Origin of the sequence: Bacteroides fluxus YIT 12057 (assembly GCF_000195635.1) — a bacterium.
In the GTDB taxonomy this organism is placed as follows: domain Bacteria; phylum Bacteroidota; class Bacteroidia; order Bacteroidales; family Bacteroidaceae; genus Bacteroides; species Bacteroides fluxus.
The window spans coordinates 1-57,671 of sequence record NZ_GL882637.1; the positions used below are offsets into that span (position 1 = coordinate 1).

A 57,671-nucleotide genomic window follows, 5' to 3' on the forward strand; every position below is an offset into this window, starting at 1 on the left:
TTATCAACTTAAATTAATTCCGCCAACGGGTTATATTAAGATATTGAAGCAGGATAATAGTTCTGTAGAAGATTTTTATGCCAATATCTTTATGTTTGAGCAATTTCTTTCATTAGCAACGTTACATACTGTAAACTGTTCCCAAATATTGCTATATGATAAAACAATAAATAATGAGAAAAGATTTTGTCATCCAATACAATTCCTCTATATTCAAGAAAAGATGGATATATCTACTGAAGTTAAAAGACATGAATTTTTGTTTGATTATAATCTAATTTCTGAGCAATATCCGAAAATAATTCATAAATGGTATAATGACAAAGAGGATATAGCACCAATAAGAGCACATCTTATTGATAGCATTCAAAATACAAAAATATTTTCAAGTATAGATTTCCTTATTGTAGTACAAGCTCTTGAGGGATTTTGTACTCGATTTAGAACAGAAGCAAGTCTTACAAAAATGCTTGAAGCAATTATATCCGAATTTTCAGATATTGATAAATTGAAGAATGATAATATAAAAATCAAACAAGTTGTAGATTCAAGGCATTACTACTCTCATTTTATGAATAAATCAAAGAAACCTAATACCCTTGATGGGTGGGAATTATATAATTTAACCTTTAATCTAAGAAAACTCTTAATTTGCTGTATTCTTAAATTTATAGGTTTCAATAATACACAAATAAATCAGATTTTAAATAATAGTCATAGTAATTTGTTGCATAAATGAAAATAGAAGGTTGGTAAAAATAGTCAGAAAATAGAGCCTTTCCCATTATTTATTTTTGAATTATATATGTAATAGTATAACTGTTTTTACTGACCTAAAAGAATTATCCAAAATTATTTTTTTATTTTTTTCTCTTCTGGAGCCATGAGTGTTATGCACTCCAACCAATCACCTCCCCCATCACTCAAGGTGGGGATAGTCCCCTCTACAACAATAATAAATTTACAATTATGGAAAGAAACTTGAAGTTCTTAAAAACAATGAGTGTAGCTGAATTTAAAGCACAGCACAATGTGGAAAAGATTGAAGTGAAAAGAAATGAGCACACAGGCAAGTGTTTCTTTGTCTATGGCTTTGAAACTGGAGCTTGTTCAAGGAAGGTGGAGACTGGAGAGCTGACAATACCAGTCATTTCAGAAGTATGCTCTGCTGAAACTGGAGATATATTCCTTCTGTTACATCAGAAAGGGGAAGGAGGGGCTACTACATTGGCAACTCTATAGAAACTAATAAAAATGCTCCAGAAGGGCAGTTGGATTAATAGTCTGACTGCCTTTTTTTTCTAAGTAGTTAATCATTAATAGAATATAGTCATGTTAAATTTAAGAGTATCATCAAAGAAGCAGGCTAAAATAAAACTTGCTCTACAAGGCTGTGCAGGCTCAGGAAAGACCTATTCTGCACTATTATTAGCCTATGGTCTGACAAATGACTGGACCAAAATTGCCATTATTGACAGTGAAAATGGGAGTGCTGATTTGTATGCCAGTTTAGGCAACTACAATGTATTACCCCTTCAAGACAACTTCACACCTGAAACCTATATTGAAGCTATAAAGATATGTGAGGATGCTAAAATGGAGGTGATAATCATAGACAGCATTTCTCAATGTTGGGATAACCTTCTGGAATACCATGCTAACCTACAAGGCAATTCATTCACTAATTGGCAGAAGATTACACCAAGAATTAATGCCTTCATGCAGAAGATTCTACAATCTCCAAGCCATGTTATTTGTACCATGAGGTGCAAGCAGGATTATGTTCTTAGTGAAAAAAATGGCAAGATGATTCCTGAGAAAGTGGGATTAAAGGCTGTCATGAGGGATGGAATAGACTATGAATTTACTATAGTCCTTGATATTAATATGAAGCATCAAGCCATTGCATCAAAGGATAGAACAAGTCTATTCATGGGTAAACCAGACTTTACTATTACACCCACTACTGGGCAAATAATACTGGATTGGTGTAATAATGGAGTAAACTTGGATATGATAAGGCAGAAGATAAGTCAAGCTAAAACTATTGAAGAACTTACCTCCATTTATCACCAATACCCAGAATGGTATCAGCAACTTACATCAGATTTCATGCAGAAGAAGATGCAGTTACAAGAAGAGAACAATAAACCTATTATCAACTATAATCCTAATTTTATACATTATGGAAGCAATGCAGTTAATGCCAGTACACAGAACTAACATGTTGATACAAACCTTCAATCAGCCAAAGTTTGAGGTTGAAACCCCAGTTGAAACTATAGAGACTGAAATTATCAGCTCCAGAAGGGAAAACAAAAGATTACCTTTTATAGAAGCCAATACCAAAGAAGTCACTATACAGCATCTAAGGGAGGAATGTGTAGTGCCAGTATTCAGTAAGGATAATGAGATTACTATCAGTCACCCTTCATTTATTGAAACTGTTTGGGAAGCTGCCAATCAGATATTTCCCAATGAGAGGATTGAAGAACCTGCAATCAGAGTAAGCCATGTCATTAAAGGCAGAACACCCGAAGCTATTCATAAACCAGTGAAGGATTTACTTGAATCAGACAAGACTATTTACTATGAAAGAATGATGTTCTGTTTTGAAATTCCCACTATCCATGAAGATATAATGGGCAATAGATTGAATCTTACTATTGGTGGAGTAAGGGCATATAATCATGAGAATCTATATAGTAAGAAAGGTGCAGAAAAGTTCAAGGTATTTATAGGCTTTAAGAACATGGTTTGCTGTAATATGTGTGTATCAAGTGATGGTTACAAGTCAGAATTAAAGGTGATGAGCACTACTGATTTATTTAGTTCAGTGATGAGGCTATTTCAAGAATACAATATAGCCAAGCACCTATACTACATGAGTGCTTATAAGGATAGTTATATGACTGAAAGCCAATTTGCACAGTTCTTGGGAAAGAGTAGATTATACCAATATCTCCCAATTGAACAGAAGAAAAGACTTCCTCAAATGCTGATGACTGATACTCAGATAGGGCTTGTAGCCAAGGCATATTACAATGATGATAATTTTGCCCTTCCTGAGAATCAGAATGCTATTTCCATGTGGAATGTATATAATCTGCTCACTGGAGCCAACAAAAGCAGCTATATAGATAATTTCTTGGATAGGTCACTCAATGCCACACAGCTTACAGAAGGACTAAATAAGGCTCTGTATGGAGAAAATGAATATTCATGGTTTATACAATAATCTTATATTTTCTATTTCCTTCCGGAGTATCTACTCTTATTTATCCATTATGTTAGGAAATTCTGTAGTGTCGAAAAAACTTGTAATGCACCTTATAGGAATAAAAATAAAAATTCGACACTTTACACTTACTTGGTTATATTTATATAGGAAGTAAGTGAGCAAGAGGTATTTTCTATGGTGACTGAATGGAGAACTGGAAAACAAGCTCCAGAAGGTAGTTTGGAAGAAAGATTGGATATGAAATGTCTTCCATCTTTTTCTTGTTATTCCTTCTGGAGTAGCTGGCTGTAGTTGGGTATTAAGATATTTGAACTGATTATAACATGGAGATAATGATAAAAGGCATTTTGAATATCACTATTGGATTGATATTCATGTGTATAATGGCTAAAGAAAGATAAAGGTGAACAGCCTTTGTATTGTGTTTATTGTTGTTGTAAGCCTCGGTTCCAGCATGGAATTGGGGCTTTTATTTTGAAAATATATGAGAATCAGAGATATGTAATAGAATAAATGGTACATTTGCCAGTGGTGGATATGAAGGTTATTATTACTTTTCCACTTCAAGAGCCTTAATGATAGATAAGAGAATAAGCTCATGCCTATGGTACTAATATGGATTGAAACCTATTAAAAGTAGCTTTCAGATGATTGTTTATATGTGGAAAGTTTTAACTTTGCAACAGAAACAATCAAATGATTGCTAATGAAATAGAAGTTTAACAAGACATATTAGATAAAGAAGTGTTTGCTTCTTACTTGTGAAGTCCTAAAATCACCACTTTGAAGACTAACAATCACAGCAGTAAGGGAGTGAATGCTCATACCATCAGGTGTGGGCTTTCCTTGTTTGTGATTGTAGGTGTTGTGGTGATACCTTGGACTCAGCAGGAAAGCACCACACTTTCTTTTTTGTAGTATGGCTACAAAAAGGCAGCATGGATAAGGACTATATTATATTTCAAGAGGATGGCTTATTTGGAGCTAAGAACCAAAGAGGGGAAGTTATCATTCAACCTCAATATATGGAAATGCAGCCATTCAGTTGTGGTCTATCTTTGGTCAGGAATCATCAATATCAGTATGCTTACATTGATATTGACAATAAACAAGTAGTTCCTTTTGGCAAATATTCTTGGTGTGACCCGCAATTTACTTGTGGTTTTTCTCGTGTAATGGAATATCATTATCTTGAAGAAAAGAATAAATGGGGTATCATTGACACATTGGAAAATATTGTTGTTCCTCTGAAATATGATAAAATATGGGCTATAAAGGAAGATTCTCTTTTTTCTCTCAAGGCTTTTCTCGGTGATAAAGAAGAAAGAATAAACCTTCACCAATTAGGCAATAAAGTCATTTTTGATGGTTTAACCTACATCTGTACTTATTCAGTAGAGGCATTTAAAGAATTAGCACATTGCAAGAAACTGTATGTCAAAGCTCAACCTAATACAAGGCAATTGTATTTTACTTACGGAGCTAATATAGGTTTTGTTTCTTTAAGAAGGATTCCCAAAGAACCAGTCATATCCATTGTTGCCAATAGTAGTGGTAAGATTTTCCCTTTACTGATGGAAAAGTCAGATATAGGGAAAACAACATTGCCTATTGCCAAGGTAACTTCTAACAAGAAAAAGACTTCCAAAACATATTCACATAGAACTTCTTTCTGGGATTATGAAGAAGAAAGGATGAATGATGTAGATAATTGGGATGACCCTTATGGAGATGAGCAAGCTTTCTATGATGGTTGGAGTAGGGAAGATGTAGAAAGTGGATTAGCAGATGCTTATGAGGGGTAATTTAGATATAAAATGAAATAATGATTGATTATAAATGAATAAAAATGGAATTTCCACTAACATTTGGTCTGCAAAAAACAGGTTTACCACTGATACTGACATCAGGAAAAACAAATAACTTTTGTTTCTTGATTGATACTGGTGCTACTCATAACACCCTATTTGACTTTGTATATGAACATTTTAAGAGTGAGTTTAAGCTACTTGAAGGGACATATAGAACAATGGGGATAGAGGGACACTACAAAGAAACCCCTATCATTGAAGCTACATTCAATTTTGAAGGGAGGGATTATACTTCCACCTTTTCTGTATTGGATGCTTCTGAGGCTATAAAACAAGTGCAGGATGAAACTGGGATACAGATTCATGGGGTACTTGGGGTACAATTTTTGATAGAGAATAAATGGATTATTGATTTTGAAACTTATAATGTAAAATGTAATGATTGAGGGCATAGCAATACTTGCCGTAGGAGCTGCAATACTTCTATATGCAGAGATGAAATCTAATAGGAAAACCATAGAGCAACAAGACTATAGGATAAGACATCTCACTGGTAATCTTAATGAGGAAGATGAGAGGGAAAATCAACAGCTCAGGGATGATTATCACTTTGACAAAATAATTAGGCAGATAAAATCAGCAGATGAATATGCAGAGTTTATTCCAGATGATATAGTTGAAGAACAAGCAAAGGATAAGTTCAAAAAGCTGTATGGATATGACTATAAGAAACGATGAAATAGAAGTATTTATTCAAGTAAAAGGTTTAGGCTTTACATTCCTTCTGGACAAAAGAATGAAACACAATTTGATTAGCCCTACTTTCTTAGCTTTCTTCAAAACAGATAAGCAGAAGGATTCTCTTTTGAATAATGGTATAGGAGAGGTAAATGTAAAACCTAAATATAATCCCTCCCTTCCTTTTCTTCCTGCTTATGTAGATAGTATTTCACTGGAAGATACATTCCATTATGTTGGGAAGAAAGTTGTTTGGTGCAGTGATAATAAGTTTAGAGAGCGTAAGGCAGTCAAACTCAATTTTGAATATGAGGGACACCCTTACTCTGAACTATTCTTTGTTGATAAGAGTGTTGAAGAGAACTATGCTATCTTAGGCTCTACCTTCTGGAGCAAATGTGATATTTTAAAATAATAGAAATTGTTATGAGAAAGAAACAAGAAACTTAGCATTACTAAATGCTGCTATTGGTATTGTATAAACCTTGCCAATGTTGGTCAATAGTTGTTCTATTGGCATTTTAAGAGAGTATTAATAGGCTGACAATCAACTATTTTTAGCATAATTTCTTGTAGACTCATAATCTGGAGGTCCCTGGTTCAAGCCCAGGCTGGTCCACAAGACAAAAGCAAAGAAAATTAAGCCGTTACAAGTACCTTGTAGCGGCTTTTTTCTTGCACACCGAAACTCCTTGCACAGAATTTGCACACAACCTTTGGAAAGTGGTCATAATCAATGATAAACGTGACACACCGGTAAATGATATTCTTTATTCTTCACCTATCAACTTCATACCTCTGTTTTCTGTCTCACAAAACATATTTCACCGTCCACAATATCCGAGAACTTCAATTTCAGCATGTCTGTCGGATTGATGCCGTTGCACAAGTAAATGAATATCCAGAGGTCTTTATATCTGTTAGTGGTTTCATTTTCACTCTTATAATCAAAAAATGGCCTTCAACTGTTTCTTTGTCAATCCTTTCTTTCTTCGTTTTTCAGTTCCTCAATCTTAGCTCGTATGGCACTGTTCAGAGTATCACCGGTAGCTTTTCCCAAACGTAAATTGAGCATATTGAAAGAGAATGTTCCTTTCTATGCCAGAGCTTCAACATTCATACGGACTAAAGATCCGGCAGCTTGTTCCATTCTTCTTTCGTCATGCAGATACCAATAGAATAATACGTGGGCTTTCTTTGATAATAAACCTTGATTTTAACAGGATATTTGCCTTCTTTGTTGGCAGTACGTGCATCAAGTACCGTAGAGACTACGATACCGTCTTTTGAAAAATTATACATGGTTTTAGTGATTACCCGCAAGCGGAATTGCTTACGATAGTCTATATATCCTCATTTGTATGGAATATAAACGTTTTAAAGTCTTTTGAATATTGGTTTTGAGTAGTTTAGACGTCAGTTTCAAACGGGTAAAAGACAATAGCAAGAATAGCATAAGAGTATAAACAGCTGTAATACAACAATATACTACAAAAACGAGAAGGCAAAGCTCTCTCAACAATCATAAGAAAGTGTCGAAAAACCGTATAAAACTAAATATTAAAAAACATCAAATAGCTTATAACCAATAGATACAGATAGTTCCCTTTGTTAATATACAATACGCTTATAAAAAGAGAATCAAACATCTATACAACGAATAATGATTACTGTAAAATATCTCGAAACATGTAATCTAAATAACTATAAATAAGCAAACTCTTTGTGGCAGTATTTGTATATACAACAAATTATAGGTAATTTTGCCACAGAAATTAAAGGAGACACTCATGAAAACGATTAATCAAATTATTGGAGAAAATCTAAAGAAAATTAGAGAGTTATCCGGTTTTACGCAAGAACAGATAGCTAAATCCATTGGGATAGAACGTTCTGCATATAGTAATTATGAAGGAGGAACAAGAGAAGTTCCATACGATATTTTAGAACGGCTTTCAAGTCTATTTGGTTGTGAGCCTTTTATTCTGTTTGAAGATAATATTCAAGCTGATAATGAAATTATGGCCACCGCTTTTAGAATTTCCGATTTAGAAGACGGTGATTTGAAAGAAATAGCTAATTTCAAGGATATTGTGAAATCATACCTAAAAATGGAACGAATAGCCCAAAATGAAGCTGAATAAATTTATTATAGAAAGACAAGTATCAGAGTTTCGTACAGATAATGGACTTAGTTCATCCGAGCCTATTACATTGAAAAGTTTGCTCCTAAAACTGAATGTACTTACAATTTTCAGACCCCTGTCTGAAAATTTTTCAGGTATGTGTTTAAAAGATAATTCCGGACACCGTTTTATGCTCATCAATTCTAATCAACCGCAAGGAAGACAGCATTTTACGATTGCCCACGAATTATATCACTTATTTATAGAAGAAAAACCGACACCACATAAATGCAATCCAGGATACAGTAAAAATAAAATAGAGCAGAATGCGGATATGTTTGCCTCCTCCTTATTAATGCCAGAAGCCGGAATTTGTCAGTTAATACCAGAAACAGAACTAAATACCAGAAACATTTCCATAGCAACGATTTTAAAACTTGAACACTATTTTTCTGTCTCTCGTTCGGCTCTATTATATCGATTATTAAATATTGGCCTCATATCAGAAAACACACGTACCCAACTTGCTGAAATAGGAGTAAAACACTCTGCAAGATGTTTCGGATATGATACAGCTCTATACGAAGCTGCAAATGAGGGGCTGGTTATCGGTGATTTTGGAGAGAAGGCACGTAATTTATTCGATAAAGAAAAAATTTCAGAAAGCCATTATATGGAGCTACTCAGTAAAATAAGCATCAATGGAACACAAGAAAACGAAAATAGTACTCGATGCTGATGTAATTATCCATTTTATAGAAGCGGGTAACTTTTCACTATTGCCTGATATATTCCCCGAATATGAATATATAATATTGGACGTGGTTTACAATGAAGTTTCAAAGAACTCTAAAACAAGAGGTTTCATAGATAATTATCTCTGCTACTTTTCTAAATTAAGAAAAGAGATATTTTCTCCCAAAGGAGAATCTATGAAAGAGTATTTCTCGTTGCAACGTAGATTGGGGCAAGGGGAAAGTGCGTGTATGATTTATTGCAGAGATAACCAAGATGTATTAGGGAGTAGCAATTTAAAAGACATAAAAGAATATTGTTCCCAAAACAATATCACTTATCTGACAACCCTTGACTTTCTGTATTATGCTTATTGTAGAAAGAAAATGACACAACAAGAATGTACCGAATTTATGCAAGCTGTAAATGATGCAGGAAGTAAACTTCCTATTATTGATATAACCCAATATATATGTACCGTACAAATCTAATTGCACACAATTTGCACACATCTTAGGAAAATAGAAGAAAACAAGAGATATTATTTGAAAAGGAAATATTATTTTTGGGCTTGGAAATCAAGAGGTATGGATATGAAAACTGAAATTAATAGAAGTGAGCTAAAAGCTGACGGAACATATAACGCCAATATTAGATTCACATTAGACCGCAAGACAAAACACTTATCCACCAACTTGTTTGCAACTCAACAAGATCTAACCCCATCCTTCAAACTTAAAGAAGACACTTTCATTAAGAGAAAGGTATATGCCAAGAGAACATTATACCACATTAAGGCATAATCATTGTCGTGATCATGACCAACGAAGCAGGCCATGATGTCGCCCTGCTCCTTAATGGCAGTAAAGAATCCACTATTGAGAAGAGGAGAACAGGCAGTTTCCATACGGGTACCGCGGAGGATGCCTTTTTCGTCGCATACCGCTTGGCTATATTCGGGAAGGGGAATTAAGAATGGCTGTCAATGAGATAGAGTAAGGCGGCACCTTTCGACTCCTGCAAAAATGATGAAATGCAGGCTCCTGTCACTTTGAGAAAACTTTTGGTTTAACAAAAGAGCAGAAGCCTGTATCTTCATTCTATCGGTTATGCCAAGTAGTCCTTCTGAACTTATTTGAATTGAGGCATGGTACTCAGTCTTCCTCCTTCGTTATACCGCTGGTTGTTTGGCAATCCGGGAAGTGCCACCCCTTTAGTCATAAGTTGTTTCAGTTCTTCCAGATGATAACGATAGACAGCCCTTGGTTCTACACCATGCTTTCGGCAGATTGACGCAGCCATACCGACAACTTCACCCATTGCGCCTGTGGTGCGCATGACACGTACAGTGCCTAAAGCGACATGCGTTACGCTGATGTTGCGGCCAGCCATGAAGAGATTATCCACATTGCGCGAATACAGGCAGCGGTAAGGCACAGGATAGGGATAGATGACAACATGATCCGTCGTGGCCTTAAACTCTCTACCAGGGAAGTGGTTGCTGTTTTCGGGATCCGGACGATGGAGGTCGATACTCCATGTCGCGGTAAACGACGCATCTTCGTGAGCGACATGTTTCGTCAAGTCATCCTCTTTCAAAATGTAGTCACCCATCAATCTGCGTGATTCACGTTTACCGGCAATATAGCCTACCCATCCCAAAGACCGTTTAGCATATTCAGCGTGTTTTGTACTGTGATTCTTCAAGTAGCTCCAGTTGGCATAGACAACCATCATACCGTAATCGCGAATCTCTTCTGCCTTGGTGATTTGATTGGCGTACATACCCGTTTCCCAAGTCCATTCACCTTGGGTAACCTGTTCACAGTTGGCCTCGTTGAAAACAATACCATAGTTAAACTCCGGGAATACGGTTTTATGTTTCCCTTCCTCGGAGTACCATTGAATTGAGGCTCCCATCGTCATACTATCTGGCCTTTCTGGTGCAGTCGCTTCACCGAATTCATCGTGACCTTCACGCCCCATGCGGTAATCAGCTCCAGCCAGATACCCTACTGTTCCGTCACCAGTACAGTCGGCAAAGAGGGGGGCTTCCAAAGCGATGCCTTCTCCTGTTTCAATATGACGGGCTGTCAAGGAAACGATACGGTCACCCTCTTTTTCCACAGCAACTACATGATACCCAAGGAAGCAGGTTACACCCTGTTCTGCCTTGAGCCAATTCATTTTTTTCTCATCTTCATAGTTGGCAGCAGGTTGCGCATTACCCTCTTTTAGAGGACCAAATTCCTTCTGCATTGCACCCAAAGCAGGATACTTCCCCAACTCAAGTGCACCGCCCAGATGCACACGCACCTCAGAGCTGTTGTTCCCACCGACTATAGGGCGGTCGCTAACCAAAGCTACCTTACAACCCAAACGGGCTGCAGCTACCGCCGCACTCATACCTGCCAACCCGGCACCTGCGACAACCATGTCGTAGCCACGTTCCACACGCGGTGTGGGAAGTAGGCCCATACTCTGACGGAAGGCATTCAAATCAGCCACATCAGAGGGAGGAACGGCCTCTTTATCAGTAGTCAGCCATATTGCATCCACACGGCCATCAAATCCGGTCATATCATGAATCAGCAGAGTAGCCGTCTTCTTGGATGCGCGAAAGGAACCGGCGTATTGCCATATCCACCCCTTTCCCTCGATACCTAAGCGGTCAGAGAGCCTTTTCGCATTGACAGAAATGGTAAAGCGTCCGGGTCCCTCACCCTCATGCCAAGGAGAAGTCCAGTTGTAGGTTCTAACGTAGGCATGCCAAACGCCTGTTTCAGGTAAGGCTACTTCTGTTTTTGCATCCGCTACAGGGCAACCTAAGCCGTGAGCTAGCAAATAAGGTGATCCCATCAAATCCATAAATTGCTGATCGACCACCCATCCGCCTTTAGAAGCAAAGTTCTCAGCTTCTACCATGAGGCCGGCGGCATATGTCATCTTTCCCATAGAAAGGGATAAGAAGATTAGGATAAAAAGTACTTGTTTTCTCATCATCAAGAAAAGATTTTGTTGTTATTCAATAGCTAATAAAAGAGATTTCCTTGATACTCAGTCTTGCCATCATCGACTTGGGGAGTGTAAACTTGACAGCTTTCACCTCCTGAGGTTGATTGAAGGAGGCAGTAAGAATCCCGTCTTTCAGAGAGGAAGGTACAGGAACAAACAAACCATCTCGCTTGCTTATTAGCAGTTCCACCATATCTGGATATTCCTTAGAGGCATCAAACAGTATTTGTATATATTTCACAGTTTTTAAATCCTTGAGTGTCACCGTAAAACTGCTGCCAGCAGGAACAGAATAGGGCGTAGCAAAGAAAGTCGTTTCGTCTCCATCAAAGGCATACTCTTTATGGTAGTAGCGTATTCCTTCGATATCAGTGGTAATGTCAGCAGCTTCTTTTAGAGATGGTATGGCTTCTTCAGTGGGCACAAAGCCTAGGTTGTCCAAATGGCTTTCTTCTGTGAAATCAGTATCAGTCCAGCCAAACAGTTTTTTGATTGAAGCCAGCTTTTTCTTGAAACATTCCCACGATTTTTGTTCAGGTTGATACCAAAGCACCTCCGCAAGGGCACAGGCACGCGGCCAAAGCATACGCTCTACTTCCTCTTGGGTGGTCACAAATTCTGTCCAAAGATTAGCCTGTCCTCCCAACACATACCCTATATCGCAACCATTCAGAGTCTTATCCAGTGGCTCCCATTCATAGACGCGACGGGTTGAGTTGCGCGAATAGCCAAAGTCGAAATAGCAGGGATCCTTTGGTGACAGTATCATCTGTAGTCCACGCTCTGTAGCCATGCGTTGTTGCTTTCTACCGTCGGTCTGCCATATCATAATGACGTCCTTCTGAGAAGCCGCCTGTCGGTCATTGATTTCATCCCAACCAATCATAAGCCGTCCTTTGGACCGAACCATTTGGCTGACACGTTGTGTGAAATAGTCTTGCAGTTCATGCCAGGAAGTCATCTTCTCGCGAGCATAGAGAGCTTGGCAACGAGGACACCTTTCCCAAATATGAGTAGCCACTTCGTCGCCTCCCAAATGAATGAGCTTGGAGGGGAAGATCGCTGTCAGTTCGTCTATTATGTCGTTGATGAAGACGTAGGTATCCGGATTGGATACGCAAATCATATTCTCTCCTGGACGTGTCCGTACCCCTTCATATTCTTCTGGATAGACTTGAAATGTACCACCGTGGCACGATAGTTCCGGCCTGGCTGTCAACAGAGCCTGGCAATGTCCCGGGAGATCTATTTCAGGAATAATATCAATTCCTGCTGCAGCGGCATAATTGACCAAATCAATGAGTTCCTCGCGGGAATAGTAACGATCTGACAGTTCAGGCACTTCTTCATAATGAGTCCCTTTGAGTGCCACTTCCGGATGGGTTTTCATATAGAAGCGCCAGCCTTGGTTATCCGTTAGGTGGAGATGCAAGCGGTTAAATCGGAACAAGGCCATCATGCGGATATCGCGTTTCAGCTCATTGATGCTCCAGAAGTGTCTGCTGCAATCAATCATCAATCCACGATAAACAAAACGGGGTGTCTCTTTGATGTATGTACAGGGGATCTTTTGCTCATCAGCAGCAGCTATTAGCTGGGCCAAATGAGCCAATGCTCGACTAGCCCCCTCTTTCGTTCCCGCTTGAATGGTCACACCCTTACGGGTAATCTCCATTTGGTAGGTTTCGTTTGTCAATGTTTTCACTTGGCGCAGGCGGATAGAAGCTGTCGATTCGGTGGATAATGTCAGCGGTTGTTTTATCAAGGGTGTCATGACCTCCTGCCAAAACTCCGTTGTGGTTCTCCAGTCATAAGGCGCCTGAATTGTCTTTATCTGACGGATGGCGAGTTCATTTTGAGTATCTATTCCAACAACCGGGAAAGGCCAAAGCAGCAAGATCGTGAGGATACAAATCGAATATCTCATATAAATCTTTAAAAATAGAGGAGATAACCAATCATCGAGAGAGAATGAACGATGACTGGTCATCTCTGTGAGTTTATGGTATCAAGATTGAAAACGGGCGTGTAAAGAAGTGAGGGAGCCTTCCTCCTTTTATTCTCACACGCCCTTCTTATGAAAAGGCTTGAATCATTAATAACCGGGGTTATTAGGTTTCAAGTTGCCGTTAGTCAGGATTTCGGTAGTCGGTATAGGCCACAAGTATTGACGGTCGTTCCAACTGCGAGTGGCAAGTGCTTGACATTTGCCGGCAGCCTCCAAACGTGAGAAGTCTGCACAGCCGTCCTCATCCACATCAGGAGTGAATGCCCAGAACCAGTCACCAGTCGCTACGACATTATCTATGCAGTCGCTAGCAGGATAAGGCATACCGTAAGTCTTGCGGCTCATAACCTTCTCAGCCAGTTTCCAGCGGATGATGTCGGTATAGCGCATGTGCTCCTTAGCCAACTCCATACGGCGCTCTACGCGCAACTGGTGACGCAAAGTGTTCTGGTCAGTCGAGGTGAATGCCGGATAGAGAGTGGTTTGACTCTTATCCACCCCATAGGCACGTGCACGCACGCTATTAAGCGCGTCGAGTACCGACTGGTCAATTTGATTCATCTCAATCTTTGCTTCAGCATAAGTAAGCAATACCTCTGCATAGCGGCAGTAGATAATATCTTGACTCACCTTAAAGCCATTCTGGAGCCATGTCTCATCAATGCCTTTTTTCCAAATCAGCTGATTGAACGAGGCGTATTGTTGGTTGGCACGTGTATCCTTGTTATAAACCATAGTACCCGTGTTATAGTTAAAGCACTCCAGAGCCTCCGGGTGGGGATTGTATTCATAGCCTAGCCAGCTTGACCCAAAGGGTACAATTGTTTCAGAAAGGCGTGGATCACGATTGGCAAACGGATTGTGAGGGTCAAAAAGCGGTGATTCATCGATTAACTTACCATCGGTGCAGGTGAAGGCCGCCAGTAACTCCCATGAAGGGCAAATCTGCATCCATCCACCTGGATTACGAGGCAGCTCATTGTACACGGCATTTACACCGCCATTATTCGTACCATAGTAAATATCATAAGAAGCATCGCGGGGCACCTTGAAGATAAATTCACTAGAGGTCTTGGTTGTAGAAAGGAAAAGGGAGCGGAAGTCCGGATGGAGGCTGTAAATGCCCAGATCCATGACGGCCTTGGCAGACGCAGCCGCTACAGTCCAATCCTCCATAATCAGAGCAACACGTGCTTTCAACGCAAGTGCAGCACCTTTGGTGGCACGCTGCAATTCGGAATAAGAGGTAGGTAAGACACAAATAGCATCATCGAAGTCTTGATAGATTTGCTTCAATACAATCGCCTTGTCTGTACGTCCCATAGTCAATGCTTCTTCAGTGCTCACGTCCTTGAGAACCAGAGGCAGGTCGCCAAACTTGATAATCAGTTTGGCGTATGCTGCTGCACGGTGAAATTTAGCTTCGGCAATCAGACGATTGATAACCTCGGCAGAAGCTCCGTTGTCGATGGCACGATGAGCTTTATCGATGACATTATTGGCTCGTGCAATAGCCTGATACTGTCCATTCCATAATCCGGTGACCCAGGCATTTTGTCCGTTTAGTGTTCCATTGTCAAAGTCAGTCAGGGTACTGCGGCAGATATAGTCGTCCGACCAGTCACCCTGTTGCTGTCCATCTTCCGGCCAGAACTCATACTTATAGAGCTCGTTCACGGCCATTTCCACTTCATTCTCAGTAGAATACCAGTTTCCGGTAGAACCGCTGGATAGCGGATTCAGATTGAGATCATGGCAGGCGGATAGCATCATGGCACCGCCCAACAGGTAGGTATATATCTTTTTCATATATCTTCTTTATAGTTTTAGAAATTCACAGAAACGCCAAATACAACAGATGTGGTAATCGGATAGCCATCCGAGTTCACTTCAGGGTCCCAACCCTTGGGAGCACTACTGATGCAGAAAAGGTCGCTGCCGCTCACGTAGAAGCGTACATTGTTCATATTCACCTTCTTCACCCAAGCCTTGGGTAGAGTGTAACCCAACGACAGGTTTTTCAATCGGATGTAGCGGCTATTGTAGAGCCAGTAGTCAGACATACAATAGTTAGCATCACGACTCGTACGTGATAGACGGGGGTAGATAGCTACCGCATTCTCCGCATCACTCTTATAGGCACTCCAATAGTTGTTGTCGAGGAGGGTGGGAAAGTTCAGCCAGTTGTCTTGTAGTCCTTCAATCATGTTGGCGTCAATGCGTGAGTTTTGGCTACCTACACCTTGAAAGGTGATACCAAAGTCAACCCCTTTGTAGGCTGCATTGAAAGAAAGACCATAGATAAAGTGGGGCAGAGAACCACCGAGCAGAACGCGGTCATATTCAGGTGTAATAACACCATCGGGCACACCGTCGGGACCGGAGATATCCTTGTACTTGATATCACCGACCTGGACGTTATTGTTCAGTTTCGGAGAACTCTCGACATCCTTTTGTGTCAGGAATAGACCATCGCTCAGATAGCCGTACCATTCGTTGAACTCACTGCCTTCCATCTTGACCTGACTACCCAGAAATTGCGTACCGTTAAGATTACCCATCTTAGAGGTGAAGTCAGAGAGGTTAGCGGTAACGGAGTAGGAGAAATTACCACGAGAGTCACGCCATGTAAGTTCCAGATCCCAGCCTGTGGTGTTCATCTTGCCAGCATTGACTTCTGGGTTGTTGTAACCAATGAAGTGAGGAATCTCGAGTGCCAAAAGCATATCCTTGGTCATTTTCTTATAGTAGTCAGCAGAAAGATGCAGACGGCTATCCAAGAAACTGGCATCCAAACCGACATCCCAGGTCTCGGTAGTTTCCCAAGAAATGTTATGTACGGCATAATTCAATTGTGCGGCCGTAGTCACGGATGAAACGACGCCATTGGCATTTTCAAACAGTGCATTGCCGTAGTTAATAGAAGCTTGGTAAGGATAATAATTGGGAACCCAGTTGTTATCCTCGTCATAACCACCAATACGTTCGTTGCCCAAGCGCCCCCAAGAACCTCTCAACTTTAAGTAAGAAAACCAATCCATATGGGCTTTTTTGAAGAAACTCTCTTCAGATACAACCCAACCCAAGGATACACTGGGAAAGTTGGCCCAACGGCAATCAGAAGCAAAGCGTGAACTTCCATCGCGTCGGAAGTTAACCTGCAGCAGATAGCGGTTGTCGTAGCTGTAGGTTGCGCGCCCAAAGAGTGAACGGTAAGCATACTCCTCTGCATTACCGCTGTTGTCACGGTAGTCTTTTGACCCTAAATCGAGATAGGGGTAATTGCTCAGTTGGTATTGGTCACGTGAAGCCATTAGGTTTTCCCACTTGATATAGTAGTCCTCATAACCGGCCATTACAGTGAAGTCATGCTTGCCAAGTGTCTTAGCGTAGTTGGCAAAGAACTGCGTAGTGATATCATTCCAATCATTACGGTTTTCCTTCAGGCTGGTGGTTTTGTAGCCACCCATATAACCTGCAATGGATGTAGGATCGTCAGCTGTGCTGTAGGGTATTTGCTTATTGAAGATTTTCTTCTTGACATTATTGAAGTTAGGCGCAACGACAGCAGAAATTTTCAGTCCTTCAATCGGTGTAATATCCAAGCCAGCCTTTCCGCCGACATTCATATCATACGTTGTTTGTGTGCCACCGTCAGTAATTTTGGCAAGCATATTTTCACCATCCTTCACATCGCCCCATCCGCCATGGCTCCATCGTACGGCATAGATAGCGGGAATCTTCATACCACCTGCACCCATCGGGTTTGAGTTAGGCGTAATGGACTTGGCGCGCGAGAAGTTGAAATCAAGGTTAGCAGAAATGTATTTGTTTATTTTAAAGTCGTTGTTTACACGCACCAGGAAGCGATTATAGTTCTTATTAATATAAAGCCCGTTGGTCTCGTCGTAGCGGAATGATGCTTTTGTACGCACGATTTCCCCACCGCCTGCGATATTGACCGTATGCGTCTGTCGGGGTGCTGAACTTTTGAGCAATACATCCTTCCAGTTCGTGATGGGATAGTTGTCCGGATCGGTCATGTTGTTGGTAACCCAGCTATTAATCAAATTTTCAGGATAGGTCTGAAAGCGTCCACCATCAGGGTTATCGTTGTATCGCGTTTCATTGAGCATCTCCATATATCGTATGGCACCTACGTAAGTCGGGAGTTTTGTCGGGAGTTCCCAACCATACTCAAAGTTGTAGCTCATAGCCATATCACCTTTCTTGGCGCGTTTGGTCGTGATGACGATAACACCGGCAGCGGCACGGCTACCATAGATAGAGGCCGAGGCTGCATCCTTGAGGACAGACATACTTTCCACATCTTCTGGATTTACCTGGTCAATATCACCGGGAATACCGTCAATGATAACTAGCGGACTTGTATCACCGATGGTAGTCACACCACGCACTTGGATAGAGGCTTTCGCACCTGGAGCTCCATTGTTGCGGCTCACAGTGACACCAGACATCATACCTTGCAGTGAAGAAGAAAGTTGGGTGGTGCGGCGAGCTGCGATGTCGTCACCCTTAACAGCTGTCATAGCACCGGTTAGGTCTTTCTTTTTCATCGTACCATAACCGACTACAACCACCTCGTCCAACATGGAGGCATCCTCTTTCAGTACGATGTCTAATGAGCGGCGATTGCCAACACTTATGATTTGAGCTTGATAACCGATGAACGTAATATGTAAGCGGGCACCAACGGGAACTTCAAGGGTAAAATCACCATCAATGTTGGTAATTGTACCCATGGTAGTACCTTCAATAACGATGTTAGCACCGACAATAGGGTCATCATTGACGTCTTTGACTACACCCTTTATTGTAACGGACTGCATGGCATCGCTATCTTCTTTTTGTTGGCCGTGCTGAGACAATATCATAATATTTTTCCCCTCCAGGATATAGCGTAATTTTGCTTTCTTGAGGACCTCATTCAGAATTTCGCTTACCGGCTTATTTTGAGCATTAATGGTTACTTTCTGCTGAATATCAACATCTTCTCCCGAGAAGACGAACAGATAATCTGTCTTCTTTTCTATTTCGTCAAATACTTTGCGTAAAGAGGCTTGTTCCAAAAAGAGACTTACTTTGGTCGATTGTGCCCATAAATGCGTGTAAGTTGTCTGTAAAAAGAAACACACGCAAAAAAATGCAAATCTTACTATGTGATTCAAAGAATTATTCATATATTAGCATTCGTTTTATTTTATTTCTTAAGACTAAAAAAGGTTTGTCACCATATACTTTTGGTGATAGGCGTATTAATGAGGTCATGTTGCAGCATGGCCTCATTTTATCTGAGAGGTTGTTACATTTCTTTGTGTATATCCATAGGCATTCTCATTTTAAATGTTAATTAATAGTAATCGTATTGGTTTCTTCATCCTTTTCAAAGGTGAAATTCCGACCAATGCTCAATACCCGCATCACGTGCATGATACCATCGGTGATATGGAATTTACCGGTGAAGCGCGTTTGGAGTATATTATTGTTGTTTGTCACAAAGTGAACATCGTAATAGAGTTCCAATTTGTTCAACATGGCGCTGAAAGGGGTATTCTCGAAGCAGATTAGTCCTTCACGCCAGCGGAAGTGTTCATCTGCAAGGAGCTTCTTCTTGACTAAAATGCCATTCTTCTCAGTGACAAGTTGACCAGGGGACATCTTCATGAGCGTCTTGCTGTCGTTTGCTCTTATGATATCAATTGCTCCTGTAACCAGGGAAGCCTCCCAGACGGAGTCTTTATGGTAGGCCATGACATTGAATTCTGTACCTGTTACACGAATATGATGTTTACAGGTCTCCACAATAAAAGGTGATTTCTTGTTTGGTGCGACTTTAAAGTAGCCCTCTCCATCGAGGTTGACTTTCCGTTTAGATGAGAAGAAACCATTGCTAAAAGACAGTCGGCTACCAGAATTTAGCCAAACATGTGTTCCATCAGACAAGAGTAACTCTACATGTTGTCCTGCTGGCACAACGATGGTTTGTTTCCCATGATTTTTCTGAAAGAATGAGGCCATGCCTGTCATATAGGTTACTCCGACCGCAATCAAAATCATAGCGGCAATTCTCACCCCCCAAGCAATCCATCGGCCAATCCGACGAGTAGTGGGCATCACTACCGTTCTCTCCTTCTTTTTTTCATCTCCTGTTTGCCAAAGCGTAAGGTCATAGAGGTGGCGCATGGCACGGTATTCGTGCATGTGCTCTTCATCTTCAGCTAACCAATCCATGACTTGTTGGATCTCTTCCGCCGATGCCTCACCGGCAATGTACTTTTGTAATAATTCTGTCATTCTTTTTGCTTTAGTTATAAGTAAAACGTATCATCGTTCCGATACCCTAAACAGGATATTTGTTTTTGCGTTTATTAACGCTTTCATCCGGTAAAATATAGTAATCATTTAAATTTATGGCCTTCAATTTATTATAAACGATCTTAGAGCCTACGGATTTGAACCAAAAGAATATCAACGATATCAAAGCCCTCTATAATTCAAGGGAAGTGAATTTATTTAATTTCCAATCACGGCCATTTTTAGTGGACAGCAGTAATTTATTAAGAGAAAATCTATATCTTTGCGCTACGTCAAACAATCTAAAAACGGCTATTGCAACATGTCTGTATTGGAGAGGAAGAACACGTTCAATGAGATTTATACGGCCTATTACAGGCGGTCATTTCTCTTTGTGCGCTCCTATATACATGATCCAATGACTTCTGAGGACATCGCTTCAGAATCACTAATAAAATTATGGCAATATTTGCCTGACCATCCAGAAATAAACATAGAGCTTTTTTTACTGACCATCTTGAAGAATAAGGCCTTGGATTACCTTCGTCACGAGCAGACGAAACAACGGGCTTTGAAGCACTTGGAGGAAACACACCAAAGAGAGTTGGATTTGCGCATTTCTTCTTTGCAGAATTGTGACCCAGACCAGATATTCTCCAAGGAGATACTTTATCTCATTAACCAGACTCTTGACTCACTTCCTGAACGCACACGTTCAATCTTCAAGATGAACCGTTTCGAGAATTTAACCAACCGTGAGATAGCCGATAAGATTGGACTCTCGGTTAAGGATGTTGAGTATCACATGAGCAAATCGCTTAAAATACTTCGTATTGCGCTGAAAGATTATCTACCTGTCCTTGCTTTCTTTTCTAATGACGCATTTCAGCGTATTCTTTCTCTAATCAATCCTGTATTTACTGACAATCTAATGAAATAAAAATAGGTTCCTCTCTCTCATTTCAGTAGAATAATGCTTGACTTGCTGATAAGAGTAGAATTTCATACCTTTGCCATCAAACAAATGTCTGCCGATGGCTTACTTATTTGTTTTAATAGAGTTCATTAAATGGTTAGTATCATGAAATATGGAGTAACCCAACATACATTACTCATCACAGCCGGAACCATCTGGTTGTTGGCCGGCATAAACATCCTGCGCATTGGTTTGACTTGCTGGATAGGCGACCATCAATATTGGCTGTTCAAGGTCTGCGAAGCAACTCTTGTTTTTCTTTTGTTTTTCGGCATTATCTTCCACAAACTATATAAGAAACATACGTTCCGCATCTCACAAAAGCAAGGAAAACATTGTCCTTTCTCCTTCTTTGATATAAAGGGATGGATCATTATGATATCCATGATTACAATCGGAATAGTTGCACGGGGCTACCACCTGCTTCCCGATTCTTTCATTGCCGTATTCTATACCGGATTATCCCTGGCACTTATCGGCACCGGATTACGCTTCATCAAGTATGGGTGGAAAAATAAAAGGCGAAACAAACTTTAAAACACATATACACAAAAGAACCGTTTGCATTTGACATTCTTCTTAACAGAACAATTTCTAATATTTATTAAAACAACCTGTTTTCTTATGCTATGGGCGGGAGCCTTTATTTCCAAACTCATTGTCAGACAACATCTTTCTTTTTAGATGGTATGTTTTAGGGGAAATGATGTATTTTCAACTTCCTTTGATAGCTTTTCAACTTATGCGACATTGAAATGCAAATATTAGCGCTTTTTTAAACCTCAAATGTCATTTTTTACCCACTATTGAAAAAATCTTATTAATATTTTTGTAAAAAATCTAGTACTAATAATTTTATTTAATTTTAATGCTATGGGAAAGTTTTGCAGATTACATCTCCTTTTGTTGGCTTTGTTGCTACCGGGAGTGTCCTTCGCACAAAATCTTATTAAAGTGCAAGGTTGTGTTACCGACGAGCAGAACGAACCACTTATCGGGGCTACCGTGCAGACTAAAGACAAGTCGAAAGGCACGATAACAGATAGCGGTGGCAACTATGTTTTGTCGGGAGTTCCCAAGGGTTCAACCTTGGTGTTTTCGTATATCGGCTACAAGTCGAAAGAAGTAAAGGCAACATCAACTTCTCTTAATGTTGTTATGGAATCGGATGATGAGATGCTTGATGAAGTGGTTGTCATCGGCTATGGCCAGCAGCGTAAGGTGACGCTGACGGGGTCTGTCTCCAACGTAGGCGGTAAGGAACTTCTCAAATCGCCAGCCGCATCGCTTGGTAACACCCTTTCGGGTAAACTTCCAGGTCTCCAGTCAGTGCAGTACACCGGTGTTCCTGGTGCCGACGACCCTGTTATCCGCATCCGTGGTGTCGGTTCGTTCAACAGTGCCGAACCTCTCGTGCTTGTCGATGGTGTCGAGCGTGAGTTCAGTCAAATAGACCCGAATGAGGTACAGGACATTTCTATTCTTAAGGATGCCTCCGCTACGGCTGTCTTCGGTGTACGTGGTGCCAACGGTGTTATTCTCGTTACAACGCGTCGCGGTAAGATAGGCAAGCCTACCATCACACTGACAACTTCAGTAGGTCTTCAGCAGATTTCCAAATTCCTTGAGCCGGCAAACTCCTACGAATATGCAACGGCTTACAACCATGCTCAGGAAGTGGAAGGAGTAGCCGAAGACGGATGGAAGTTCTCAAAAGAAGCTATACAACACTGGAAGGACATGGATATGCCCACCGTTTATCCAAGCACCAACTGGTTCAAGTACTTGATGAACGACCACGCATGGCAGGAACAATATAATATTAATGTGTCGGGGGGTACTGAACGCGCCCGCTATTTCGTTTCTGTCGGTATGCTCAATCAGAACGGTCTTTTCAAAACCTTCGACCAAGGCGATGACGCAAACTTCAAATATCGCCGTTACAACTTCCGTGCCAACCTTGATGTAGATTTCTCTAAGCTGAGTACGCTTTCTGTCGGCATCGGTGGACGCATTGGCAGACGCAACTCTATCGGTAATGGTGAGTATAATGGTCAGTCAGGCGTCTTTGGTGTTGAGGGGCTTCTCAACAATGGTACGCCAATGTCAGGCTACGGTCTTGACAGTGAGGGGCGTCGCATTGTTTCCGACCCTGATCTTGTTGGTGCAGTTGGCTCCGATGGTCTCGGCCTTATCTACCAGCACGGTTATACTATTCAGCGTCAAAATGTTGTAAACCTTGATCTTCAGTACAAGCTCAAGCTCGACTTTATCACCAAAGGTCTTGATTTTCGTATCAAGGGTTCCTATAACTCTGACTATACACAGCAGAAAACACGTACTACCGACGGTGGTATCAGCTACAAAGCCACCATCGCTAAGGGTGAATACAAGGAGGACGGTTCTCCAAAGATTGTTTATGTCCGCCAGGGTGACTCATGGCCTCTTGGCTATAATGAGTCCAAATGGGGGGGAAGAAACTGGTATGCAGAGGCGAGTCTAAATTATGCCCGCAAATTTGGTGACCACAATTTCGGTGCACTCGTTCTTTATAATGAATCTAAAAACTACTATCCCGGCGGTGTCTACAATTCTATCCCCCGTGGTTATGTAGGCATGGTAGGCCGTATTACCTACGACTATCAGACTAAGTATATGATAGACCTCAACATGGGCTATAACGGCTCAGAGAACTTCGCCAAAGGTAAACGCTTCGGCTTTTTCCCTTCTGCTTCTCTCGGCTGGATAGTCTCTTCTGAAAAATTCTGGGAACCTATCCGCAGCGTTGTTTCCTATTTCAAACTTCGCGGTTCTATCGGTAAGGTAGGTAATGACCAGGGAGTAGGTCGTTTCCTCTATCTGCCTGGCACATGGCAGTTCTACACCAACAACGGTGGTGCATGGTGGACCAACGACCGTACAGGTAACTTCGGTACCAACAATGGTGTGTTCATGCCTGGAGCACGCGAATCTAGCAACGGTAACCCTGATGTAACTTGGGAAACAGCTACCAAGCAGAACTATGGTGTCGATGTACGCTTCTTTGGAGATCGCCTGAGTCTCGGTGTCGATCTCTTCTGGGAAGACCGCAAGAATATCCTCGTTTCCAACGAAACAACCGTCGCAGGTATTTCCGCTCTTAAACCCAACTCCATCAATTTCGGCCGTGTCAAGAACCATGGTTATGAAATGACCCTACGCTGGGCCGACCGCATAGGTAAAGTGGACTACTCGATAGCTCCTACATTCGCTTTCGCACGCAACAAGGTTGTAGAAATGGCGGAAGTGAAGAAAGAATTCCCACACATGTACCATACAGGTCATCCCGTAGGTCAGCCTTTCGGCTACGACTTCTTTGAGTTCTATGTTCCTGGTGAAACCGAACAGCATTACAAGGAAGTTTACGGTGTTGACATGCCAGACCAACAGATTACATTGCGTCCTGGTGACAGTGTATTCGTTGACCTCACAGGTGATGGTAAGGTGGATGCCAACGATGTACATGCTATCGGCTACAGCGATATTCCTGAGTATACCGGCAGCATAAACGCAACGCTCAACTGGAAGGGTCTCGACTTCTCCATGACTTGGGTAGGTGCTACCCACGTCAACCGTCAACTCAGTTCTTTCTATACTCCAGCCTTCGGTACAGGTAACCAGTCAATGCTCAACAAATGGGTCTATGACAATTCTTGGACCGAGGACAACCCCGGTGCCTGCCTGCCACGTATCTCTCTTGAGAAATCGGCACGCGAACATAACGGTTCACTTTCGGATCCGTGGATGGTCGATGCATCGTACATCCGTCTGAAGAACCTTGAGATTGGTTATTCGTTCCGCATACCCGGTGTGCCCATCAATAGCATCCGTGTTTATGCCAATGGTTATAACCTACTTACTTTCACAAGCTTCAAGGCCAATGACCCAGAGGCACAAGCCGGCTATGGTAGCACGCGTTATCCTATGACTCGTGTTTACAACTTCGGTATCAACTTAAACTTCTAACATTCAAGATTATGAATCTTATAAAGAAACTTAAAATAAAAACTGCTACTATCATATGTGTAGCTGGCACCATGATAGGGATGGGTTCGGTGAGCTCTTGTGTTGATGATATCAACGTTGGAAATGGCTTCCTCGACAAGCAGCCAGGCGTCGACGTAACCGTAGACACCATCTTTGCCAAGGGAGAGAATGCAAAGCGTTTCCTCTGGCACATGTACGGTGCCATGCACAACCCTTTCACCTATACAGGTGCAGTATGGTATTCTCATCCCGATGCCCTTACCGATATTTGCCAATCGTACTGCGGATGGCATAATCTTGGAAAGTACTACGGTGGTGACCTCACTGAGACCGACCAGGATAACGGCGGTTTCGTCAAGTTCCCCTTCATCGCCAACGGTGACGGCAATGCCCGTGCAGGTATCTGGCGTACCATCCGTGAAGGTTGGATTTTCATCGAGAACATCAATCGCGTTCCCGACTTGAACGAATCAGAGAAAAGCCAGCTCCGTGGCGAGGTGTATGTCATCATGGCGTCGCGCTATCTCGATGCTTTCCGCAACTTCGGAGGTCTTCCAAAAGTTGACCGTTCATTCTTGGCTGCTGATATTGTAGATGGCAAACGCATGAGTGTAATCGAGACAGCAGAGTTCATCGACGAGCTTATCCAGGCTGCCATTGACGAGCCGGGTCTTCCTTTCTTTGTGCAGGATCAGGCCACCAACTCCGGACGTCTGACCAAAGGCTCAGCCTATGGTTTGCGCGTAAGGCTGTGGAACTTCGTGGCTTCGCCTCTGTTTAATAGTGACAAACCTTATCTTGAATTCACTCGCAACGAGGAGAATCAGGATATCAACCAGATATGGACTGGCGGTTACAAGTCCGAACTTTGGCAGAAAGCACTGAAAGCTTGTGAGGATTTCTTCCAAGCCAATAGCGCCAATGGCAACTATTTCGCCCTTGTACAGCCCACCGGCAACGGTGAACAAGATTATTGCAACGCTTTCCGTGCCGCCTACTGGTTCCGTGGCAATAGCGAGAAGGTAATTGAAGTTCATGCGGGTCCGGGTACAGACGCTTGGAATGGCGACTGGAACGTAGAAGGTATGGATGAGTTCGGCATGGCTCTCTTCACCCTTGAATATATGGAAATGTTTGGCATGGCAGACGGTCGTAACTTCCCTTACGACGGTGTGTTCAATACCGATAACCCCAACAACGTAGACATCTTTGTCAATCGCGACCCACGCCTCTACGAGACAATGGTGGTGAACCGCAACAATCTTGTCGAGCAATATCAAGGACTTTCAAGTACCGAGATGTGGCAAGGTGGCAATGTTGACCAGACCTTCAATCCTGCTGTTACTGACAATCCATGGTCTACCCGTATGAAACTGTTCAAGTATCTCCGCGATAACGGCTATGCAGCATATTATCCGACCAACTATGCTTACTTGCGTATGGCTGACATTCACCTTTGCTACGCTGAGGCACTCGCACAGACAGGCAATCTGCAGAAAGCCTGCGACGAAATGAACAAGGTGCGCGCACGTGTAGGCCTTGGCAAGGTAGAGGTCATGAACCCAGAGCTCAACCTAACCACCAACAAGGATAACTTCATCGAGCAACTCCTTAAGGAACGTGCCTGTGAATTCGGTTATGAAGACTCCCGCTGGTATGACCTCATCCGCTACAAGAGATCCGATATATTCAAGAAACAGGTACACCAGTTGCGTGTATGGCGCAAGGATGCCAACGGCAACAAGATGAATCCCGCCGACTACAATGGCAACACAAGTCTTGAACCCGGTGAACCTTGGCCGAACTGCATCTATGAGAAGATACCTTGTACCAACAATATCCGCGTATGGTGGGATACTGACAACCAGACGAGCAAGTGGACCGACAAATGGTATCTCTCGCCTATTTCACGTGATGAGATCAACAAGGGTTATGGCCTGAACCAGAACCCAGGTTGGTAATCCAGATTTTAAATATCAATAAGACTTATAGAATATGAATATAAATAGAATGTTGATGCTTGCGACTGCTGTTGTCTCTCTCACGGCAAATGCGCAGGTAAAACTCAACGATAAGAATGCAAATGCCTATGATTTGGGTTACGGTGTGGAAATAAGCAATTTCCTCAGCACCGCTTCCGCAACCACAATCACAGGCGAGGAATTGCAGCAGACTTCGGCTACTAACCTTGCCCAGGCCCTCTATGGACGTCTGCCAGGTCTCACAGCTCTATCGCAAGGTGGCTTCTCAGGCGACGAAAACAAGGGTGCCTCGTTTAATATTCGTGGCTATCACACGCTTAACGATAAAAGTATTCTCATCCTCGTCGATGGCTACGAGCGTCCCATCGACCGCCTCAGTGTAGAGGAAGTAGAAAGCGTTACTATCCTCAAGGATGCCGCTGCCACAGCACTTCTTGGCCATGAGGGTATCAATGGTGCCATACTTGTGAAAACAAAGCGCGGCGTTGAAGGCAAGACACACATCAAGGTGAACTATAGCCATAAGTTCCAGTTCGACCCTGAATTCGCAGACATGGTAAACGGTTACGGATATGCCAATGCTTTCAACCATGCCCGTCACAATGACGGACTCTCTGCCGCATACACCGAGCAGGAACTTAACCTTTTCAAAGACGGTTCTGACCCGTACTTCTATCCTAACGTGAATTGGCGCGATCTCACTTTCAAGAACAGTGCCGAGGAAGACCATGCATACGTTTCGGTTTACGGAGGTACGAACAAGGTGAAATACTACACCAATATCGATTATACCGATGTGCGCGGTGCTTTCAAGGATACCAAACAAGCAGACTACAATGCGCAGCTACGCCAGTCGAAGGCCAATATCCGTACCAACCTTGACTTCAACATCACCAACACAACTCTCATGTCGGTGAACCTCTTCGGTATGTTCCAAGAGACCAAGCGGCCCTCCGACATCGGTGCTGATGATGCTACAGCTGCCATCTACAACCTGCCGGCAAGTGCTTTCCCCTACAAGACCTCAACAGGTATCTGGGGTGGTAACGAGGCATATGGTGCTGCCAACCCCATTGCCAAGATTCAGGAGTCCGGCTTTTACAAGACCCATCAGCGCCAACTGTGGGTAGATGCCAAACTATCACAAAAACTCGACTTCCTGCTCGATGGTTTGAGCGTATTTGTCAGTGCCGGTTATGCCAATTCATCAATTTATGCGGAAAACTCCCACAAGGCATACCAGTACGGCTACGAACGTTACACCGGTAGCATTGGCGACAAGAACAACGTATCTCTGAACACATTCGGTAACAAGGAGACCAACCTCACCTTCAGCAACTGGAATGCCGGTCAATGGTGGAAAGCAAAGGCTAACATAGGTATTAACTACAAACGTTCGTTCTTCGGCAACGACCACTTCAATGCTACAGTTGTTTACGACAACAGCGGCGTGAGCACTGATGGACGTGGAAACACCTTCTACCGTCAGAACATCATGGGAGCCTTCCACTACGATTTTCAGAACCGCTATGTTGCCGACCTTGTGCTTGCAGGTAACGGCTCCAGCCGTACCTATCCTTCCAAGTGGGCATTCTCACCCACACTGTCGCTCGGCTGGATTTACGCTGACAACAACGATGGTCTGCTCAACTACGGTAAGCTGCGTACATCGGCTGGCATCCAGCATACCGACTATATGCCTACCTATGGCATGTGGCTTCCTACATGGGATGTTTCGCACGGTTACGTGATTATCGGCAACAACTACGGTGCCACATGGGGTGCATCGCTTGGCTCCTTCCCAACTACCAATTTCTCGCAGGAGACATCTACGAGCTTCAACCTTGGTACCGACCTTCGTCTGGCAAATGCTCTTGACATCTCAGTTGATGCTTTCTACCAGCTTCGCAGCCACATCATGCTCTCTGCAAGTTACGAGAACTCATCGGTGGTTGGTATACAATCGTCATACAACGATGTTGGTGAGGTCAAGAGTTATGGTTTTGAGGTAAGCGCCAAGTATGTGAAGAAAATCATTCCCGACCTCAATCTCAACTTGGGTGCCAGTTTGTCGTGGGCACGCAATGAAGTGGTCAAGTATATCGGCACACCGACCTATCCGCTGAGCAACCCTGTAGGTCATCGTGTAAACGAGGCATGGGGACTCAAGTCGGCAGGCTTTTTCAAGGATCAGGCCGACATCAACGCCAGCTACCGCCAGGAATACTCTACCGTAAGCCCCGGTGACATCAAGTACCAAGACCTCAACGGTGACCAAGTAATCAACGAGTTCGATATAACCAGTCTCGATGGTGCTACTGACATTCCTGAGCTCAATTACGCCTTCAATGTCGGTATAGAGTATAAAGGCTTCGGTCTAAACGCATGGTTCCAGGGCACTGGTAACCACATGAAGTATCTCCCGTCAGCTATATGGGGGGGCATGGCCGACAACGGCAACCTTTCAGTAGACTACTACAACAACTGTTGGGATGTGGCCGGCGACAACGCTCTCTACCCACGTCTGACAACTCAGAACAACAGCAACAACAGCCAGGCAAGCAACGTATGGTACAAGCCTGTTCACTTCTTGAAGATGCGCAACATCGAGGTTTACTATAAAGTTCCCGCAACGGTACTCTCGAAGCTTTCTCTTACTGCAGCCAAGGTGTTTGTCCAGGGCGAAAACCTTCTTTCCTTCGACAACGTTGACGCCATGGATGCTGAGATACTTTCGACGGCATATCCCATGTTCAAGGGTGTCAACATAGGTGTCACATTAACTTTCTAATTAAAGATATATTTATGAACAAGATAAAATATGCTCTTTTAAGTATGGCGGCAGTAGTCTTTGCAGGCTGCGCCGACCTAAATTACAACGAAGCCTCGAATCGTGACGAGGACTGGACCTACAACAGCCCCCTCAATGGTGTCAAGGCTCTTGTCTACGATGTCTACGCACAAATGCCTAGCGAATTCAAGGACAATTCCTACGGTGATGGCGCCATGATAGCCAGTGCTACAGACGAGTCTGAGTTTGCGCTTTCCTTCTCACCCATTCACAAGTATTTCAATGGTGGTTGGACTCCTTCTAATCCTTTCTCGGCCACATGGGACAGGTCATACCGTGCCATCACTCAAGTACACATGTACCTTGAGCGCATCCACAAGATAGACCTGTCGGATTATGAATATGATCCCGACTATCAGACGATGGTGCAGCAGTTTGAGATATTCCCTTACGAGTTGCGTTTCCTCCGTGCCTATTTTTACTTCGAGTTGGTACGTGCCTACGGCGATGTACCTTTGGTGACCACAACCCTCACCAATGAACAGGCCAACAGCGTGGAACGCACTCCAGCCAAGGATGTGTTCAAGTTCATCATCAATGAATTGGATGCCGTGGCTGAATATCTGCCCGTATCGTATAATGACATTCCTGGTCAGGAAATTGGTCGTGCCACCCGTGGTGCCGCCCTTGCATTGAAGGCACGCGCACTTCTTTATCAAGCTTCACCCTTGTTTAATGCAGACAACAACAAGGAACTTTGGAAAGAGGCCGCTGCTGCCAGCAAGGTAATCATCGATAATGCACAGCGCTGGGGCTACAAACTCAGCGAATATGCCAACCTATGGGGGCACGATACATTCACCAATCCTGAATTTATCTTTGTTCTTGGCACCCAGGCAAGCAACACCTTCGAGCAGTACAATTATCCAGTGGGTGTAGAGAACGGCAACTCCGGCAACTGCCCTACGCAAGCACTGGTGGACGCATACGAATATCAAGCCGACGGCAAAACATTCAAGGAGAAACATCCTGGAGATGTTGATGTGACTACTGAGAATCCATACGATGGCCTCGACCCACGTTTCGAACTCACTGTAGTGAAGAACGGCGATCTTTGGCCGTCTAACACAGCTCAGCAGATTGCCATTGAAACGTATCAGAGTGGCTTCAACGGTGCTCCCAAGTATGGCGCAACTCCCACGGGCTACTACCTGAAGAAGTTTGTGGACGGCAACTGTGTCACCACTGCCAACAACCAGACTACAACACGCCACAACTGGATTGTAATGCGTCTGGCTGAGGTTTACCTCAACTATGCAGAGGCCATGTACAACTACTACGGTAATGCTGACGAACAGGGCGATTTTGGCATGTCGGCCAACGAGGCTATCAATGTGCTTCGTAACCGTCCCGACATCATGATGCCTGAATTCCAAGGAAACAATGATTTCGAAGAGCGCTACATGCGTGAGCGTATGGTAGAGCTTGCTTTCGAAGGTCAGCGTTTCTGGGATGTACGTCGATGGAAAAAAGGGGGCGAGTTCTTCAAGAATGTTGATGTGGCAGACTTCAAACTGAATGGGAACGGCAATTTGATTCTCAATCGGGTTACTAAGACTCGCCAGTGGGACGAGAAGTACAACCTGTACCCGATTCCGCAATCTGAAATTCAGAAGAATGGCAATCTGAAGCAGAACCCCAATTGGTAAAACGGATTCAACGAATTTTCAAACGAATAAGATTTATGAAAAAACATATTATATATCTTCTGGTCTCAGTATTCACATTGCTGTCGAACATGGCACTGATCTCGTGCAGCGATGACGATGTGGCGGACGCCAACGATGTGCTTGTGGTAAAGTCTGTCCTGCCTATAAAAGTCATGGAAGGACAAGTTGTCACCATCGCTGGTACGGGTCTTGAGAAGGCCACTTCCGTCGTATTTCCCGGTAATGTCTCTGTGAACAACATTACCAAAGTAGGCAACGGCTATATCTCTGTAATAACTCCTGCCGGCATCTCTGCAGAGGGGGGAACAGTGACAATCGAAGCCGACGGCGAATCGGCAGAGTCGGTCATGGCGCTGACTGTCGGCAAGCCTTAACCTATGCGCGTGGCCCCTCTTGACAAAGCAATAAAAATCAACGAATGTATGGAGGTATATGGCAATGACCTTGAATTTATTACCAAAGCTTATTTCCCCGGTGAAGACGGCAAGGACATTGTTGTAGATGCAAGCGACTTTAAGCGCAAAGCCACCGGTTCTCTATACATCTATTCGCCAATGGGCATAAAAGCCGGACCTGCCCAAGTTGTCCTTGAAGACTGTAGTGGCAAGAAATATACTTTACCAGAGGTTACGTTGTCTGACGAGGTTGTAGGCGGCAGCGGAGAAACTGGAGGTGAAGGATACGCTCCAATCTGGGAAGGAGATGTCTATATCTATGATTGGGCTAACTGGCAGTATCTGACATCAGACCAGCTTAGTCTTGAAGATATTCAGATTCACGAAGGTCTCATGATCCGTCTTACCTTCGATAATCCCGACGGTGCCAGCGTATGCGTATGTGATGCCAATTGGGGGGCACCCGATATTGACGGCGAAGGCAATAACAGTGTATGGGTTGCTGCAGGTACTACCGAACTTGAATTCCCCATATCGCAGGGTATGGCAGAAACTCTGAAAGCTGGTGGTGGTATCATTGTCGGCGGTGGTAACTACACACTAAAGAAGATTGAGCTGTTCCGCGAGTATCCTACACTTTGGGCGGGCGAATACACTACTGGCTGGTGGTGGTATCTCCCGGCATCTGAGCTTGACCTCTCGGCAATCACGCCAGAAGCCGGCCAAACCATCAGGTTCACGTTCACTCACCATGATGCTCCTCAGACTTTCTGCCTGTGTGATGGTTGGTGGGGGGCTCCTTTCATCCGAGACGGCGGTGAAAGCGACAATAACATCGTTCTTGCTGCCGGTGAGGACTTCCTGGAATTCGAAATCTCGGAAGGTATGGCGGCAACAATGAATGGCGAATCTGAAACAGCTCTCATCATCGGCGGTGACATAACAATCACCAAGATTCAGATTAAGACAGATTAAACTTTATACAAAGAAGTCATAGTCTGGTATCTGTAAACATTTCAAGTCTGCCGGAGAGCTGAAGTTCTTCGGCGGACTTTTTGTAACGTATTTGGAACAAGGATGATTGTATCATTGTGTTTATAGATCTTGGTGATAATAGCGTTGGCATTTGCTTGTGTTTTACTGCTTCTTCGCCTGAAGGCTTTGGAGCAACGAACAGTAGCACAGCCTACGGAGACGGAACGAAAACTCAATTTGCAGAATCTCCTAATAAAAAAGAGACGGGAAACTTACCATCCGGCCATCGGGACCGTAGCCATAATCTGCGTGCATAGTGCATTCAGATGACGAAAAATACTTTATCTTTGCCGACAAACATATTTGCAAGATATCAGGATGAAGAAAAATCTATCCTTACCACCAAGAACATCCTGTAAGATGGAACGATATTTCTATTACCTGCCACTTCTGCTGTCGGGCTGTCTAATGTGCGGTTGCGGCGGAAAGCAAGCGTCCGGGCAAATGCAGAGCCCGGACACGGAAGAAACCATCCCGCACACCGGCACCATGGCGGCACCTGCCCCTCCGGCCCCGCCCAAGAGCCATACTGCCCGTTACCTGGACTCCCTCGGTTTGGTCAACATCGCCGAGGCGGACAGCAGCATTGCCATTGAATTGATGTACACCCACGCCGACAACTTCACCGGAATCCTGTTGTATGAAGACTTGAAGGAAGCCTATCTGCACCCCGATGCCATGGAAAGTCTGAAGCAGGCGCAACGTCTTCTGAAAGAACGGCATCCCGGTTACAGCCTCATCGTATATGACGCCGCGCGCCCCATGTCCGTACAGCAGAAGATGTGGAACGCCGTGAAAGGCACTTCCAAGTACATATATGTCTCCAACCCTTCCCGTGGCGGCGGACTGCATAATTACGGACTGGCAGTAGATATCAGTATTCTCGATGAGAAAGGAGTGCCGCTACCCATGGGCACCCCGGTAGATTACCTGGGCAAAGAAGCCCATATCACGGAAGAGTCCCGGCTCGTAGCACAAGGCAAAATCACGGAACAGGAACGGAAGAACCGGTTACTGCTGCGGCAAGTAATGAAAGAAGCCGGATTCCGCCCGCTGCCCAGTGAGTGGTGGCACTTCAACCGGTACAGCAGGCAGACGGCGCGGGAGAGATATCGGGTCATTCCCTAAAGCCCAGCCCCGATTCTTCCCCTTTAAAGGCAAGTATGACCCTTATTCCAAGCTCATACCAGGTTTCAACACGTCATTCACCTTCTGAGTGAACTCCTTGGAAAGTGTATAGACCGAAGTTGCACGGATATCCTCTACAGACGCACCGAACTTCACCGTATAACGTCCCTTCGCACTGACCCAGCTTTGTACGGCCTCGTCGAAAGAAGCCAAAGCATAATTGGTGACATCAAAAGTCAGCGTTTCACTCTCACCCGGCTGAAGGAGACGGGTCTTGGCAAATGATTTCAACTCAAGGGCCGGTTTCTGCAACCCGCCTCCGGGAGCCGATACATAAAGCTGCACAACTTCCTTGCCCGCCACCTTTCCGGTATTGGTCACAACAATACTGGCCTTGAAACCATCGGCAGATGCTTTCACAGCCGATTTGCCATAACTGAAAGTAGTGTAACTCAAGCCATAACCGAAAGGATAGGACACCTTCTTGCCTGCCGTGGCAAAATAACGGTAGCCCACATTGATGCCCTCTTGATGGAGTGTATAGTCCACATTCCGTTTAGCCCATTTCCCGGCGCCTTCAACGGGCTTTCCCGGTACTTGGGACGCTGTGGTGGGGAAATTCAATGAAGAGGGATGATCCATTGCACTGACAGGGAAAGTCATGGTCAGCTTGCCGGAAGGATTTTCCTTGCCCACCAGCAAATCGGTTACCGAGTTCCCGCCTTCCTCTCCGGGCTGCCATGCCAAAAGGATGGCATCGGGAAGTTCCTTCCAGGAAGCAGTCTCTATCACGCCGCCCGCATTGATGACCACTACCACCTTTTTGCCCTCGGCATGGAAAGCAGCGCACAAGTCATCCAGCAGCTGGCGTTCCTGTGCAGTGAGGTTAAAGTCATCTTTTACCTTCCGATCCCATGCTTCCCCGCCCTGTCTCCCGACAGTAAAGACAGCGACATCCGCTTTCTTGGCCTGCTTGTCAATGCAAGTTCTCGATACGCTCATTTCCGGAAAAATATCACGTCCCCAACGCCAGTCGAAGGAAAGGCGTTCGCTTTCGGTCTTGGCTTCCTGGTAATCCTTATAGGCAAGATAGAGTTTCTTCAAGTCTTCCGTCACTTCCAGTCCGGCATTGTCCAGCCCCTGCATCAGATTTACCACATAAGGCTTGCAGACATTGCCCGAGCCCATACCGCCGGCAATGAAGTCATAGGAAGTGATGCCGAACAAGGCAACTTTCTTCAAGTCCTTCAACGGCAAAGTATTGTCTTCATTCTTCAGCAATACCATACCTTCAGCTGCCGAACGGCGTGTCACGGCCGCATGGGCCTCCAAGGCAGGTTGCTCACTGTATTTATAGCCACGGAAACGGGGAGTCTTCACAATGTATTCCAATATCCGCCTCACGCAAGCGTCCACATCCTCTACAGACAGTTCACCGCTTTTCACCTTGGCAATGATTTCTTCACTCTGGGCAGGCATTCCCGGCTCCATCAGGTCATTGCCCGCATGCACCTGGGCGGCAGTATTACGCTGTCCTATCCAATCGGTCATCACAATGCCGTCGAAGCCCCACTCGTCCCGCAGGACGGTAGTCAGCAGCTCACGGTTTTCCTGTGTGTAAACGCCGTTCAACCGGTTGTAAGAAGACATCACTGTCCACGGTTTCCCTTCCTTGACAGCTATTTCAAAACCTTTCAAATAGATTTCACGGACGGCACGCTGAGACACGACCTCATCCACATGGTTGCGGTTGGTCTCCTGGCTGTTGACGGCAAAGTGCTTGATGCTGGTTCCCACTCCGTTCTTCTGGATGCCCCTTACAAAAGCGGCAGCCATCTTGCCCGTCACCAACGGGTCTTCGGAATAGTATTCAAAGTTACGCCCGCAAAGCGGAGAACGGTGAATGTTCATGCCCGGTGCCAGAAGGACATCAATGCCATAATCCAGCACTTCTTCTCCCATAGCCTTTCCTACGGACTCCACCAAATCCACGTTCCAGGTTGTGGCAAGGGAGGTACCTACCGGGAAACCGGTAGCATGATAGGGACGGGAACTGCCTTCACGTGTAGGCTGGATACGAACTCCGGCAGGACCGTCCGACAGGACGGTGGGAGGGATTCCCAAACGCTCGATGCCCTGCGTAAGTCCTGCGGCTCCCGGTACCACAGCTTCAGTGAAACCGATGGTAGTGGCATTTCCGCCGCCGTACGACTTGTTGCGTCCACCTACCAGCAGGGAGGCTTTCTCTTCCAGGGTCATTGCCTTCAGGATTTCATCTACATTACCGGCATTCAGTTTGAGTTGTTGCGCTTCAGCCCGTCCTACCCCGGACAGCAGCAAAGCGACGATAGTAATTTTGTACAGTTTCATAATTGTGTCATTAGTAAATCAGATAATCAGTTTCACCTGCAATATTACCACATTTTTTCGGGATTACACTATCTTTGCACCTCCATTCAACAAGATTATGACATTGAACGAAGACACCCTCCGCTTTATCCGCGAACACCGTCGAGACGACGTGCGTGCCCTTGCCCTGCAGGCACGGAAATATCCGTCGGTGAACATGCCCGCCGCCATCACGCAGATAGCAGGCTGGCAGGCGGCAAAGGAAAAAGTGCCTGCATGGGCACAGACAGAAGGAATTCTCTACCCCGCCCATCTCTCATTGGAACAGTGCTCGTCGGAGCTGACGGCACGCTACAAAGCAGGAATCATCCAAGAGCTGGAAGGGAAAGCATCCGCCGGCACTTTCACCGACCTTACCGGAGGCTTCGGCATAGATTGTGCCTTCCTGTCCTCCTGTTTCCGGAAGGCAACCTACGTGGAACGGCAGGAGCCCCTTTGCGAAATCGCCGCGCATAACTTCCCGCTGCTGGGGCTCGGCCACATCACCGTATGTCATGAAGACAGCGTCCGGTACCTGCAGGAAATGCAGCCTGCCGACTGGATATTCATAGATCCTGCCCGCCGTGACAGCCATGGCGGCAAGACGGTTGCCATCAGCGACTGCGAACCGGACGTGTCCGCACTCGAAGAGTTATTGCTCAAGAAAGCACGGCATATACTCGTCAAGCTGTCCCCCATGCTGGACCTTACTCTGGCATTGAAGGATCTGGAACATGTACAAGAAGCCTGCATCGTATCCGCAGGAAACGAATGCAAGGAATTGCTGCTTGTCTTAGGACGCGGGGAGAGCCCCCGGCCGGAGGACATACCTGTCCGCTGCATAAACCTTGCCGGCGCTTCTTCCGTCCAGTCGCTCACTTTTACCCGCAGACAGGAGAAAGACAGCGCATGCCGGTTGGCCCCCGCACTGCAGTCTTACCTTTACGAACCCAACGCTTCTGTACTGAAAGCCGGTGCATTCCGCAGTGTTTCCCATATATATAAGGTAGAGAAACTGCACCCCAACAGCCACCTTTACACCTCGGACCAGCTCATACCCGACTTTCCGGGACGTAAATTCAAGATTACCGGGCACTGTAGCTTCAACAAGAAAGAGGTGAAAGAGATGATAGGCACAGAAAAAAAGGCAAACCTCACCGTACGCAACTTTCCCGCCAGTGTGGCCGAACTGCGCAAACGGCTGAAGCTGGCAGAGGGGGGAGAGACTTATCTCTTCGCCACGACATTGGCCGACGAGAAAAAAGTATTGATTGGCTGCCGCACGGTCTGAACCGGCTCCCGCAGTTCCATGTCCTCCCGGAAGCGAAGCTCTCTTTTCGCCATTCTTAGGCTTTATGCACCCGCTTACTAAAAGTTATTCGTCCGACAATCGTCTAATTATCGTCCGACACCTGTTGCATTATCGTCCGACAGTTGTCGGACGATAATGCAACAGGTGTCGGACGAATAAATTTATTCCAAGGAGAAATTAACTGACGGCAACTCCCGGAAGAGTCCAATGCCACAACGGCTCCAGACCGAGCGCCACACGTCCTGCATAACGTGGAAGCCGTAACCGTATCGTAACAGAATCGTTACCCGTTCTTCAACCCACCGTAAAACACACGTAACGGGAACCCTCTACTTTTGCGGCAGATTATTAACGGATAATAACAAGTATGAAACAGGTTTTAAGAGCATTCTTATTCTTGCTCCTTTTCACAACAGCCGGCAACGGGGCCATGGCTGACGAAAAAGCAAATATCATCAAACAAGGAACAGTGCGCGGACGTATCATCGACGCAGCCAAACAAACCCTCCCGGGTGCTTCTATCTACATCGAGAAACTACACACCGGCGTAACAAGCGACGTCAACGGCTTCTACACTTTCTCTAACCTTGACCCGGGAACCTATACAGTAAAGGTGAGCTACGTGGGTTACTCCCCCGTGGAACTGAAAATCACCATCCCCGCCGGACGGACACTGGAAAAAGACGTTGTACTGAATGAAGGCGTAGAGCTGCAGGAGGTAGTGATAGGCGGCGCCTTCCAGGGACAGCGACGTGCCATCAACTCACAAAAAAGCACCATGGGAATCACCAACGTCGTCTCTGCCGACCAAGTGGGCAAGTTTCCCGACTCCAACATCGGTGACGCCCTGAAACGCATATCCGGCATCAACGTGCAGTATGACCAGGGTGAGGCACGCTTCGGACAAGTGCGCGGCACAAGCGCAGACCTCAGTTCCGTGACCATCAACGGCAACCGCGTCCCTTCCGCCGAAGGCGACACACGGAATGTACAGCTCGACCTTATCCCCGCCGACATGATCCAGACCATCGAAGTGAACAAAGTGGTGACCTCCGACATGGACGGCGATGCCATCGGCGGATCCATCAACCTGGTCACGAAAAACTCTCCCTACAAACGTACTGTCGCCGCCACCGCCGGAACCGGCTACAACTGGATAAGCGAGAAAGCACAGCTGAACCTTGGGTTTACCTACGGAGACCGTTTCTTCAACGACAAACTGGGGCTGATTGTATCCGCTTCTTACCAGAACGCCCCTTCGGGCTCCTACGACACGGAATTTACCTGGGAGCAGGACGACAACGGAAAAACATACGTCAACGACTACCAAATCCGCCAATATTACGTCACCCGCGAACGCCAAAGCTACTCTGCCGCACTGGACTGGGACCTCAGCGCCAACCACAAACTGACTTTCAAGGGTATCTTCAACAACCGCAACGACTGGGAGAACCGGTACCGCACTACACTGAAAGACCTTGATTCCGACGGCAACGCCACCGTACGCGTGCAGACCAAAGCCGGTACACCGGACAACCGCAACGCCCGCCTGGAGCGCCAGCGCACCATGGACTTCGCCCTCGGCGGCGAACACCTCTTCGGAGCACTTTCCATGGACTGGCACGCAAGCTATGCCAAAGCTACCGAAGAACGCCCGAACGAACGCTACATCGACTTCCAGCTGAAAAAGCAAAAGTTCAACATGGACCTGAGCGACGGACGCCGGCCATACGCCACTCCCAAAGACGGCTATACCATGACGCTGAATGATGAGTTCAGCCTGAAAGAACTGACCGAACAACAAGAGGACATCAAAGAGCAGGACCTCAAGTTTGCAGCCAACTTCAAATTGCCTTTCAAGAACGGAAACAAACTGAAATTCGGCGCCAAGGTAGTGCGCAAGACCAAAGACAAAGAAGTCGATTTCTATGAATACTCCCCGCTGGACGAGGATGCCTTCATGACCAACAGCCTGAAGAACACGGTGGACCAGACCAACAAGAATTTCATGCCCGACAATAAATACCAAGCAGGAATCTATGCCGGCAAGGAATATGTAGGCTCACTGAATCTGAACGACCCTTCCCTCTTCGAGAAAGAACAGGTGCAAGAGGAATTGGCAGGCAACTTCGAAGCCCGCGAGACAGTCACTTCCGGCTACATCCGCTTCGACCAGAAACTGACAAGGAATGTGGAGCTGATGTCCGGCCTCCGCATAGAAAACACCAGCCTTGCCTATACCGGACGCACATACGACGCCGATGAAGACCTGACCAGCAAGACAGACCGCCAACGCAACAGTTACGTCAACTTCCTGCCGTCACTGCTCGTCAAATGGAATGTAAACGATGACTTCAAGGTACGCGGTTCGTTTACCCAGACCTTGTCACGCCCCAAATACTCGGCACTTGTACCCAGCGTCAACATCAAACGTTCCGACAATGAAATCACCATCGGAAACTCCGACTTGAAGCCGACCGTATCCTACAACTTCGACCTCAGCGCCGACTACTACTTCCGCAGCATCGGTCTGGTCAGCGCCGGCCTCTTCTACAAAAAAATCGATGACTTCATCGTAAACCAGATCAGCACCAACTACGAGTACCAGGGCAATGTATATACCCGCTTCACACAACCCAAGAATGCAGGCAATGCCAATCTGATAGGCCTGGAGCTCTCCTATCAACGTGATTTCAGCTTCATAGCACCGGCCTTGAAGTGTGTAGGTTTCTACGGGACATATACTTATACCCACTCCCGCATAGAGAATTTCAACTTCGAAGGACGCGAGAACGAAAAAAATCTCAGCATGCCGGGTTCACCCGAACATACGGCCAACGCCTCGCTCTACTTCGAGAAAGGCGGACTGAACCTGCGCCTGAGCTACAACTTCGCTTCCGACTTCATCGACGAAATGGGCGAGAGCACCTTCTATGACCGCTACTATGACAAAGTGAACTACATGGATGCCAATGCCAGCTATACCTTCGGAAAGAAAGTGAAGACTACCTTCTATGCCGAAGCCAACAACCTGCTGAACCAACCGCTGCGTTACTACCAGGGAACGAAGGACCGTACCATGCAGGCCGAATACTATGGAGTGAAGGTTAATGCCGGAGTGAAAATCAATTTTTAAAATAAGTACCAGAACATGATGAAGAAACTATACCTTTTATTATTCGCCGCCCTGCTTTGCCAGGCGGCAACCGCCCAGATCACCGACTATTCCATCTTTGACAAGAAGTTCAACTTCTACGTTGCCAACGACCTGGGACGCAACGGCTACTATGACCAGAAGCCCATTGCCGAACTGATGGGGCAGATGGCCGAGAACGGAGCGGATCCCGAATTCGTACTTGCCACCGGAGATGTACACCACTTTGAAGGCGTACGCAGTGTGAACGACCCGCTTTGGATGACCAACTACGAACTGATTTACAGCCATCCGGAGCTGATGATTGACTGGTTCCCCTTATTGGGAAACCATGAATACCGCGGCAATACGCAGGCCGTACTCGACTACAGCAAGATCAGCCGCCGCTGGACAATGCCCGCCCGTTATTATACCAAGACTTTCGAAGACAAAGGCGCCACTATCCGCATTGTCTGGGTGGACACCGCCCCGATGATCGACAAATACCGCAACGAAAGCGAGACTTATCCCGATGCCTGCAAGCAGGATTGCCAAAAGCAGCTTGCCTGGGTGGACTCCGTATTGACTGCCGCCAAGGAAGACTGGGTCATCGTGGCCGGACACCATCCCATCTATGCCGAAACCCCGAAGGACGAAAGCGAACGCCGGGATATGCAAAACCGTCTCGACCCCGTCTTGCGCAAGCACAAGGTGGATATGTATATCTGCGGGCATATCCATAACTTCCAGCATGTACGCGTGGCAAGCAGCGACATCGACTATATCACCAATTCAGCCGGCTCACTCGCCCGCAAGGTGAAGCCCATCGAAGGAACCGTATTCTGTAGTCCCGAACCGGGCTTCTCTATCGTGTCGGCCAACAAACGAACACTGGAGCTGCGCATGATCGACAAGAAAGGAAACGTACTGCACACGGTGACACGCAGCAAATAATCCACCGCACCTCAACATAACTTTTTCATGCAAAAAGGAAGGTTCTGTTGAGGTTTGCACTATCTTTGTATCCAAAATAAACATTCTTATGGATATATTGTTTCTTGTCGGAGGACTGCTCCTCATTCTTCTGGGTGCCAACGGACTGACTGACGGCGCCGCTTCTGTCGCCAAACGTTTCCGCATACCGTCCATCGTCATCGGGCTTACCATCGTCGCTTTCGGTACTTCCGCACCGGAGCTTACCGTCAGCATATCTTCTGCCCTGAAAGGCAGTGCAGACATCGCCATCGGCAATGTGGTAGGAAGCAATATATTCAACACCTTGATGATCGTGGGCTGTACAGCCCTTTTTGCCCCGATAGCCATCACCCGCAATACGCTGAAGCGCGAAATCCCCCTTTGCATCCTCTCGTCCTTCGCCTTGCTGATTTGCGCCAACGACATTTTCCTGGACGGTAGCCGGGAAAACATACTCAGCATCACCGATGGACTGTTGCTGCTGTGCTTCTTTGCCATCTTCCTAAGCTACACCTTCGCCATCGCAAAAAGAGACGGAGAAATGAAGGAAACCTCGCAGAGTGAGGAGGAAGAAATCAGACAACTGCCTATGTGGAAATCTGCCTTGTACATTCTCGGCGGACTTGCCGGACTCATCGTCGGAGGCAACTTCTTTGTAGAGGGCGCCAGCGGCATAGCCCGCAGTCTGGGTGTCAGCGAGTCTGTCATCGGCCTCACGCTCGTGGCAGGCGGAACTTCGCTGCCCGAACTTGCCACCTCCATCGTCGCCGCCTTGAAGAAAAACCCCGAAATAGCCATCGGCAACGTCATCGGCAGCAATCTCTTCAATATATTCTTCGTGCTGGGCTGTTCGGCTTCCATCACTCCGCTGCACCTGACGGGCATCACCAATTTCGACCTGTGGGTACTGGTCGGCTCCAGCCTCCTGCTCTGGCTGTTCGGCGTGTTTTTCGGGAAACGCACCATCACCCGGATGGAAGGGAGCATTCTGATTCTCTGCTATGTGGCTTACACGGCTGTACTGATATATAGTCTCTGACAACAAATCTCCAGACACCCTGCAAGGCATTTTAAAGGTTATCACGTCTCTCCAAATAAGGCAAGCCGCACCTCGGCATAAAAAATAAGCAAGCTTATTTTTTTATGCCCTCAGTTTGCATTACCTTTGTCGCCTCAATATTAAACAACTATGGCAATTACAATCAAAAAAGTAACCACAAGACGGGAGCTGGAGCGCTTCATCCGTTTCAACTACCTGCTATACAAAAACAACCCTTATTCCGTCCCCGACCTCTTCGATGACATGCTCAATACCTTCAACAAGAAGAAGAACGCTGCATTCGAATTCTGCGAAGCCGACTATTTCCTGGCTTATCGGGAAGGTAAAATCGTAGGACGCGTAGCTGCCATCATCAACCACAAGGCCAACCAAACCTGGAACAAGAAGGAAGTCCGCTTCGGCTGGATAGACTTCATCGACGATGCGGAAGTTTCCGACGCCTTGATTCGCACCGTGGAAAAATGGGGAAAGGAACGGGGAATGACACATATACAAGGCCCGCTGGGATTCACCGACTTCGATGCCGAAGGCATGCTTGTCGAAGGATTCGACCAGCTCAGCACCATGGCCACCATCTACAACTATCCCTACTACCCGCAGCACATGGAGCGCATGGGATTCGGGAAGGATGCCGATTGGGTGGAATACAAAATCTACATCCCGGATGCCATACCGGACAAGCACAAGCGTATCTCCGACCTCATCCAACGCAAATATAACCTCAAGATAAAGAAATATACGTCTGCCAAGAAGATTGTCCGCGACTACGGCCAAGCCATTTTCGAACTGATGAACGAAGCCTATCAGCCACTCTACGGCTATTCTGCACTGTCACAACAGCAGATTGACCAGTACCTCAAGATGTACCTGCCCATCCTCGACCTGCGCATGGTGACGCTGATTACCGATGCCGACGACCAACTGCTTGCCGTAGGAATCTCCATGCCGTCCCTCGCCGAGGCCTTGCAGAAAGCCCACGGCCGTCTGCTTCCTATGGGCTGGTACCATCTCCTCAAAACTATCTTCTTGAGAAAATACCCGAAAATGCTTGACCTGCTGCTGGTTGCCGTAAAACCGGAATACCAGAACAAGGGCGTCAATGCACTGCTGTTCTCCGACCTTATCCCCGTCTATCAGAAACTTGGTTTCGAGTATGCCGAAAGTAATCCGGAACTGGAACTGAACGGCAAAGTACAAGCCCAATGGGAGTACTTCAAGACGGAACAGCACAAACGGAGAAGATGCTTCGTGAAGGAAATCCAATGAAAACAGTTTCTTAAAAACTTCCTTGTTTTTTGCGAACCTCCGATTTTATAGTTACTTTTGCGCAAAGCACCTATAAATAGGCATTTAACAACAAACTAAATGGAAGATAACAATAATATGACCCTGCCGCTGGAAGAGGCTGACCACAACATCACAGAAACCTCTGCTTCCAGCGTGGAATATACCGACGACAACATCCGCCATCTGGACGACATGGAGCATATCCGTGTCCGTTCAGGCATGTACATAGGCCGTCTGGGCGACGGCTCGCAGAACGATGACGGCATCTATGTGCTGCTGAAGGAAGTTATGGACAACAGCATCGACGAGTTCAAGATGGGCGCCGGAAAGCGTATAGAAGTGACTATAGAAGACAGTCTGCGCGTCAGCGTCCGCGACTACGGACGAGGCATTCCGCAAGGCAAACTGGTAGAGGCGGTCAGCAAGCTGAATACCGGAGGTAAATATGACTCGAAGGCTTTCAAGAAAAGCGTCGGGCTGAACGGCGTGGGCATCAAGGCTGTCAATGCGCTGAGCAGCCGTTTCGAGGTACGCAGCTACCGTGAAGGCAAGGTACGTACCGCCATCTTTGAAAAAGGCACGCTGTTAAGTGACGTGACCGAAGACTCGGCGGAAGAGAACGGGACCTATATCTTCTTCGAACCGGACGCCACACTCTTTCTGAACTACTCCTTCCAGAACCAGTTTGTAGAAACGCTGTTGCGTAACTACACGTATCTGAACACGGGACTTACCTTCATCTACAACGGCCAGCGCATCGTTTCCCGCCACGGACTGGAGGACTTGCTGAAAGACAACATGACCAGCGAAGGCCTCTACGACATCATCCACCTGAAAGGAGAGGACATCGAGATAGCCTTCACACACACCAACCAATACGGCGAGGAGTACTACTCCTTTGTCAACGGACAGCACACTACCCAGGGCGGTACGCACCAGACTGCCTTGAAAGAGCACATTGCCCGCACCATCAAAGAGTTCTACAACAAGAACCAGGAGTATGCCGACATACGCAACGGGCTGGTGGCCGCCATCGCCATCGACGTGGAGGAACCCATGTTCGAGAGCCAAACCAAAACGAAACTGGGAAGCAACAACATGTGGCCCGCCGCACCGCAGGAGCACAAGCCCGCGGGTCCCACAGTGAACAAATACGTAGGAGACTTCATCAAGACGGAAGTAGATAATTACCTCCACAAGAACCCGCTTGTGGCCGAAGTGATGCTGCAAAAGATACAGGACTCCGAGAAAGAGCGCAAAGCCATTGCCGGGGTCACCAAGCTGGCACGCGAACGCGCCAAGAAGGCCAACCTGCACAACCGCAAGCTGCGCGACTGCCGCTACCACTTGAGTGACGGCAAAGGCAAGGACCAGGAGGCCGAATCGTGCATCTTCATCACCGAGGGAGACTCCGCCAGCGGTTCCATCACCAAGAGCCGTGATGTAAATACCCAAGCGGTATTCAGCCTGCGCGGCAAACCGCTCAACTCTTACGGCCTGACCAAAAAAGTGGTTTATGAGAATGAGGAATTTAACCTGCTGCAGGCAGCCTTGAATATAGAAGACGGCATAGAAACACTGCGCTACAACAAAGTCATCGTCGCCACCGATGCCGATGTGGACGGCATGCACATCCGCCTGCTGATCATCACTTTCTTCCTGCAGTTCTTCCCCGACCTGATAAAGAAAGGGCACGTATATATCCTGCAAACCCCCTTGTTCCGTGTACGCAACAAGAAGAAAACCAACTATTGCTATACAGAGGACGAACGCATCAAGTCCATCGAGGAACTGGGTCCCAACCCCGAAATCACGCGATTCAAAGGTCTGGGAGAAATCTCGCCCGACGAGTTCAGGCATTTCATCGGCAAGGACATGCGTCTGGAACAAGTGTCTCTCCGTAAGACAGACCTCGTAAAGGAACTGCTGGAATTCTACATGGGCAAGAATACCATGGAACGGCAAAACTTTATCATCAACAATTTAGTTATAGAAGAAGATTTGGCATCATGAGAAGAGCAATCTTTCCGGGAACATTCGACCCCTTTACCATCGGGCACTCCTCGGTAATAAACCGCGCGCTGACCTTTATAGACGAGATCGTCATAGGAATCGGTATCAACGAGAACAAAAACACGTATTTCCCTACCGAGAAGCGCGAAGATATGATACGGAACCTCTACCGGAACGAGCCGCGCATCATTGTACAGTCGTATGACTGCCTGACCATTGACTTTGCCAAGCAGATGAATGCCAATCTGATCATACGTGGCATCCGTACCGTAAAGGACTTCGAATACGAGGAAACCATTGCGGACATCAACCGGAAACTGACCGGCATCGAGACCATCCTGCTCTTCACCGAGCCGGAACTTACCTGTGTCAGTTCCACTACCGTGCGCGAACTGCTGAAATACGGCAAGGACATAAGCATGTTCATACCGGAAGGAATGGAAATATAAAGAAACAAGATATGAAAAAAGTTCTATTCATTATTATATGTATGTGCGCCGTGACAGTACGGGCGCAAAAACCGAATAACGAGGCTATACGCAAGTTGCAGATGGCAGAGTTTGCCATAGCCAACTTATATGTAGATAAGGTGGACGAAAACAAACTGGTGGAAGAAGCCATCATTAAAATGCTGGCACAACTCGATCCGCATTCTACCTATAACAATGCAGAAGAGGTAAAGAAAATGAACGAGCCCCTGCAAGGTAATTTCGAGGGTATCGGCGTACAGTTCCAGATGATAGAAGATACCCTGCTCGTGATACAGCCCGTAAGCAACGGGCCGTCCGAAAAAGTGGGCATCCTTGCCGGAGACCGTATCGTGGCAGTCAACGACAGCGCCATCGCCGGAGTCAAGATGGGTACGGAGGATATCATGGCACGGCTGCGCGGCCCGAAAAACTCGGAAGTCAAACTTACCATTGTACGGCGCGGCGTGGACGACGCACTGCACTTCACCGTAAAACGTGACAAGATTCCCATCCTCAGCCTGGATGCAGCCTACATGATACAACCCAAGACAGGGTATATACGTATCAACCGTTTTGCCGCTACTACCGCCGAAGAATTTACACAGGCGTTGAAAGAGCTCCAGAAGAAAGGCATGAAAGACCTGATCCTCGACCTGCAAGGAAACGGCGGAGGCTATCTGAATGCAGCCATAGACCTTGCCAACGAGTTTCTCGGGCAGAAGGAACTGATTGTCTATACCGAAGGACGTGCCGCCCGTCGCAGCGATTTCTTCGCCAAGGGTACCGGAAACTTCAAGGAAGGACGTCTCATTGTCCTGGTAGATGAATATTCGGCTTCTGCCAGCGAAATTGTGACCGGCGCCATACAAGACTGGGACAGAGGAGTCGTGGTAGGACGCCGTACTTTCGGAAAAGGACTGGTACAACGTCCCATCGATTTGCCGGACGGTTCCATGATACGCCTGACCATAGCGCGCTACTATACTCCTGCCGGACGTTGCATCCAGAAGCCCTACGACAACACCGCCAATCTTGACGGTAGAGTGAAAGGCGGAGACAGCCAGGAAAAATACAACCAGGAACTGATAGACCGCTTCAACCATGGAGAAATGATCCATGCGGACAGCATTCACTTTGCCGACTCCCTGAAAGTGCAGACCAAACGCCTGGCACGCACCGTTTACGGTGGAGGCGGCATTATGCCGGATTTCTTTGTCCCGATAGATACCGCCCAATACACAGACTATCACCGGAACCTTGTAGCCAAGGGCGTAGTCATCAAGGCAACAACCGGTTATATCGAAAAACACCGGAAAGAATTGCAGAACAGATACAAAAAGTTCGAAGCTTTCAACGACAAGTTTGAGATAGACGATGACTTCCTTGCCGAAATCCGTGCCCTTGCGGACAAAGAGAAAATCAAATTCAACGAAAAGCAATATAACCAATCGCTGCCGCTGATCAAGACACAACTCAAAGCCCTGATCGCCCGTGACCTATGGGACATGGATGAGTACTTCCAAGTGATGAACGCCACAAACAACAGCGTGCAGCAGGCTTTGAAGGTGTTGAATGAAGATATCTACAGCACTATGATCCGACAGTAATCGGAAGAGCGTCAAAAGTATATGGATACTTTCATTTTTCAGGCGCGGATTTCATGGATTAGGTAAACAAAATCCATGAGATCCGCGCCTAAAATCAATCTCCGAACAGCCATTTGTTCAGCCAGCGGTTCACGTAGATATTAAGGACGGCGCATCCTGCACCGATGGCAGCACCCGCCAATACATCCGACGGATAATGCACCCCCTCGTTCATGCGTGATACCCCTACTGAACAAGCCCACAGGGCAGAGGGGGCAATGACATACCATTTGGGATATTTCACACTCAAGGAAGTGGCAAGTGCAAAAGCCGTTGCCGTATGCCCGGAAGGAAACGACGGACTGCTTTCACGGCTATACGGATGTATCCTGTCAGGATATTTATCGTATGGCCGTTCACGGTCCACCAAATATTTCATGCCGTATGTCACCACAAACGCACCTGCCACACTGGTACCCACATATACGGCGTCCTTCAACAAGTCTTTGTCATGCCTGATCCACGCAGCTACCGCCATCGCCACCGGCACGCCGACAGCAACGTAGGGCTCCGAACGGGAAATCACCTTATTATAATTGCGAATAAACTTACCGTCCCAACTATTTATTTGATGTACAGTATTGACATCCCAATTCTGTGCTGATAAATTTGATACAACAAGGAAAACAAGATATACAAAAAAAATACTCCTTTTCATAAAATCTTCGTATTAAGTGATTGCAAAGATAGCCCAAATAGTAATAGTATTCACAAAAAAATTCTATCTTTGTTCCCGTATTTATAATAATCCGCCTATCATTTCATGACAATGGATACTTGTTGCACCCGGCAAATCAATTGTACTACATGTCCCAAAATCTCAGAAGGAGTGTTGGTGTATAACCAATTCTCGCAAGGGCAATATTTCCCTGCCGAAAAATGCACACAGAACTGCATGATCTTCATGCTGAAAGGTGACCTGCTCATAAACAGCGCAGAGTATCCGGGAACCACTCTGCACAGCAACCAGATCATACTGCAAGCCATCGGCTCCACAATGGAACTGCTGGCCCTTACCGATGTGGAATACATTGTTTACCGGTTCACCGAGCTCCCCGCGCTTTGCGAGGAGCGCTATAAGGAAATACTCAACCGTTCCGAAGCCCCCTTGACCTACACTCCCCTGACAGCTATTCCAAAGCTGAAATATCTGCTGAAAGACCTTGCCGAGTATCTGAGGGAACAGTCTCCGGCCTGCGGCAAATACATCGACATCAAATGCCAGGAGCTGGTTTACATTCTCACATGCTATTATCCGTTGCCCCAGATCAGTACATTCTTCTACCCCATCAGTACCTATACCGAAAGTTTCCATTATTTCGTCATGCAGAATTATGACAAAGTAAAGAATGTGGAGGAGTTTGCCCACCTTGGAGGATATACGACGACCACCTTCCGGCGACTGTTTAAAAACATGTATAACGTACCGGTATATGAATGGATTCTGGACAAGAAACGTGAAGGTATCCTGAACGACCTGCAACATACCAAACAACGCATATCCGCCATCAGCGCCCGCTATGGCTTCGACTCCCTGTCCCACTTCGCACACTTCTGCAAAGACTCTTTCGGGGATACGCCCCGTTCTCTGCGTAAACGCTCCGCCAATGGAGAAAGGATCACCATCATCTGCAAAGAGAAGGCCGGAGAGGACAACAGCGGCACAAAACCTGCTGATCTGTAATATCTATATCCCTGACTTACGGGATATATAGATGCAACATACGGGATCTATAGATACAACGTGTCAGGAATATAGATGTGACAAGTCGGGCATATAGATACGACAAGTCAAATATATAGATACAATCCCCCGGACTTATTACGGAATTATTTCTTTAATTCCTTGTTTAATCAATGGATTTCCCCTATTTTTGCGAAACATTTACATAAGTGTCTTTGTAGAAAATATTTTCTAACTATTAAATAATTTAAATTCAATCATTTATGTGGTTAAGTAATTCATCTGTAGGAAGGAAAGTGGTGATGAGTATTACCGGTATCGCCCTTGTCCTGTTTCTGACATTTCACATGGCGATGAACCTTGTTGCATTAATCTCCGCCGAGGGATACAACATGGTTTGTGAGTTCCTGGGAGCAAACTGGTATGCATTGGTGGCAACGGCAGGTCTGGCTGCCTTGTTTATCATCCATATCATCTACGCTTTCTGGTTGACTATGCAAAACCGCAAGGCACGCGGTAACGAGCGTTATGCCGTAGTAGAAAAACCGAAAACCGTAGAATGGGCTTCCCAAAACATGCTCGTATTGGGTATCATCGTAATCGTAGGCTTAGGTCTGCACCTGGTAAACTTCTGGTCCAAGATGCAGCTCCCCGAGTTGATGCACAACATGGGTGCACATGCCGACACGCTGACTCTGGCTTATGCAGCCAACGGTGTCTATCACATCCAGAACACTTTCTCCAACCCGGTATTTGTAGTGCTTTACCTCATCTGGCTGGGCGCGCTGTGGTTCCACCTGACTCACGGTTTCTGGAGCTCCATGCAGTCTCTGGGCTGGAACAACAAAGTATGGATTAACCGTTGGAAATGTATTTCCGGCATCTACTCCACTATCGTTGTTGTATGCTTCGCTCTGGTAGTTGTCGTATTCTTCATCAAATCACTGATGTGCGGCGGCGCTTGCTAAGAAAGTAAATTGTAAATGATTAAATTGTAATAGCATTATGACTAAGATAGATTCTAAAATACCGGAAGGACCGGTAGCTGAGAAATGGACCAATTATAAAGCTCACCAAAAATTAGTGAACCCTGCCAACAAACGCCGTCTGGACATCATCGTAGTAGGAACCGGACTTGCCGGTGCCAGTGCTGCCGCTTCCCTCGGTGAAATGGGTTTCAGAGTATTCAACTTCTGCATCCAGGATTCTCCGCGCCGTGCACACTCTATCGCTGCACAGGGCGGTATCAATGCTGCAAAGAATTACCAAAACGACGGTGACTCCGTTTACCGTCTGTTCTACGATACAGTAAAGGGCGGTGACTACCGTGCCCGCGAGGCCAACGTTTACCGTCTGGCTGAAGTATCCAACAATATCATCGACCAATGCGTTGCACAAGGCGTTCCTTTCGCCCGCGAATACGGCGGTACGCTGGACAACCGTTCTTTCGGTGGCGCACAGGTATCCCGTACTTTCTACGCTAAAGGCCAGACCGGACAGCAGCTGCTGCTGGGCGCATACTCTGCATTGAGCCGCCAGGTGAACGTAGGTACCGTGAAACTATATACCCGCTATGAGATGGAAGACGTTGTCCTCATTGACGGACGCGCCCGCGGTATCATTGCAAAGAACCTCGTTACCGGTAAATTGGAACGTTTTGCCGCCCATGCAGTAGTTATCGCTACCGGAGGTTACGGCAACGCCTACTTCCTTTCTACCAACGCCATGGCATGTAACTGCTCTGCAGCAATGGCTTGCTACCGTAAAGGTGCGTGGTTTGCCAACCCGGCTTACGTGCAGATTCACCCCACTTGTATTCCGGTTCACGGTGACAAGCAGTCCAAGTTGACTTTGATGTCCGAATCTCTGCGCAACGACGGACGTATCTGGGTTCCGAAGAAGCTGGAAGACGCCAAGAAACTGCAAGAAGGTACACTGCAAGGAAAAGACATTCCCGAAGAAGACCGCGACTACTATCTGGAACGCCGCTATCCGGCATTCGGTAACCTCGTTCCGCGTGACGTTGCCAGCCGTGCCGCCAAAGAACGTTGCGACAAAGGCTATGGCGTGAACAACACAGGCCTTGCCGTATTCCTTGACTTCAGCGATGCCATCAACCGCTTAGGTGTCGACGTGGTGCGTCAGCGTTACGGCAACCTCTTCGACATGTATGAAGAAATCACCGACGTGAACCCCGAACACAACCCGATGATGATTTATCCGGCTATCCACTACACCATGGGTGGTATCTGGGTTGACTACGAACTGATGACCTCCGTCAAGGGTCTGTTCGCTATCGGTGAATGCAACTTCTCCGACCACGGTGCAAACCGCCTCGGCGCTTCCGCACTGATGCAAGGTTTGGCCGACGGTTACTTCGTATTGCCCTATACTATCCAGAACTATCTGGCCGACCAGATTACCGTTCCCCGCTTCTCTACCGACCTGCCTGAATTTGCTGCTGCAGAAAAGGCTATCCAGGACAAGATTGACTGGATGATGAACATCAAGGGTAAAAAGTCCGTTGACTCCATCCACAAAGAGCTGGGTCATGTAATGTGGGAATATGTAGGTATGGGACGTACCGCAGAAGGTCTGAAAGAAGGCTTGAAGAGACTGAAAGAAATCCGTAAAGAGTTCGAAAAAGAACTGTTCATCCCCGGTGAAAAAGAAGGCATGAACGTAGAGCTTGACAAAGCTATCCGTCTGTACGACTTTATCATAATGGGCGAGCTTGTTGCTTACGACGCCTTGAACCGCAACGAAAGCTGCGGTGGCCACTTCCGTGAAGAATACCAGACTGAAGAAGGCGAAGCCAAGCGTGACGACGAGAACTACTTCTACGTTGCTTGCTGGGAATACCAAGGCTCTGATGAAAAAGAACCGGTATTGCTGAAAGAACCTTTGGTTTACGAAGCGATCAAAGTACAGACTCGTAACTATAAGAGCTAAGTAAGTTAGTTATTATTAACCCGCTATGAGCAGGAGTTCCCGTAACTCGCTGCTTGTAGCCCATAACAGTTCTAAAACAATGGATAAAAATATATCATTTACGCTCAAGGTATGGCGCCAGAAGGGTCCGAAAGCAAAAGGCGCTTTTGAAACATACCAAATGAAAGATATTCCGGGCGATACTTCATTCCTCGAAATGCTGGATATTCTGAACGAACAACTCATCAGCGAGGGCAAGGAGCCGGTTGTGTTTGACCATGACTGCCGCGAAGGTATCTGCGGTATGTGCTCTCTTTACATCAACGGTCATCCGCACGGTCCTGCAACAGGTGCCACTACCTGTCAGATTTATATGCGCCGTTTCAACGACGGTGACACTATCACTGTTGAGCCATGGCGTTCTGCCGGCTTCCCGGTAATCAAGGACTTGATGGTGGATCGTACCGCTTTCGACAAGATCATGCAGGCCGGCGGTTACGTCAGCGTACGCACGGGAGCTCCCCAGGATGCCAACGCGATCTTGATTCCGAAGCCCATTGCCGATGAAGCTATGGATGCCGCTTCCTGTATCGGTTGCGGTGCTTGTGTAGCTGCTTGTAAGAATGGTTCGGCCATGCTGTTCGTTTCCGCTAAAGTCAGCCAGCTGAATCTGCTGCCCCAAGGCAAGCCGGAAGCGTTACGCCGTGCAAAAGCCATGTTGAGCAAGATGGATGAGCTGGGATTCGGTAACTGTACAAACACTCGTGCTTGTGAGGCAGAATGTCCGAAGAACGTTTCTATCAGCAACATTGCCCGCTTGAACCGTGACTTCATCATTGCGAAGTTGAAAGACTGATCAGCACTTTCTACATTTGATTAATATCACAAAGAACTCCTCTTCCGGGAAACCGGCGGGGGAGTTTTTTTTATGAGGAAGCTTTATTATCATTTCGCCACCCATTTAACGCATATGGAATACAAAAAGATAACTCGTGTGCGAAAACAGCAAAAAATCAGTGAAATAGTTTTAAAAGGAACGCCGTGACAGGACTGATATTTGGAAGATACGGACAGAACCTTTACATTTGCAATGTGATTTTTTTCATAGTATTAGATTTAAGGTTAACAAAGGTTGGAGTACAGCGGTACTCCTTTTTTTATGCCTCCCAATAAGGAGTCCTTTTATCTTAAGTGATAGACTCCGCCCACCAACGCTTTCACCACCCCTTTCATTTCCAGTTCAAAAAGTAAGGCACTCATCCGGTTTACCGGCAGGTTGGCCTCTACCACCAGTGTATTGATGTGCAGGTCGCCCCGACAGGACAGGATATGCACCACCCCCTCTTCCTCCTCCGACAGATCCGGAAAAAGATTCCGCTGGACGGCTTCGGGTTTTTCCGCTTTTGAAACAGGCATCCATCCCATAGCGCAGACCAGATCCTCCGCAGACTGGATCAACGCCGCCTTATTGTCACGTATCAACCGGTTACAACCGATAGAAGCAGCATCCGACGCACGCCCCGGAACGGCAAAACAATCACGGTGATATCCCACCGCCAAATCAGCGGTGATGAGCGAACCTCCTTTTTCGGAAGACTCTACCACCACCGTAGCGTCACACATACCCGCCACGATGCGGTTGCGGCTGACAAAGTTGAAGCGGTCAGGATTGGTTTCGGTAAGAAATTCTGTAAGCAGGCCACCATCCGCCAACATATCGACAGCCGTCTTGCGGTGTACGAATGGATAAATACGGTCCATCCCATGCGCCAGCACCGCCACGGTGGAAAGCCGGTTTGCCAGCGCAGCACGATGTGCGTGGATATCAATTCCATACGCCAGCCCGCTGACAACCAACACATCCGGGCAAAGCACAGCCATCTCATGCAGGAAATCGGCACAAAACTGTTTCCCGTAATCGGTGGCACGGCGAGTACCGACCATATTGATAACCCGGAGCCGGTTAAAGTCTGTATTTCCTTTGAAGAACAATACGATGGGAGCATCCTCACACTCTCGCAAACGAGAAGGATAAGCCTCATCTTTCAACGTCAGACAAGAGATACGGTTTTTCTCCACAAATTCCATCTCCTGCCCGGCACGAAGAAAGGCGGCAGGACAATCAAGTGCAGTGACCGTGGCAGGATTGATGCCCGGAAGAATTTCAGGAAGCTCCTTACGGTTGCGGAACACCTCTACGGCACTGCCCGCCCCCTCTATCAAACGTTTCGCCCCGATATGTCCTATACCGGGGCAAAGCGTGAGGGCTATACTGCATATGCGTTCGTCACTGTTCATGATTGAGGTAGGGGGCAAAGACGTTGTCAAATAACTCGCTGTCGCTCAAACGTCCGTTTACCACACATACCGTTTCAACCACCGACTTAATGGCTACTTTATTATCACACTTGCGGAAAATATCCTGGTAGAAAACATACTTGATGCCTTCCTTTTTCATGTACAATCTGGATACAAATTCATCGCCGCTCTTCAGAGGTGTCTTGAATGCCATGCTGATGCGTGCCACCACCGGATCCACTCCCTGTTCATGGAGCCCGGCAAAGCTGACGCCCGCGCTCAACAAGAACTCATGGCGCGTATGTTCCAGATAGTGCTGATAGTTGGCATTGTTGACAATACCCTGCAGGTCGCATTCATAATCACGCACCTTCATCTCCAGTTCATAAATATACTTCTCCATAATGGTCTTCATATTGTATCATTTTCTGATAGGTCAACCTCGTTGCTTCTCCACATCCAGGCCCTTGAACTTTTTCAGTTCTTCTACGGAAACCAGCTTGTAAAGCTTGTCGCTCGGACGTATCTTCACCGATTTCATCGAGAAATGCTGCCCTTTCCTTACAGTCTGTACGGGCTTCAAGTCAACACGCGCCTCGTCCAAAGTGACGAATTCCGCACCGGTCGTAGGTCCTGTTATCAGCAACTTGTCTCCTACACTGACTTCGGCAGCCTCTACCAGGAACTCCGCCACACCGATATTGCTGAAATAGCGGATGCCCTTACCCACATAAATCTTACGCTCTGTGGCGGCGGAACCGTAATTCCTGGTCCATTCGCCCAAGCGTTGTCCCAAGTAGTAGCCGTCCCAGAAGCCACGGTTAAAGACCGTCTTCAGCCGTTCGTCCCAAACGGTGATCTTCTCGTCGGTGAAGGTACCGTCCAAATAAGCACGGATAGCTTCCTTGTAACATTCTACTACGGTACGCACATATTCGGGGCCGCGGGCACGCCCTTCTATCTTGAACACACGCACACCGGCATCCAGCATCTTGTTCATGAAGTGAATGGTCTTCAGGTCCTTGGGCGACATGATATATTGGTTGTCCACTTCCAGTTCCACATCCGTCTCCTTGTCGCGCACGGTGTAGCTGCGGCGGCAAACCTGCATGCAGGCTCCCCGGTTGGCAGAGTGGTTCATTTCGTGCAAGGAAAGGTAACACTTGCCGGACACTGCCATGCAGAGCGCACCGTGGCAGAACATCTCTATACGTATCTGCTCCCCGCCGGGGCCGCAGATATTCTCCTCACGGATATGGCGGTAGATTTCCGCCACCTGCTCCAGATTCAGTTCGCGTGCCAGCACCACCACATCGGCAAACTGCGCATAGAAGCGCAGCGCCTCCACATTGCTGATGTTGAGCTGTGTGCTGAGGTGCACCTCCTGCCCTATACTGCGGGCATAGCTCATCACCGCCACGTCCGCCGCAATCACGGCGGAAATGCCGGCCTCATGAGCGGCATCCACGATGGTGCGCATCAAGGGTATATCATTGTCGTAGATGATGGTATTTACCGTAAGATAACTTTTCATCCCGTGCTCGTCACACGTCCGGGCTATCTCGCGCAAATCATCAATCGTAAAGGTATTCGCCGAACGGGCACGCATGTTCAGGTTCTCGATGCCGAAATAGACAGAGTCGGCACCTGCCTGTATGGCTGCCGCAAGCGACTCGCGTGAGCCTACCGGAGCCATGATTTCGAAATCTTTTATTGTAGCGTTCATATTATCTTCTTTAATAAACATGTACAAAGGTAGGCTTTTTTTCCGTACTTTTGCACGAAACAGACAGGCACTTGTGTCTGATTTCCTATTAAATTTATGAAAATCAAAGAAATAGAATTTGGCAAGTATCCTACATTCCTCGCTCCGATGGAGGATGTCACCGACCCGGCTTTCCGCCTGATGTGCAAGCAGTTCGGGGCAGACATGGTATATACCGAGTTCGTTTCTGCAGACGCCTTGATACGTTCTGTAGGCAAGACCCGGCAGAAGCTGAACATCAGCGACGCAGAACGGCCCGTAACCATACAGATATACGGGCGGGACACGGAAACGATGGTGGAAGCCGCCCGCATCGTGGAACAGGCACGCCCGGACATACTGGACATCAACTTCGGCTGTCCCGTGAAGCGCGTGGCAGGCAAGGGCGCCGGCGCAGGCATGTTGCAGAATGTACCCTTGATGCTTGAAATCACCCGTGCCGTGGTGGATGCCGTGAAGATACCCGTCACCGTGAAGACACGGCTGGGCTGGGATGCCAACAATAAAATCATCGTCGACCTTGCCGAACAGCTGCAGGACTGCGGCATCGCCGCCCTTACCATACACGGACGCACCCGTGCGCAGATGTACACCGGCGAGGCGGACTGGACGCTCATCGGCGAGGTAAAGAAGAACCCTCGCATGCGCATCCCCATC

Annotated in this window: 44 protein-coding genes and 2 pseudogenes (1 of these 46 running past the window's edge); 34 read left to right on the forward strand and 12 right to left on the reverse strand. The window is 46.4% G+C overall.

Going from position 1 to position 57,671, the window contains the following annotated elements; genetic code table 11:
• From HMPREF9446_RS09680 to HMPREF9446_RS09715, 9 genes are all read left to right on the forward strand, one after another.
• A partial coding sequence (locus tag HMPREF9446_RS09680; RefSeq protein WP_009125439.1) for a HEPN domain-containing protein occupies positions 1-739 on the forward strand: 739 nt, incomplete at its 5' end.
• 230 nt (positions 740-969) lie between these two features.
• Complete coding sequence (locus HMPREF9446_RS09685) at positions 970-1,242, forward strand: hypothetical protein (protein WP_004289510.1); 273 nt, start codon at positions 970-972, stop codon at positions 1,240-1,242.
• Between the two features lie 90 nt (positions 1,243-1,332).
• Complete coding sequence (locus HMPREF9446_RS09690) at positions 1,333-2,223, forward strand: AAA family ATPase (protein WP_009125440.1); 891 nt, start codon at positions 1,333-1,335, stop codon at positions 2,221-2,223.
• Entirely contained in the window at positions 2,186-3,238 is a 1,053-nt protein-coding gene (locus HMPREF9446_RS09695) for a DUF3871 family protein (RefSeq protein ID WP_009125441.1), read from the forward strand. The genes HMPREF9446_RS09690 and HMPREF9446_RS09695 overlap by 38 nt, the downstream gene beginning before the upstream one ends.
• 786 nt (positions 3,239-4,024) lie before the next feature.
• On the forward strand, positions 4,025-4,159 hold the full coding sequence (locus tag HMPREF9446_RS19305) for a hypothetical protein (protein ID WP_004289309.1): 135 nt from the start codon (positions 4,025-4,027) through the stop codon (positions 4,157-4,159).
• 20 nt (positions 4,160-4,179) lie between these two features.
• Positions 4,180-5,046 carry a WG repeat-containing protein gene (locus tag HMPREF9446_RS09700; protein ID WP_009125444.1) on the forward strand — a complete coding sequence of 289 codons (867 nt, stop codon included), beginning with the start codon at positions 4,180-4,182 and terminating at the stop codon, positions 5,044-5,046.
• A 44-nt stretch (positions 5,047-5,090) separates the two neighbouring features.
• Positions 5,091-5,498 (forward strand): pepsin/retropepsin-like aspartic protease family protein, encoded by a 408-nt coding sequence (locus HMPREF9446_RS09705; RefSeq protein ID WP_009125445.1) that lies wholly within the window; start codon positions 5,091-5,093, stop codon positions 5,496-5,498.
• On the forward strand, positions 5,491-5,790 hold the full coding sequence (locus tag HMPREF9446_RS09710) for a hypothetical protein (protein ID WP_009125446.1): 300 nt from the start codon (positions 5,491-5,493) through the stop codon (positions 5,788-5,790). Before HMPREF9446_RS09705 ends, HMPREF9446_RS09710 begins: the two co-directional genes overlap by 8 nt.
• Positions 5,765-6,205, forward strand: a complete 441-nt coding sequence (locus HMPREF9446_RS09715) for a hypothetical protein (protein ID WP_009125447.1) — start codon at positions 5,765-5,767, stop codon at positions 6,203-6,205. Before HMPREF9446_RS09710 ends, HMPREF9446_RS09715 begins: the two co-directional genes overlap by 26 nt.
• A 381-nt stretch (positions 6,206-6,586) precedes the next feature.
• Here HMPREF9446_RS09715 and HMPREF9446_RS19385 read toward each other — a convergent pair.
• Positions 6,587-7,092: pseudogene (locus HMPREF9446_RS19385) on the reverse strand (Arm DNA-binding domain-containing protein); the annotation flags it as partial.
• Between the two features lie 488 nt (positions 7,093-7,580).
• Here HMPREF9446_RS19385 and HMPREF9446_RS09720 point away from each other — a divergent pair.
• From HMPREF9446_RS09720 to HMPREF9446_RS09730, 3 genes are read left to right on the forward strand one after another with little or no spacing between them, the layout of a single operon-like run.
• Positions 7,581-7,934, forward strand: coding sequence for a helix-turn-helix domain-containing protein (locus HMPREF9446_RS09720; RefSeq protein ID WP_009125451.1), 354 nt, complete (start codon positions 7,581-7,583; stop codon positions 7,932-7,934).
• Positions 7,921-8,655, forward strand: a complete 735-nt coding sequence (locus HMPREF9446_RS09725; protein WP_009125452.1) for an ImmA/IrrE family metallo-endopeptidase — start codon at positions 7,921-7,923, stop codon at positions 8,653-8,655. The genes HMPREF9446_RS09720 and HMPREF9446_RS09725 overlap by 14 nt, the downstream gene beginning before the upstream one ends.
• Positions 8,618-9,142: a hypothetical protein gene (locus tag HMPREF9446_RS09730; RefSeq protein ID WP_009125453.1), complete on the forward strand. Its 525-nt coding sequence runs from the start codon at positions 8,618-8,620 to the stop codon at positions 9,140-9,142. The genes HMPREF9446_RS09725 and HMPREF9446_RS09730 overlap by 38 nt, the downstream gene beginning before the upstream one ends.
• Before the next feature lie 275 nt (positions 9,143-9,417).
• Here HMPREF9446_RS09730 and HMPREF9446_RS19105 read toward each other — a convergent pair.
• From HMPREF9446_RS19105 to HMPREF9446_RS09760, 6 genes and pseudogenes are all read right to left on the reverse strand, one after another.
• Positions 9,418-9,627 (reverse strand): annotated as a pseudogene (locus HMPREF9446_RS19105) (metallophosphoesterase family protein); the annotation flags it as partial.
• A 155-nt stretch (positions 9,628-9,782) separates the two neighbouring features.
• A complete protein-coding gene (locus HMPREF9446_RS09740) occupies positions 9,783-11,606 on the reverse strand; it encodes an FAD-dependent oxidoreductase (protein ID WP_410510780.1) in 1,824 nt (607 codons plus the stop codon).
• A gap of 70 nt (positions 11,607-11,676) precedes the next feature.
• Entirely contained in the window at positions 11,677-13,593 is a 1,917-nt protein-coding gene (locus tag HMPREF9446_RS09745) for a beta-N-acetylhexosaminidase (protein ID WP_009125457.1), read from the reverse strand.
• A 168-nt stretch (positions 13,594-13,761) separates the two neighbouring features.
• Positions 13,762-15,483, reverse strand: a complete 1,722-nt coding sequence (locus tag HMPREF9446_RS09750) for a RagB/SusD family nutrient uptake outer membrane protein (protein ID WP_009125458.1) — start codon at positions 15,481-15,483, stop codon at positions 13,762-13,764.
• A 17-nt stretch (positions 15,484-15,500) separates the two neighbouring features.
• On the reverse strand, positions 15,501-18,875 hold the full coding sequence (locus tag HMPREF9446_RS09755) for a TonB-dependent receptor (protein ID WP_009125459.1): 3,375 nt from the start codon (positions 18,873-18,875) through the stop codon (positions 15,501-15,503).
• Between the two features lie 166 nt (positions 18,876-19,041).
• Entirely contained in the window at positions 19,042-19,989 is a 948-nt protein-coding gene (locus HMPREF9446_RS09760) for a FecR family protein (RefSeq protein WP_009125460.1), read from the reverse strand.
• Between the two features lie 322 nt (positions 19,990-20,311).
• Between HMPREF9446_RS09760 and HMPREF9446_RS09765 the strand changes: the two genes are divergently transcribed.
• The 9 genes from HMPREF9446_RS09765 to HMPREF9446_RS09800 all read left to right on the forward strand — a co-directional run bounded on the left by HMPREF9446_RS09765 (position 20,312) and on the right by HMPREF9446_RS09800 (position 34,052).
• Positions 20,312-20,929 carry an RNA polymerase sigma-70 factor gene (locus HMPREF9446_RS09765; protein ID WP_009125462.1) on the forward strand — a complete coding sequence of 206 codons (618 nt, stop codon included), beginning with the start codon at positions 20,312-20,314 and terminating at the stop codon, positions 20,927-20,929.
• A 141-nt stretch (positions 20,930-21,070) separates the two neighbouring features.
• The gene (locus HMPREF9446_RS09770) at positions 21,071-21,502 is read left to right on the forward strand and encodes a hypothetical protein (protein ID WP_039968999.1); all 432 of its coding nucleotides are present in this window, start codon (positions 21,071-21,073) and stop codon (positions 21,500-21,502) included.
• Between the two features lie 336 nt (positions 21,503-21,838).
• Entirely contained in the window at positions 21,839-24,970 is a 3,132-nt protein-coding gene (locus tag HMPREF9446_RS09775; RefSeq protein ID WP_009125465.1) for a SusC/RagA family TonB-linked outer membrane protein, read from the forward strand.
• Between the two features lie 11 nt (positions 24,971-24,981).
• Positions 24,982-26,952 carry a RagB/SusD family nutrient uptake outer membrane protein gene (locus tag HMPREF9446_RS09780; RefSeq protein WP_009125466.1) on the forward strand — a complete coding sequence of 657 codons (1,971 nt, stop codon included), beginning with the start codon at positions 24,982-24,984 and terminating at the stop codon, positions 26,950-26,952.
• Between the two features lie 34 nt (positions 26,953-26,986).
• Positions 26,987-29,764, forward strand: a complete 2,778-nt coding sequence (locus tag HMPREF9446_RS09785) for a SusC/RagA family TonB-linked outer membrane protein (RefSeq protein ID WP_009125467.1) — start codon at positions 26,987-26,989, stop codon at positions 29,762-29,764.
• A gap of 14 nt (positions 29,765-29,778) precedes the next feature.
• A complete protein-coding gene (locus tag HMPREF9446_RS09790) occupies positions 29,779-31,473 on the forward strand; it encodes a RagB/SusD family nutrient uptake outer membrane protein (protein ID WP_009125468.1) in 1,695 nt (564 codons plus the stop codon).
• Positions 31,474-31,508: 35 nt separating this feature from the next.
• Positions 31,509-31,868: an IPT/TIG domain-containing protein gene (locus HMPREF9446_RS19110; protein ID WP_009125469.1), complete on the forward strand. Its 360-nt coding sequence runs from the start codon at positions 31,509-31,511 to the stop codon at positions 31,866-31,868.
• Positions 31,869-31,916: 48 nt separating this feature from the next.
• Complete coding sequence (locus tag HMPREF9446_RS19115; protein ID WP_245532269.1) at positions 31,917-32,864, forward strand: hypothetical protein; 948 nt, start codon at positions 31,917-31,919, stop codon at positions 32,862-32,864.
• 420 nt (positions 32,865-33,284) lie between these two features.
• Positions 33,285-34,052, forward strand: coding sequence for a M15 family metallopeptidase (locus tag HMPREF9446_RS09800; protein WP_039969004.1), 768 nt, complete (start codon positions 33,285-33,287; stop codon positions 34,050-34,052).
• 42 nt (positions 34,053-34,094) lie between these two features.
• On the opposite strand, the gene HMPREF9446_RS09805 is transcribed toward HMPREF9446_RS09800, so the two are convergent.
• Positions 34,095-36,422, reverse strand: a complete 2,328-nt coding sequence (locus tag HMPREF9446_RS09805) for a glycoside hydrolase family 3 C-terminal domain-containing protein (RefSeq protein ID WP_009125472.1) — start codon at positions 36,420-36,422, stop codon at positions 34,095-34,097.
• Positions 36,423-36,519: 97 nt separating this feature from the next.
• Here HMPREF9446_RS09805 and HMPREF9446_RS09810 point away from each other — a divergent pair, with 97 nt between their 5' ends.
• From HMPREF9446_RS09810 to HMPREF9446_RS09845, 8 genes are all read left to right on the forward strand, one after another.
• A complete protein-coding gene (locus HMPREF9446_RS09810) occupies positions 36,520-37,731 on the forward strand; it encodes a class I SAM-dependent methyltransferase (protein WP_009125473.1) in 1,212 nt (403 codons plus the stop codon).
• Positions 37,732-38,119: 388 nt separating this feature from the next.
• Positions 38,120-40,888, forward strand: coding sequence for a TonB-dependent receptor (locus tag HMPREF9446_RS09815; protein ID WP_009125474.1), 2,769 nt, complete (start codon positions 38,120-38,122; stop codon positions 40,886-40,888).
• Between the two features lie 18 nt (positions 40,889-40,906).
• A complete protein-coding gene (locus HMPREF9446_RS09820) occupies positions 40,907-41,839 on the forward strand; it encodes a metallophosphoesterase (protein ID WP_039969017.1) in 933 nt (310 codons plus the stop codon).
• Positions 41,840-41,927: 88 nt separating this feature from the next.
• Complete coding sequence (locus tag HMPREF9446_RS09825) at positions 41,928-42,899, forward strand: calcium/sodium antiporter (RefSeq protein ID WP_009125476.1); 972 nt, start codon at positions 41,928-41,930, stop codon at positions 42,897-42,899.
• 150 nt (positions 42,900-43,049) lie between these two features.
• The gene (locus HMPREF9446_RS09830) at positions 43,050-44,186 is read left to right on the forward strand and encodes a hypothetical protein (RefSeq protein ID WP_009125477.1); all 1,137 of its coding nucleotides are present in this window, start codon (positions 43,050-43,052) and stop codon (positions 44,184-44,186) included.
• Between the two features lie 117 nt (positions 44,187-44,303).
• A complete protein-coding gene (locus HMPREF9446_RS09835; protein WP_050797292.1) occupies positions 44,304-46,220 on the forward strand; it encodes a DNA topoisomerase IV subunit B in 1,917 nt (638 codons plus the stop codon).
• Positions 46,217-46,669, forward strand: coding sequence for a pantetheine-phosphate adenylyltransferase (coaD, locus tag HMPREF9446_RS09840; RefSeq protein ID WP_009125479.1), 453 nt, complete (start codon positions 46,217-46,219; stop codon positions 46,667-46,669). The genes HMPREF9446_RS09835 and coaD overlap by 4 nt, the downstream gene beginning before the upstream one ends.
• 11 nt (positions 46,670-46,680) lie before the next feature.
• Positions 46,681-48,297 (forward strand): S41 family peptidase, encoded by a 1,617-nt coding sequence (locus tag HMPREF9446_RS09845; protein WP_009125480.1) that lies wholly within the window; start codon positions 46,681-46,683, stop codon positions 48,295-48,297.
• 94 nt (positions 48,298-48,391) lie between these two features.
• Here the strand turns inward: HMPREF9446_RS09845 and HMPREF9446_RS09850 are convergent, their stop codons facing one another.
• Entirely contained in the window at positions 48,392-48,994 is a 603-nt protein-coding gene (locus tag HMPREF9446_RS09850) for a phosphatase PAP2 family protein (RefSeq protein WP_009125481.1), read from the reverse strand.
• A gap of 105 nt (positions 48,995-49,099) precedes the next feature.
• Here HMPREF9446_RS09850 and HMPREF9446_RS09855 point away from each other — a divergent pair, with 105 nt between their 5' ends.
• The 4 genes from HMPREF9446_RS09855 (at position 49,100) to HMPREF9446_RS09870 (ending at position 53,807) form a co-directional block, all read left to right on the forward strand.
• Positions 49,100-50,020, forward strand: coding sequence for a helix-turn-helix domain-containing protein (locus HMPREF9446_RS09855; RefSeq protein ID WP_039969006.1), 921 nt, complete (start codon positions 49,100-49,102; stop codon positions 50,018-50,020).
• A gap of 263 nt (positions 50,021-50,283) precedes the next feature.
• Complete coding sequence (locus tag HMPREF9446_RS09860; RefSeq protein WP_009125483.1) at positions 50,284-50,988, forward strand: succinate dehydrogenase/fumarate reductase cytochrome b subunit; 705 nt, start codon at positions 50,284-50,286, stop codon at positions 50,986-50,988.
• Between the two features lie 37 nt (positions 50,989-51,025).
• Entirely contained in the window at positions 51,026-52,972 is a 1,947-nt protein-coding gene (locus HMPREF9446_RS09865) for a fumarate reductase/succinate dehydrogenase flavoprotein subunit (RefSeq protein ID WP_009125484.1), read from the forward strand.
• 79 nt (positions 52,973-53,051) lie between these two features.
• The gene (locus HMPREF9446_RS09870; protein ID WP_009125485.1) at positions 53,052-53,807 is read left to right on the forward strand and encodes a succinate dehydrogenase/fumarate reductase iron-sulfur subunit; all 756 of its coding nucleotides are present in this window, start codon (positions 53,052-53,054) and stop codon (positions 53,805-53,807) included.
• 326 nt (positions 53,808-54,133) lie between these two features.
• Here the strand turns inward: HMPREF9446_RS09870 and dprA are convergent, their stop codons facing one another.
• Genes dprA through HMPREF9446_RS09885 form a run of 3 tightly spaced genes read right to left on the reverse strand, consistent with a single transcriptional unit; the run spans position 54,134 to position 56,975 of the window.
• A complete protein-coding gene (gene dprA / locus HMPREF9446_RS09875) occupies positions 54,134-55,249 on the reverse strand; it encodes a DNA-processing protein DprA (protein WP_009125487.1) in 1,116 nt (371 codons plus the stop codon).
• A complete protein-coding gene (locus tag HMPREF9446_RS09880) occupies positions 55,239-55,652 on the reverse strand; it encodes an acyl-CoA thioesterase (protein WP_039969018.1) in 414 nt (137 codons plus the stop codon). The genes dprA and HMPREF9446_RS09880 overlap by 11 nt, the downstream gene beginning before the upstream one ends.
• 33 nt (positions 55,653-55,685) lie before the next feature.
• A complete protein-coding gene (locus HMPREF9446_RS09885) occupies positions 55,686-56,975 on the reverse strand; it encodes a peptidase U32 family protein (RefSeq protein ID WP_039969020.1) in 1,290 nt (429 codons plus the stop codon).
• A 96-nt stretch (positions 56,976-57,071) separates the two neighbouring features.
• Between HMPREF9446_RS09885 and dusB the strand changes: the two genes are divergently transcribed.
• Positions 57,072-57,671 carry the 5' portion of a tRNA dihydrouridine synthase DusB gene (dusB, locus tag HMPREF9446_RS09890; protein ID WP_009125490.1) on the forward strand. 378 nt of this gene lie beyond the right edge of the window, so only the first 600 of its 978 coding nucleotides appear in the window; its start codon is at positions 57,072-57,074; its stop codon lies off the right edge, out of view.

Bases quoted from the DNA above. Each gene is read 5' to 3' on its own strand.
- HMPREF9446_RS09690 (WP_009125440.1), top strand. From the start codon at position 1,333: ATGTTAAATTTAAGAGTATCATCAAAGAAGCAGGCTAAAATAAAACTT.
- HMPREF9446_RS09790 (WP_009125468.1), top strand. From the start codon at position 29,779: ATGAACAAGATAAAATATGCTCTTTTAAGTATGGCGGCAGTAGTCTTT.
- HMPREF9446_RS09730 (WP_009125453.1), top strand. From the start codon at position 8,618: ATGGAACACAAGAAAACGAAAATAGTACTCGATGCTGATGTAATTATC.
- HMPREF9446_RS09785 (WP_009125467.1), top strand. From the start codon at position 26,987: ATGAATATAAATAGAATGTTGATGCTTGCGACTGCTGTTGTCTCTCTC.
- HMPREF9446_RS09750 (WP_009125458.1), bottom strand. From the start codon at position 15,483: ATGAAAAAGATATATACCTACCTGTTGGGCGGTGCCATGATGCTATCC.
- HMPREF9446_RS09870 (WP_009125485.1), top strand. From the start codon at position 53,052: ATGGATAAAAATATATCATTTACGCTCAAGGTATGGCGCCAGAAGGGT.
- HMPREF9446_RS09770 (WP_039968999.1), top strand. From the start codon at position 21,071: ATGAAATATGGAGTAACCCAACATACATTACTCATCACAGCCGGAACC.
- HMPREF9446_RS09800 (WP_039969004.1), top strand. From the start codon at position 33,285: ATGGAACGATATTTCTATTACCTGCCACTTCTGCTGTCGGGCTGTCTA.
- HMPREF9446_RS09705 (WP_009125445.1), top strand. From the start codon at position 5,091: ATGGAATTTCCACTAACATTTGGTCTGCAAAAAACAGGTTTACCACTG.
- HMPREF9446_RS09830 (WP_009125477.1), top strand. From the start codon at position 43,050: ATGGCAATTACAATCAAAAAAGTAACCACAAGACGGGAGCTGGAGCGC.
- HMPREF9446_RS09825 (WP_009125476.1), top strand. From the start codon at position 41,928: ATGGATATATTGTTTCTTGTCGGAGGACTGCTCCTCATTCTTCTGGGT.
- HMPREF9446_RS09780 (WP_009125466.1), top strand. From the start codon at position 24,982: ATGAATCTTATAAAGAAACTTAAAATAAAAACTGCTACTATCATATGT.
- HMPREF9446_RS09745 (WP_009125457.1), bottom strand. From the start codon at position 13,593: ATGAGATATTCGATTTGTATCCTCACGATCTTGCTGCTTTGGCCTTTC.
- HMPREF9446_RS09850 (WP_009125481.1), bottom strand. From the start codon at position 48,994: ATGAAAAGGAGTATTTTTTTTGTATATCTTGTTTTCCTTGTTGTATCA.
- HMPREF9446_RS09775 (WP_009125465.1), top strand. From the start codon at position 21,839: ATGGGAAAGTTTTGCAGATTACATCTCCTTTTGTTGGCTTTGTTGCTA.
- HMPREF9446_RS09845 (WP_009125480.1), top strand. From the start codon at position 46,681: ATGAAAAAAGTTCTATTCATTATTATATGTATGTGCGCCGTGACAGTA.
- HMPREF9446_RS09720 (WP_009125451.1), top strand. From the start codon at position 7,581: ATGAAAACGATTAATCAAATTATTGGAGAAAATCTAAAGAAAATTAGA.
- HMPREF9446_RS09695 (WP_009125441.1), top strand. From the start codon at position 2,186: ATGGAAGCAATGCAGTTAATGCCAGTACACAGAACTAACATGTTGATA.
- HMPREF9446_RS09740 (WP_410510780.1), bottom strand. From the start codon at position 11,606: ATGGGAAAGATGACATATGCCGCCGGCCTCATGGTAGAAGCTGAGAAC.
- HMPREF9446_RS09685 (WP_004289510.1), top strand. From the start codon at position 970: ATGGAAAGAAACTTGAAGTTCTTAAAAACAATGAGTGTAGCTGAATTT.
- dprA (WP_009125487.1), bottom strand. From the start codon at position 55,249: ATGAACAGTGACGAACGCATATGCAGTATAGCCCTCACGCTTTGCCCC.
- HMPREF9446_RS09700 (WP_009125444.1), top strand. From the start codon at position 4,180: ATGGATAAGGACTATATTATATTTCAAGAGGATGGCTTATTTGGAGCT.
- HMPREF9446_RS09755 (WP_009125459.1), bottom strand. From the start codon at position 18,875: ATGAATAATTCTTTGAATCACATAGTAAGATTTGCATTTTTTTGCGTG.
- HMPREF9446_RS09860 (WP_009125483.1), top strand. From the start codon at position 50,284: ATGTGGTTAAGTAATTCATCTGTAGGAAGGAAAGTGGTGATGAGTATT.
- HMPREF9446_RS09820 (WP_039969017.1), top strand. From the start codon at position 40,907: ATGAAGAAACTATACCTTTTATTATTCGCCGCCCTGCTTTGCCAGGCG.
- HMPREF9446_RS09835 (WP_050797292.1), top strand. From the start codon at position 44,304: ATGACCCTGCCGCTGGAAGAGGCTGACCACAACATCACAGAAACCTCT.
- HMPREF9446_RS09715 (WP_009125447.1), top strand. From the start codon at position 5,765: ATGGATATGACTATAAGAAACGATGAAATAGAAGTATTTATTCAAGTA.
- HMPREF9446_RS19110 (WP_009125469.1), top strand. From the start codon at position 31,509: ATGAAAAAACATATTATATATCTTCTGGTCTCAGTATTCACATTGCTG.
- HMPREF9446_RS09885 (WP_039969020.1), bottom strand. From the start codon at position 56,975: ATGAACGCTACAATAAAAGATTTCGAAATCATGGCTCCGGTAGGCTCA.
- HMPREF9446_RS09760 (WP_009125460.1), bottom strand. From the start codon at position 19,989: ATGACAGAATTATTACAAAAGTACATTGCCGGTGAGGCATCGGCGGAA.
- HMPREF9446_RS09710 (WP_009125446.1), top strand. From the start codon at position 5,491: ATGATTGAGGGCATAGCAATACTTGCCGTAGGAGCTGCAATACTTCTA.
- HMPREF9446_RS09810 (WP_009125473.1), top strand. From the start codon at position 36,520: ATGACATTGAACGAAGACACCCTCCGCTTTATCCGCGAACACCGTCGA.
- HMPREF9446_RS09815 (WP_009125474.1), top strand. From the start codon at position 38,120: ATGAAACAGGTTTTAAGAGCATTCTTATTCTTGCTCCTTTTCACAACA.
- HMPREF9446_RS09880 (WP_039969018.1), bottom strand. From the start codon at position 55,652: ATGGAGAAGTATATTTATGAACTGGAGATGAAGGTGCGTGATTATGAA.
- HMPREF9446_RS09765 (WP_009125462.1), top strand. From the start codon at position 20,312: ATGTCTGTATTGGAGAGGAAGAACACGTTCAATGAGATTTATACGGCC.
- HMPREF9446_RS09805 (WP_009125472.1), bottom strand. From the start codon at position 36,422: ATGAAACTGTACAAAATTACTATCGTCGCTTTGCTGCTGTCCGGGGTA.
- HMPREF9446_RS09725 (WP_009125452.1), top strand. From the start codon at position 7,921: ATGAAGCTGAATAAATTTATTATAGAAAGACAAGTATCAGAGTTTCGT.
- coaD (WP_009125479.1), top strand. From the start codon at position 46,217: ATGAGAAGAGCAATCTTTCCGGGAACATTCGACCCCTTTACCATCGGG.
- HMPREF9446_RS09855 (WP_039969006.1), top strand. From the start codon at position 49,100: ATGACAATGGATACTTGTTGCACCCGGCAAATCAATTGTACTACATGT.
- HMPREF9446_RS19115 (WP_245532269.1), top strand. From the start codon at position 31,917: ATGGAGGTATATGGCAATGACCTTGAATTTATTACCAAAGCTTATTTC.
- HMPREF9446_RS09865 (WP_009125484.1), top strand. From the start codon at position 51,026: ATGACTAAGATAGATTCTAAAATACCGGAAGGACCGGTAGCTGAGAAA.